This window comes from Oligella urethralis DSM 7531 (assembly GCF_000372065.1).
In the GTDB taxonomy this organism is placed as follows: domain Bacteria; phylum Pseudomonadota; class Gammaproteobacteria; order Burkholderiales; family Burkholderiaceae_B; genus Oligella; species Oligella urethralis.
The window spans coordinates 1-57671 of record NZ_AQVB01000003.1 but is presented as its reverse complement, the minus strand read 5'-3'; the positions used below and the strand labels follow the sequence as shown (position 1 = coordinate 57671).

48 protein-coding genes and 1 tRNA gene (1 of these 49 running past the window's edge) are annotated in these 57671 nt (G+C 48.8%); 29 read left to right on the top strand and 20 right to left on the bottom strand.

What is annotated here, in order from left to right; genetic code table 11:
• The 6 genes from tviB to A3GA_RS0102725 form a co-directional block, all read left to right on the top strand.
• Positions 1 to 642: the 3' portion of a Vi polysaccharide biosynthesis UDP-N-acetylglucosamine C-6 dehydrogenase TviB gene (tviB, locus tag A3GA_RS0102750; protein ID WP_018025857.1), read on the top strand. The gene continues 633 nt to the left of window position 1, outside the view; only the last 642 of its 1275 coding nucleotides appear in the window; its start codon lies beyond the left edge, outside the window; it ends in the stop codon at positions 640 to 642.
• A 37-nt stretch (positions 643 to 679) separates the two neighbouring features.
• Complete coding sequence (locus tag A3GA_RS0102745) at positions 680 to 1705, top strand: SDR family oxidoreductase (protein WP_018025856.1); 1026 nt, start codon at positions 680 to 682, stop codon at positions 1703 to 1705.
• Positions 1706 to 1708: 3 nt separating this feature from the next.
• Positions 1709 to 3055: a murein biosynthesis integral membrane protein MurJ gene (gene murJ, locus A3GA_RS0102740; protein WP_026156771.1), complete on the top strand. Its 1347-nt coding sequence runs from the start codon at positions 1709 to 1711 to the stop codon at positions 3053 to 3055.
• 80 nt (positions 3056 to 3135) lie between these two features.
• Positions 3136 to 4260 (top strand): glycosyltransferase family 4 protein, encoded by a 1125-nt coding sequence (locus A3GA_RS0102735; protein ID WP_018025854.1) that lies wholly within the window; start codon positions 3136 to 3138, stop codon positions 4258 to 4260.
• Positions 4261 to 4271: 11 nt separating this feature from the next.
• Positions 4272 to 6632 carry a glycosyltransferase gene (locus A3GA_RS11945; RefSeq protein WP_018025853.1) on the top strand — a complete coding sequence of 787 codons (2361 nt, stop codon included), beginning with the start codon at positions 4272 to 4274 and terminating at the stop codon, positions 6630 to 6632.
• 13 nt (positions 6633 to 6645) lie between these two features.
• Positions 6646 to 7767: a glycosyltransferase family 4 protein gene (locus A3GA_RS0102725; protein ID WP_018025852.1), complete on the top strand. Its 1122-nt coding sequence runs from the start codon at positions 6646 to 6648 to the stop codon at positions 7765 to 7767.
• 9 nt (positions 7768 to 7776) lie between these two features.
• Here A3GA_RS0102725 and A3GA_RS0102720 read toward each other — a convergent pair whose 3' ends face one another.
• Entirely contained in the window at positions 7777 to 9216 is a 1440-nt protein-coding gene (locus A3GA_RS0102720; RefSeq protein ID WP_051052492.1) for a phosphomannomutase/phosphoglucomutase, read from the bottom strand.
• A gap of 72 nt (positions 9217 to 9288) precedes the next feature.
• Between A3GA_RS0102720 and A3GA_RS0102715 the strand changes: the two genes are divergently transcribed.
• Positions 9289 to 10707, top strand: a complete 1419-nt coding sequence (locus A3GA_RS0102715) for an FAD-binding oxidoreductase (protein ID WP_018025850.1) — start codon at positions 9289 to 9291, stop codon at positions 10705 to 10707.
• 72 nt (positions 10708 to 10779) lie between these two features.
• Here the strand turns inward: A3GA_RS0102715 and mutM are convergent, their stop codons facing one another.
• Positions 10780 to 11607: a bifunctional DNA-formamidopyrimidine glycosylase/DNA-(apurinic or apyrimidinic site) lyase gene (gene mutM, locus A3GA_RS0102710; protein ID WP_018025849.1), complete on the bottom strand. Its 828-nt coding sequence runs from the start codon at positions 11605 to 11607 to the stop codon at positions 10780 to 10782.
• Positions 11608 to 11649: 42 nt separating this feature from the next.
• Here mutM and A3GA_RS0102705 point away from each other — a divergent pair, with 42 nt between their 5' ends.
• The 10 genes from A3GA_RS0102705 (at position 11650) to A3GA_RS0102660 (ending at position 22335) form a co-directional block, all read left to right on the top strand.
• Positions 11650 to 13548 (top strand): tetratricopeptide repeat protein, encoded by a 1899-nt coding sequence (locus A3GA_RS0102705; protein ID WP_115342697.1) that lies wholly within the window; start codon positions 11650 to 11652, stop codon positions 13546 to 13548.
• 15 nt (positions 13549 to 13563) lie between these two features.
• Entirely contained in the window at positions 13564 to 14148 is a 585-nt protein-coding gene (locus tag A3GA_RS0102700; RefSeq protein WP_018025847.1) for an outer membrane lipoprotein LolB, read from the top strand.
• Between the two features lie 3 nt (positions 14149 to 14151).
• Complete coding sequence (ispE, locus tag A3GA_RS0102695) at positions 14152 to 15069, top strand: 4-(cytidine 5'-diphospho)-2-C-methyl-D-erythritol kinase (protein ID WP_040614013.1); 918 nt, start codon at positions 14152 to 14154, stop codon at positions 15067 to 15069.
• A 133-nt stretch (positions 15070 to 15202) separates the two neighbouring features.
• Positions 15203 to 15279: transfer RNA gene (locus tag A3GA_RS0102690), tRNA-Gln, on the top strand.
• A 183-nt stretch (positions 15280 to 15462) separates the two neighbouring features.
• On the top strand, positions 15463 to 16395 hold the full coding sequence (locus tag A3GA_RS0102685) for a ribose-phosphate pyrophosphokinase (protein ID WP_026156769.1): 933 nt from the start codon (positions 15463 to 15465) through the stop codon (positions 16393 to 16395).
• A gap of 151 nt (positions 16396 to 16546) precedes the next feature.
• Positions 16547 to 17179, top strand: coding sequence for a 50S ribosomal protein L25/general stress protein Ctc (locus tag A3GA_RS0102680; RefSeq protein ID WP_018025844.1), 633 nt, complete (start codon positions 16547 to 16549; stop codon positions 17177 to 17179).
• A 77-nt stretch (positions 17180 to 17256) separates the two neighbouring features.
• Positions 17257 to 17850 carry an aminoacyl-tRNA hydrolase gene (gene pth / locus A3GA_RS0102675; RefSeq protein WP_018025843.1) on the top strand — a complete coding sequence of 198 codons (594 nt, stop codon included), beginning with the start codon at positions 17257 to 17259 and terminating at the stop codon, positions 17848 to 17850.
• Between the two features lie 8 nt (positions 17851 to 17858).
• Complete coding sequence (locus A3GA_RS0102670) at positions 17859 to 18683, top strand: hypothetical protein (RefSeq protein WP_018025842.1); 825 nt, start codon at positions 17859 to 17861, stop codon at positions 18681 to 18683.
• A gap of 124 nt (positions 18684 to 18807) precedes the next feature.
• Positions 18808 to 19899 (top strand): redox-regulated ATPase YchF, encoded by a 1092-nt coding sequence (gene ychF / locus A3GA_RS0102665; RefSeq protein WP_018025841.1) that lies wholly within the window; start codon positions 18808 to 18810, stop codon positions 19897 to 19899.
• A 6-nt stretch (positions 19900 to 19905) separates the two neighbouring features.
• Entirely contained in the window at positions 19906 to 22335 is a 2430-nt protein-coding gene (locus A3GA_RS0102660; protein ID WP_018025840.1) for an AsmA family protein, read from the top strand.
• A gap of 73 nt (positions 22336 to 22408) precedes the next feature.
• Here the strand turns inward: A3GA_RS0102660 and A3GA_RS0102655 are convergent, their stop codons facing one another.
• From A3GA_RS0102655 to A3GA_RS0102645, 3 genes are read right to left on the bottom strand one after another with little or no spacing between them, the layout of a single operon-like run.
• On the bottom strand, positions 22409 to 22672 hold the full coding sequence (locus A3GA_RS0102655; protein WP_026156768.1) for a YfhL family 4Fe-4S dicluster ferredoxin: 264 nt from the start codon (positions 22670 to 22672) through the stop codon (positions 22409 to 22411).
• A 35-nt stretch (positions 22673 to 22707) separates the two neighbouring features.
• A complete protein-coding gene (coaD, locus tag A3GA_RS0102650; RefSeq protein ID WP_018025838.1) occupies positions 22708 to 23250 on the bottom strand; it encodes a pantetheine-phosphate adenylyltransferase in 543 nt (180 codons plus the stop codon).
• Positions 23251 to 23292: 42 nt separating this feature from the next.
• Positions 23293 to 23889, bottom strand: a complete 597-nt coding sequence (locus A3GA_RS0102645) for an RsmD family RNA methyltransferase (protein WP_018025837.1) — start codon at positions 23887 to 23889, stop codon at positions 23293 to 23295.
• A 115-nt stretch (positions 23890 to 24004) separates the two neighbouring features.
• Between A3GA_RS0102645 and ftsY the strand changes: the two genes are divergently transcribed.
• Entirely contained in the window at positions 24005 to 25288 is a 1284-nt protein-coding gene (ftsY, locus tag A3GA_RS0102640; RefSeq protein ID WP_018025836.1) for a signal recognition particle-docking protein FtsY, read from the top strand.
• A gap of 44 nt (positions 25289 to 25332) precedes the next feature.
• On the opposite strand, the gene A3GA_RS11210 is transcribed toward ftsY, so the two are convergent.
• Positions 25333 to 26466 (bottom strand): CYTH domain-containing protein, encoded by a 1134-nt coding sequence (locus A3GA_RS11210; RefSeq protein WP_018025835.1) that lies wholly within the window; start codon positions 26464 to 26466, stop codon positions 25333 to 25335.
• Between the two features lie 4 nt (positions 26467 to 26470).
• A complete protein-coding gene (locus tag A3GA_RS0102630; RefSeq protein WP_018025834.1) occupies positions 26471 to 26962 on the bottom strand; it encodes a MarR family winged helix-turn-helix transcriptional regulator in 492 nt (163 codons plus the stop codon).
• A 359-nt stretch (positions 26963 to 27321) separates the two neighbouring features.
• Here A3GA_RS0102630 and ribBA point away from each other — a divergent pair, with 359 nt between their 5' ends.
• Genes ribBA through A3GA_RS0102600 form a run of 6 tightly spaced genes read left to right on the top strand, consistent with a single transcriptional unit; the run spans position 27322 to position 31597 of the window.
• The gene (gene ribBA / locus A3GA_RS0102625; protein ID WP_048766800.1) at positions 27322 to 28509 is read left to right on the top strand and encodes a bifunctional 3,4-dihydroxy-2-butanone-4-phosphate synthase/GTP cyclohydrolase II; all 1188 of its coding nucleotides are present in this window, start codon (positions 27322 to 27324) and stop codon (positions 28507 to 28509) included.
• Between the two features lie 44 nt (positions 28510 to 28553).
• Positions 28554 to 29093, top strand: a complete 540-nt coding sequence (gene ribH / locus A3GA_RS0102620; protein ID WP_018025832.1) for a 6,7-dimethyl-8-ribityllumazine synthase — start codon at positions 28554 to 28556, stop codon at positions 29091 to 29093.
• 11 nt (positions 29094 to 29104) lie between these two features.
• A complete protein-coding gene (gene nusB / locus A3GA_RS0102615) occupies positions 29105 to 29548 on the top strand; it encodes a transcription antitermination factor NusB (protein WP_018025831.1) in 444 nt (147 codons plus the stop codon).
• Complete coding sequence (thiL, locus tag A3GA_RS0102610) at positions 29548 to 30528, top strand: thiamine-phosphate kinase (RefSeq protein ID WP_018025830.1); 981 nt, start codon at positions 29548 to 29550, stop codon at positions 30526 to 30528. The genes nusB and thiL overlap by 1 nt, the downstream gene beginning before the upstream one ends.
• Before the next feature lie 11 nt (positions 30529 to 30539).
• Complete coding sequence (locus tag A3GA_RS0102605; protein ID WP_018025829.1) at positions 30540 to 31076, top strand: phosphatidylglycerophosphatase A family protein; 537 nt, start codon at positions 30540 to 30542, stop codon at positions 31074 to 31076.
• Entirely contained in the window at positions 31076 to 31597 is a 522-nt protein-coding gene (locus A3GA_RS0102600; protein WP_018025828.1) for a CinA family protein, read from the top strand. The genes A3GA_RS0102605 and A3GA_RS0102600 overlap by 1 nt, the downstream gene beginning before the upstream one ends.
• A 28-nt stretch (positions 31598 to 31625) precedes the next feature.
• Here the strand turns inward: A3GA_RS0102600 and pyrF are convergent, their stop codons facing one another.
• From pyrF to A3GA_RS0102580, 4 genes are all read right to left on the bottom strand, one after another.
• Positions 31626 to 32471 carry an orotidine-5'-phosphate decarboxylase gene (gene pyrF / locus A3GA_RS0102595; RefSeq protein ID WP_018025827.1) on the bottom strand — a complete coding sequence of 282 codons (846 nt, stop codon included), beginning with the start codon at positions 32469 to 32471 and terminating at the stop codon, positions 31626 to 31628.
• A 177-nt stretch (positions 32472 to 32648) separates the two neighbouring features.
• Positions 32649 to 34295: a chaperonin GroEL gene (gene groL, locus A3GA_RS0102590; protein ID WP_018025826.1), complete on the bottom strand. Its 1647-nt coding sequence runs from the start codon at positions 34293 to 34295 to the stop codon at positions 32649 to 32651.
• A 108-nt stretch (positions 34296 to 34403) separates the two neighbouring features.
• Positions 34404 to 34691, bottom strand: a complete 288-nt coding sequence (groES, locus tag A3GA_RS0102585; protein ID WP_018025825.1) for a co-chaperone GroES — start codon at positions 34689 to 34691, stop codon at positions 34404 to 34406.
• A 165-nt stretch (positions 34692 to 34856) separates the two neighbouring features.
• Positions 34857 to 35813 (bottom strand): AEC family transporter, encoded by a 957-nt coding sequence (locus A3GA_RS0102580; RefSeq protein ID WP_018025824.1) that lies wholly within the window; start codon positions 35811 to 35813, stop codon positions 34857 to 34859.
• 232 nt (positions 35814 to 36045) lie between these two features.
• Here A3GA_RS0102580 and A3GA_RS0102575 point away from each other — a divergent pair, with 232 nt between their 5' ends.
• Positions 36046 to 36702, top strand: a complete 657-nt coding sequence (locus A3GA_RS0102575; protein ID WP_018025823.1) for a peroxiredoxin — start codon at positions 36046 to 36048, stop codon at positions 36700 to 36702.
• Positions 36703 to 36799: 97 nt separating this feature from the next.
• Here the strand turns inward: A3GA_RS0102575 and A3GA_RS0102570 are convergent, their stop codons facing one another.
• The 3 genes from A3GA_RS0102570 to A3GA_RS0102560 are packed head-to-tail and all read right to left on the bottom strand — an operon-like array spanning position 36800 to position 38927.
• A complete protein-coding gene (locus tag A3GA_RS0102570; protein ID WP_018025822.1) occupies positions 36800 to 37615 on the bottom strand; it encodes a thiazole synthase in 816 nt (271 codons plus the stop codon).
• Positions 37616 to 37621: 6 nt separating this feature from the next.
• The gene (gene thiS / locus A3GA_RS0102565) at positions 37622 to 37843 is read right to left on the bottom strand and encodes a sulfur carrier protein ThiS (protein ID WP_018025821.1); all 222 of its coding nucleotides are present in this window, start codon (positions 37841 to 37843) and stop codon (positions 37622 to 37624) included.
• Positions 37844 to 37856: 13 nt separating this feature from the next.
• Positions 37857 to 38927 carry an FAD-dependent oxidoreductase gene (locus A3GA_RS0102560; RefSeq protein WP_018025820.1) on the bottom strand — a complete coding sequence of 357 codons (1071 nt, stop codon included), beginning with the start codon at positions 38925 to 38927 and terminating at the stop codon, positions 37857 to 37859.
• A 118-nt stretch (positions 38928 to 39045) separates the two neighbouring features.
• Here A3GA_RS0102560 and recQ point away from each other — a divergent pair, with 118 nt between their 5' ends.
• Complete coding sequence (recQ, locus tag A3GA_RS0102555; RefSeq protein ID WP_018025819.1) at positions 39046 to 40872, top strand: DNA helicase RecQ; 1827 nt, start codon at positions 39046 to 39048, stop codon at positions 40870 to 40872.
• Here the strand turns inward: recQ and ruvB are convergent.
• The 6 genes from ruvB to dusB are packed head-to-tail and all read right to left on the bottom strand — an operon-like array spanning position 40864 to position 46035.
• Entirely contained in the window at positions 40864 to 41943 is a 1080-nt protein-coding gene (ruvB, locus tag A3GA_RS0102550) for a Holliday junction branch migration DNA helicase RuvB (RefSeq protein WP_018025818.1), read from the bottom strand. The genes recQ and ruvB overlap by 9 nt on opposite strands.
• 18 nt (positions 41944 to 41961) lie before the next feature.
• On the bottom strand, positions 41962 to 42537 hold the full coding sequence (ruvA, locus tag A3GA_RS0102545; RefSeq protein ID WP_018025817.1) for a Holliday junction branch migration protein RuvA: 576 nt from the start codon (positions 42535 to 42537) through the stop codon (positions 41962 to 41964).
• Positions 42538 to 42557: 20 nt separating this feature from the next.
• Complete coding sequence (gene ruvC, locus A3GA_RS0102540) at positions 42558 to 43103, bottom strand: crossover junction endodeoxyribonuclease RuvC (RefSeq protein ID WP_018025816.1); 546 nt, start codon at positions 43101 to 43103, stop codon at positions 42558 to 42560.
• Positions 43104 to 43132: 29 nt separating this feature from the next.
• On the bottom strand, positions 43133 to 44725 hold the full coding sequence (purH, locus tag A3GA_RS0102535) for a bifunctional phosphoribosylaminoimidazolecarboxamide formyltransferase/IMP cyclohydrolase (protein WP_018025815.1): 1593 nt from the start codon (positions 44723 to 44725) through the stop codon (positions 43133 to 43135).
• A 6-nt stretch (positions 44726 to 44731) separates the two neighbouring features.
• A complete protein-coding gene (locus tag A3GA_RS0102530; RefSeq protein WP_018025814.1) occupies positions 44732 to 44983 on the bottom strand; it encodes a helix-turn-helix domain-containing protein in 252 nt (83 codons plus the stop codon).
• Positions 44984 to 45042: 59 nt separating this feature from the next.
• Positions 45043 to 46035, bottom strand: coding sequence for a tRNA dihydrouridine synthase DusB (gene dusB, locus A3GA_RS0102525; protein WP_018025813.1), 993 nt, complete (start codon positions 46033 to 46035; stop codon positions 45043 to 45045).
• 108 nt (positions 46036 to 46143) lie between these two features.
• On the opposite strand from dusB, the gene A3GA_RS0102520 reads away from it, so the two are divergent.
• The 3 genes from A3GA_RS0102520 to A3GA_RS0102510 all read left to right on the top strand — a co-directional run.
• A complete protein-coding gene (locus A3GA_RS0102520; protein WP_026156766.1) occupies positions 46144 to 47073 on the top strand; it encodes a cytochrome c oxidase assembly protein in 930 nt (309 codons plus the stop codon).
• 418 nt (positions 47074 to 47491) lie between these two features.
• Entirely contained in the window at positions 47492 to 49234 is a 1743-nt protein-coding gene (locus A3GA_RS0102515) for a ShlB/FhaC/HecB family hemolysin secretion/activation protein (protein WP_018025811.1), read from the top strand.
• Between the two features lie 63 nt (positions 49235 to 49297).
• The coding region (locus tag A3GA_RS0102510; RefSeq protein ID WP_018025810.1) for a two-partner secretion domain-containing protein at positions 49298 to 57671 on the top strand (8374 nt) is incomplete at its 3' end.

Below are 57671 nucleotides of genomic sequence, written 5' to 3'. Positions count from 1 at the left end.
ACACAACGTGATGTCAATATTGCCTTAATTAATGAATTAGCGATCATTTTTAATCGTATGGGCATTGATACGGAAGCCGTGCTAAAAGCTGCCGGCACCAAGTGGAACTTCTTGCCATTCCGTCCGGGTTTGGTGGGTGGTCATTGTATTGGTGTGGACCCCTATTATTTAACCCATAAAGCGCAGTCTATTGGTTATCATCCCGAGATTGTGTTGGCGGGTCGTCGTTTAAATGACAGCATGGGTACCTATGTTGTGGCTCAGCTGATTAAAGCCATGACAAAAAAGCGAATTCAGGTGCAAGATTCTCGCGTCTTAGTCATGGGTTTGACTTTTAAGGAAAATTGCCCGGATCTGCGTAACACACGGGTAGTGGATATTATTCATGAACTGGCCGAATACAATATTAACGTTGATGTCTATGATCCATGGGTAGATCCAGAAGAGTGTGAGCGTGAATACGGTATTAAACCCATTCAAAGCCTAGCAGAGGGCGTGTATGATGCGATCATACTGGCGGTGGGGCATCATCAATTTAAAGCGATGGGGGCAGCTAAAATCCACGCTACTGGTAAACCTGAGCATGTACTGTACGATCTCAAATATCTCTTTGATGAGTCTGAGACTGATTTGCGTCTGTAGTCTTTGTGGGTTTGCTTAATTTATTTTTAACATCGTTATGAGTACTAAATTTGAAGCAGTCAAGCAACAACTCCTAGCCCAACCCAAAACATGGTTGGTTACGGGTTGTGCTGGTTTTATCGGCTCCAATCTATTGGAGTTTTTATTAAAGCATCAGCAAAAAGTCGTGGGTCTGGATAATTTTTCCACCGGCTTTCAGCATAATCTTGATGAAGTGCAAGCTCAGGTGACGCCTGAACAGTGGGCGGGTTTTCGCTTTATTGAGGGCGATATACGTGATTTAGCGAGGTGTCGTGAAGCGGTCAAGGGCGTGGATTATGTCTCTCATCAGGCAGCCTTAGGCTCGGTGCCGCGCTCCTTAAATGACCCGCTCACAAGCAATGCGGTCAATATTGACGGTGCCTTAAATATGATGGTGGCGGCGCGTGATGAGGGGGTACAGTCCTTTGTTTTTGCAGCCTCTAGCTCGACCTATGGTGATCATCCGGCGCTCCCTAAGCAGGAGCCGATCATTGGTAATCCCTTGTCGCCTTATGCGGTGACTAAGTATGTCAATGAATTATACGCCCGTGTTTTTGCCATGAGTTATGGTTTTAAATCCATTGGTTTGCGTTATTTTAACGTCTTTGGTAAGCGTCAAACGCCGGACGGCGCATATGCGGCCGTGATTCCTAAGTGGACGGCGGCGATGATCCACGGTGAGCCAGTGGTGATTAATGGCGATGGCGAAACCAGTCGCGACTTTTGCTATATCGATAATACGGTGCAGGCAAATATTCTCAGCTCCTTGCAGATGCCAGACTCTGGTTTTGAAGTGTATAACGTGGCCCTAAATCACCGTACCTCACTCAATGAGCTTTTTGGCTTTTTACAGGAGCTGTTGCAGGAAAATGGCATTGCTTATGAGCAAGCGCCTATTCACCAGGACTTTAGAGCAGGTGATGTGCGACATTCCCAAGCCGATATCTCTAAAATCACTCAGCAACTGGGTTATCAGCCAACGCATAGTATTCGAGAGGGCTTGGCTGAGGCTATGCCGTGGTATATCAATTTTCTGAAGTAAGTCGTGTTGTCTAAGCGTCTTAAAGCTCTGGACGGAGACCACCTGCGAATTGCCAAAGGCGCTTTGCGGGTGGCTTTTTTCTTGTTTATCGGGAAAATAGCGGGTGCGCTCAAAGAAATGGCGGTGGCAAATCGCTATGGGGTGAGTGATGTGGTCGATGCCTACCAGTTCACCATGACCATGAGTACCTGGTTGCCGAGCACCTTGGTGGGCGTTTTTTCGATGGTGCTAATTCCTAGCTTTGTGAAGTTGCGGCATGATGTTGAAGCAGAGCAGCATCGCTTTATTTCCCAATGTGAGGGCATCTTATTGCTGCTCGGGGTGTTGCTAAGCGGCTTGACCTTTTACTTATGGCCATGGGTGCTAACGCACGCGGCCGAGGGCTTTAGTGCGGAGACCAAGGCCTTGAGTCAACGTATGATTTATGGCTTTGCCCCCACGGTGATTCTGATTCTGCTGATTGGTCTCAGTATGTCCCGCTTAAGAGCGCGTGAAAAACATATTAATACCTTGTTAGATAGTTTGCCTGCGCTCTTTATTTTATTGTGGATTTTACTGAGTCCAGGTGATACCTCAGTGGTGCCTCTGTTATGGGGCACCTTATTAGGCTATCTGGTGCAGGCATTCGTTTTACAAATATTAGCCGCGCGGGCTGAACCGCATCGCGCTTGGTTTAAGCCCTCGATTAGTCTATCGTCACCGTATTGGGCGGCGGTGATCAGTGCTGCCGGTGTGATGTTAATCGGGCAGGTCGCCATGAGCTTTGTGGGACCCTTGGATCAAATGATTGCGGCAAAACTCGGTGATAATGCGAATGCCACTTTGGGTTATGCGGCACGGGTGCTATCGTTAATTATTGGCTTGGGGGCAGCTTCTGTGGGGCGTGCCGCCTTGCCGGTGTTGGCCGATGTACAGGCACAAGGTGAGTATGCCAAAGCGCGTTCAATGGCCCTAAAATGGGCCTTAGGGATGATGGGGCTTGGCGTGTTGGCGGTGCTAGTGCTGTGGTTATTGAGTCCTTACTTGGTGCAATTACTCTTTCAACGTGGCGCCTTTAGTGCGGACAATACTGCTACAGTCACTTCCGTCATGCGTTATGGCTTATTACAACTCCCGTTTTATTTTGGTGTGTTGATTTTAGTTCAATTGATGGCCAGTCAAAATCGCTATACCTTGATGGCAGCCATCGCCGTGGCAAATTTCGCACTTAAAGCGGTATTAAGTTTCTACTTAGCGCCTATCATGGGTGCTGAGGGTATTATGTTAGCCACAGCCATGATGTATTTACTATCTTTTTGCTGTTATTTTGTGGCAGTGACGGTGATTAAGCCCGGATTTGTGAAAATCTGAAACGGATCGGTATTGTGATAGCCAAGCTGGGACAAATTTCTTAAAATTACGATGAGCGTGCTTAAGTTTCAATAGGTTGTATGTTAAGGAATCAATTACATAGTCGCATTCTTCTATATATTCCCTCGTTGCGTGGTGGGGGAGCGGAGCGTGTCGCTGTTGAGTTGGCTAGGCGTTGGGCGTACGATGGCTATGAAGTGATTGTATTGACGCAAGCAGATCCCGCCACCGATGTTTACCCATTGGATGCGCGCGTGCAGCGCGTCAGTTTAGATACTTTCGGTAGGACTGGTTTGTTTGCGCATTTGACGCAGATTCGACGCTTACGTCGTGAGCTTAAGCGTTATCGTCCAGATCTGTTGGTGTCTTTTATGACATCCGCATCGATTTTTTCGGTGATAGCAGCGATGGGCTTACCTTGTCAGGTGATTGTGACGGAGCATGCTTATCCACCTTTTCAAAAGCTGTCAAAGCATTGGCAGCGTCTCAGACGATTTTTTTATCCTAAAGCTGCGCGCGTTGTTACCTTAACCCAAGCGACTGCCGATTATTTAAAAAAAGAGATTCCCAAAGCCTCCTTTTGCGTAATTCCAAATGCGGTGCAATGGCCTCTGGAGCAGCATGAGCCTAGAGTGCAAATACCCAAGGGGGAGGGTAAAAAATGGCTCTTAGCCGTCGGTAGGCTGCAGCCCGTCAAAGGCTTTGATTTATTGATTAAAAGCTTTGCTAAGTTTGCCGATGCCTATCCTCAGTGGGATTTATTGATTTTAGGAGAGGGGCCAGAGCGTGATAGTTTAGCGCAACAAATTGAGCGTGCTGGTCTGCAACAACGTGTCTTTTTAGTAGGGCGTGTTGGTAATATGCAGTGGTGGTATAGTCAAGCTGATTTATTTGTGCTGAGCTCGCGCTCCGAGGGTTTATCAAATAGTCTACAAGAGGCGATGTCCTGTGGTTTGCCTTGCGTGGCTTATGATTGTGATGTTGGCCCACGCGAGTTAATTCGGCATGATATTGACGGCTATTTGGTGTCGCAAACTGAGTCCGTTGATGCACTAAAAGACAGCATTGTCAGCTTGATTCGAGACCCTCAACGCATGGAGGATTATGCTCGGCGTGCGGTAGATATGCGTGACCGCTATAGTATGCGCCGCATTAGCGGTATGTGGCATAAGCTCTTCCAAGACGTTTTACAAAATAAACGCTAAAAGGCCATCCAATGCAGCCACTTGAGGCCGCAGCAAGCGGCAGAAAAATCCTTATACTGATCAGCTCAATGAATGCCGGTGGTGCCGAACGGGTGGTGGCCACCTTGGCGAATAATTGGGTGCGTCTAGGTCATGAGGTACGAATTGTGCCTTGTTTTGCGCAAGGCACCGGTCAGTCTTTTTACCCCCTTGATGAGCGTATTGATTTGCATTGGCTGGCCCAAGACCTACCTCGATCCAAACTTTTGGCTCGTCTGTTTAAACCCTTGGTGCTGCGTCGTTTACTTAAACAATGGCAAGCGGATGTGGTCGTTTCTTTTTTAACAAATGTCAATGTCACGGCGCTGCTAGCAACGCTCGGCCTAACACAGCCGGTCATTGTTTGTGAGCGCACCGATCCCTTATCAGAAAGCCATTTGCCACTGATATTGAGAAAGCTTAGAAAAGTGCTTTATCCCAAAGCGGCTGCGGTGATGCTACAAACGCAGGCTGCCGCTAGCGATTATGCAGCGTTAAATCCCGCTATTAAGCAGGTGCCGACCATTGCTAATCCGCTATCTGATGCTTTGGTGGCGGAATTACGTACAAGCGCGAGCACTCAAGCAAGGCCAGAAGCAAGTCAGTCGCCGCCTAAGGTATTATTGGCGATGGGGCGCTTGGTGCCCATTAAGCAATACGCTTTTTTAATCAATTGCTTTGCGGCAGTGGCCAAGGATTTCACCGATTGGCAATTACATATTTATGGCTCAGGTCCCTTAGCGGAATCCTTGCAAGCACAGATTGATGAGCTAGGCTTATCAAATCAAGTGCTATTAAAGGGAGCGACCAACACGCCTTGGCAATGTATGCGTGCTGCTGATGCCTTTGTGATGACTTCTGAGCGTGAAGGCTTTCCTAATGTGTTATTAGAGGCCATGGCGAATGGCTTAGCCTCGATTGCCATTGATTGCCCCTATGGTCCAGCCGAAGTTAGCCAAGGGGGTAACTTGGCCCTATTAGTGCCATTCTCCAAGAACAGTGCAGGGCACTATGATCACAGCACGCAGGCGGCATTTATTGATGCCTTAAGACAGTTGCTGGCCAATGATGCGCTTAGGCAACGTTTGGCGGCAGAGGGTCAAGCCTATGTGCTCAAAGAATACGCCACCGAACGCATTTTGCAGCATTGGGAGGCCTTGTTTCAAACCTTAGGGATTAAGTCCAGTGTGACTGCCCAAAGCTCAGCGCCTAACGGTTTAAAGGTGTTGCATTTAATCAGTGGTTTAGGCCATGGTGGCGCAGAAACGGTGCTGCAGCGCTTGGTGACTCATGCTAAAAAAGACCAGCATTGTGTGCTTAGTATGCAGGATGAGGGGGTGATTGGTCCGGCACTGCGGGCAGCGGGTATTGAATTGCATTGCTTAAACATGCCACCCGGCAAAATGTCCATCGGCGATTTTATGCGCCTACGCAAGACCTTAAAGCAATTAGCCCCCGATGTGGTGCAATGCTGGATGTACCATGCCGATATGGTGGGCGGTTTGGCAGCGCGTTTGGCCGGTATTAGGACGGTGCTTTGGGGGGTGCGTAACTCCGGCGATAATCTAGCCAGCAGTAGCCGTTCCTCCTATATTTTAGCCCGCTATTTTGCTTGGACTTCGTATTTGATTCCCCGTTTGATTGTGTTCTGTGCCGAGTTGGCAGCACAGCGGCATCGTGCCTGGGGTTACCAAGCTGCTAAAATTCGTGTGATTCCTAATGGCTATGATCTTAGTCGTTGGCAGCCCGCAAGCCCTGCGCATACAAAGGCGATGCGAGAGCAGTTGGGTCTGGCCATTGAGGATGAGGTGATCGGCTTTGTGGCTCGTTGGAATCCATTAAAAAATCATGCCAATTTGATTCAAGCGATGGCACGCTTGCAAGCACAGCGCCCAGGTCTTAAATTATTGCTTATCGGTGAGGGCTTGGATAGCAGTAATGCAGAGCTTATGGCGCTCTTGGCCGAGGCCCAATTAGTGGTGGGGCAGCAGGTGTTGCTACTCGGGCGGCGGGACGATGTGCCTGCCTTAATGCCTATTTTAGATCTGCATGTATTAGCGAGCTTGGCCGAGGGCTTTCCCAATGTGGTGGCCGAAGCCATGGCTTGTGAAGTGCCAAATGTGGTCACCAATGTAGGCGATGCCGCCTTTATTGTGGGTGAGGTAGGTTGGGTCGTGCCACCACAGGATGCGGCTGCCCTAGCGCAAGGCATTGATCAAGCACTGACGTTTTTAACCGGTGCTGAAGCCGCTCAGTTTAAGCGGCAATGCCGTCAACGGGTATTGGATAATTTCAGTCTGCCCAAAATGGTTCAAGCCTATGAAGCAGTTTGGCGCGAAGCCTTAGACAAATAAGGGAACGGTACGTATGCAAAAAATACTTATGGTGGTCAATAACCCAGCATTTTTTCTCTCCCACCGTTTAAATGTTGCACTAGCAGCTAAGGCGCAAGGTTACCAGGTGGTGATTGCCACCATGGATGGTCCGGCAGTAGCCACGATTAAAGCGCATGGCTTTGAGCATGTGGTATTCCCAATGCGTCGTAGTGGCATGAACCCCGTGATTGAATTAGCGAGTATCTGGGCGCTTTATCGAATGTTTAAGCGGGTACAACCGGATTTAGTGCATTTGGTAACGATTAAGCCGCTGCTTTACGGTGGCATTGCCGCTCGTTTAGCTGGCATCAAGGCGGTGGTCTATGCGGTCTCCGGCATGGGTTTTTTATTTACCGGTGAGCGCAGCCAATTGAATGTGGTTAGCTTGATTACACGTCAACTCTATCGTTTAGCGCTAGCGCACCCGAATAGTCGCATTATTGTGCAAAATACAACGGATAAAGCCACCTTGCAATCGATGACACAGCTTAAGGATGAGCAATTAGTATTAATCCGTGGTTCGGGGGCGGATTTAAATCATTATCAATACTTGCCGGAACCCCCGGCCCCACCTATCGTGGTGACGATGGCAGCACGCTTACTACGAGATAAGGGGGTTAGGGAGTTTGTGAGTGCAGCGTGTCTTGCTAAGGCCCAAGGGCGTGATGATATTATTTGGCAATTAGCGGGGAGTCCCGATCCTGGTAATCCTGCCTCTATTAGCGAGCAGGAACTGGCCCAATGGCAGCGTGAGATTCGCTATTTAGGTGAGGTGGAGGATATCGCTGAGCTATATAGTCAATCTCACATTGTGACCTTGCCCTCCTATCGCGAGGGCCTACCAAAGTCCTTAGTTGAAGCTGCTGCCTGTGGTAGGGCGGTGGTGACGACTGATGTGCCAGGTTGCCGAGATGCCATCGAGAGCGGCGTCACCGGTTTTTTAGTGGAAGTGTGTGATGCTGAAGCGCTCTATGAGGCGGTGTTGAAATTGGCAGATGATGCGGAATTACGTCAATCCATGGGGCGTGCTGGTCATCAACTGGCTTTGGAGGAGTTTGACGAAAAGCTGATCGCAAATAAGCAAGTAGCCCTTTATCAGGCACTACTTGCTTAATCTATTGGCTTAGAATGGTAATTCACTCTGCGGTCTAATTGCTAAAATAGCTGCTCTAAACTCTGCTTTAATACGTCTTAACGCCTCCTCATTCTGTGCCTCAAAGCGTAGTACCACCACCGGGGTAGTATTGGAAGCACGTGCTAAGCCAAAGCCATCAGCATATTCTGCGCGTACGCCATCGATTTGATTGGTACTGAGTGCGCTAGGGAATTGGCCCTCACGCTGTAGTCGTTCAATCAAGGCATGTGGCTCGCCTTCTTGCATGGCTAGCTTTAGTTCCGGTGTGGAAAGATCCTGCGGTAGTGCTGTTAGGGTGCCATTCGGATCCTCGACTTGGGAGAGAATTTCTAATAAACGAGCGCCCGCATATAGACCGTCATCAAAGCCGTACCAACGCTCTTTAAAGAAGATATGACCACTCATTTCACCGGCTAAGGGGCTGCCGATTTCGGCCATTTTTGCTTTGACCAACGAGTGACCGGTCTTCCACATTAAAGGCTTACCGCCAGCAGCTTTAATCGCTTCACCCACATGGCGACTGCATTTCACATCATAAATAATGGTGCTACCCGGAACCCGCTTTAACACATCTCTTAAAAAGAGAATTAATTGGCGATCGGGCCAGATAATCTCACCGCTTTTAGTGACCACACCCAAGCGGTCGGCATCCCCGTCAAAGGCTAAGCCAAGCTCACAATCGGTATTTTGTAGATGCTTGATAATCGCTTGTAAGTTGTTTGGATCGGCTGGATCGGGGTGGTGATTAGGAAAGCTACCATCGACCTCACAATAGAGTTCATCAACCTCACAGCCCAAGGCTTGAAAAAGCTTGGTGGCTGCCACCGCACCTACGCCATTACCACAATCAATAACGATTTTCATGGGGCGGGCTAATTTGATATCACGGCTAATACGGGCAATATACGCTTCGATCACATTCTCTGCAGTGGCTTGGCCCTGCGCCTCGGGTGTACGCTCCGCTGCACTTGCTGTACCGCTTAAGGCCTGCATCTCTCTATGCAGTGAGGAAATGTCTTTGCCGTAAATGGCCTTGCCGTCTAGCATGATTTTAAAACCATTGTAGGCGGGCGGATTATGACTGCCGGTAATGGCAACCGCTAGGCCGATGGCATGCTCAGCTGCTTGATAATAAACCATTGGCGTAGGCACCATACCGATATCCAGCGTATTGATACCCTCAGCACGCATGCCTGCCGTGAGTGCCGCTGCGAGTTCGGGACTGCTGTGCCGGCCATCATAGCCCACCACGGCCTCATGAATACCCAGTGTCAGTGCGCGTCGTGCCAAGGCGCGCCCTAGTAACTGCGCAAACGGGGCATTTAATTCGCTGGGCACAATGCCACGAATATCATAGGCTTTATAGACTTGTGGCGGGAGCTCGAGAAATTGTGTCACAAAATCACCTTTGCATGAAGTACAGTACATTAAACAGTTAAAGAAGTATAATACCAGTACATTAGGATATGTCCGCATTTCATCTATTATTTAGGTTTCATAATGAGTTTAATCAATGATTTAGTTAGTATCGTCGGCGCCGAGCACGTATTAGAGGGTGAGGAAGCGGCGCCATATTTAAGCGATTGGCGTAATCGCTACAAGGGTCGTGCCCAAGCGGTGGTTCGTCCGGCTAATACGCAGGAAGTGGCTGATGTTGTTAAGCTATGCGCTCGTTATGAAGTGCCGATGGTGACACAGGGTGGTAATACCGGCCTTTGCGGCGGTGCCACCCCGAGTAACAAAGGCGATGCGGTGCTGATTTTGATGACTCGTCTAAACCATATTCTAAACGTCGACACGGTTAACGATACCATCACGGTACAGGCGGGTTGTATTTTGCAACAGGTGCAGGAGGCCGCCGCTAAGCATGAGCGTTTATTCCCGTTAAGCTTAGCCGCCGAGGGGAGTTGCACTATCGGTGGTAATCTTGCTACCAATGCTGGTGGCACCCAGGTGCTACGCTATGGTAATGCCCGCGATTTAGCCTTAGGTCTTGAGGTGGTGACACCCGAAGGCGATATTTTGAATGGTCTTAAGGGCTTACGCAAGGATAATACCGGTTACGACTTACGCAATTTATACATCGGGAGCGAGGGTACCTTAGGTATTATTACGGCGGCGACCTTAAAGCTGTATCCACAGCCGGCTGCCGAGTGCACTGCCTTAGTTGCCTTTGAGTCCTTGGATGATGCCTTATATATGCTGAACTATTCACGCAAAGGCTTTGCCTCACGCTTGGAAGGCTTTGAGTTGATGTCGGACTATTGTCTGAAAATTGTGAATGAGTGCTTCCCTGAGCAGTCCTTGCCATTGAGTTTGGATTATCCTTGGTATGCTTTAATTCATATTGCCGACAGCGATAGTGAGGAGCAGGCACGCGAGATTTTCCACCGTGTGTTAGAGCAAGCCTTAGAGGACGATATTATTCAGGATGCAGTTTTAGCCGAGTCCTTACAGCAGGCGCATGATTTGTGGCATTTGCGTGAGAGTATTCCTTTGGCTGAAGCCATGGTAGGTCAAGGGATTAAAAACGATATTTCAGTACCTATCTCCAGAATTGCGCCTTTTGTGGATGATACCAATACAGCCTTACAGTCATGGTACCCAGGCGTGCGACACATTATTTTCGGTCATTTAGGTGACGGTAATTTACACTATAATATCGGTGCCCCGGTTGGCGAAGAAGAGGGCTTTTTATCGAAGCAGGAAGAGGCCTTTAAAATCGTTTTTGATAGTGTGGTTGACTACGATGGTTCAATCAGTGCTGAGCATGGTATCGGTCAGCTCAAAAAGGATATGTTACCTGACTACAAAGACGAGGTTGAGATCGCTGTGATGCGCAAAATTAAGCGCGCACTTGACCCCCTAGGTTTGATGAACCCAGGTAAAGTCATTGATAGCGTGGATTTTGATTATTAATTGAGTCCAAGGCCTAATCTCATAGCAGACCCGGTAAGCGAGTTTTACCGGGTTTTTTGTGTGTTGAACGTTTTAGTAGCGTTGACATTTCACGCAATAGTAGGTGGCGCGTTGACCCTGGACGATTTTTCTAATTGGCGTGCCACAGACATGGCAGGGCTGATTTTCCCGATCATAGACATTGGCATGAATTTCAAAATAGTTGCCAGGCTCACCGTTGGCGTTTAAAAAGTCCCTGAGGGTGCTGCCACCACTGGCTAGCGCTGCATTCAAAGTGCTTAAAATGGCAGCGTGCAAGCGCTCAACCCGAGCTTTGGAGAGCGATTGGGCACTCACCTTTGGGTTGATCTTGGCTAAAAAAAGACTTTCGGAGGCGTAAATATTGCCTACGCCTACTACGATATCGCCGTCTAACAGCGCCGTTTTAATGGCTTTTTTCTTGCGCTTTAAGCCTTGGTATAAATGCGCGATCGTAAAATCATCACTCAAAGGCTCCACCCCTAGCTGCTTTAATAAGGGGTGCGCTAACACGGGTCCATCGCCATGAGGATGCCAGACCACTGCCCCGAAACGGCGTGGATCATTGAGTCGTACGGTAATATGACCGAAATCCCAAATCACATGATCATGCTTTCGCAGTAACTCTTCGGCGTGGCATAGACGCATGGAGCCGGACATGCCCAAATGCACTAATAACACACCGCTTTCAAAGTGTAAGAGCAGGTACTTGCCACGACGTTCACATTTTATTAATAATTGACCACTCAAAATCTCTGCCAACTCAGGTAAAATGGGCCAACGGAGCTGTGTTTGATAAATGCTGAGCTTATGTAGGCGTTGACCCTCAATGGCCGGTGCAAGTCCGCGACGTGTGGTTTCGACTTCAGGTAATTCTGGCATAATGTGTGATTAAACTAGTTTATTTGTTGGAGCAACTCGATTTTGCTTAAAAAAATACTAACGCTTCTTACTCTATCACTTTCTGTTCAGGCAGGTAGTCTGGCGACGCCTTTTTACGCCCAAGCGCTTGATACTGCTCCCTTTGCTGCACGTCATTCCAATCTCTTATTCAAAACGCCAAAGGAGATGGGGGAGATTGTATTAAAGCCCTATGTGAGCGTAGAGGATATTTATCAGCTCACCATTATGCATTTGGCGATCGAGGACGAGTACTATGATATTGCTGGACCGATTGCCTTAGAGCTCGCAAAATCCAAGGGTTCTAAAGAGCTAGCCAAGATGGCGAGTGCCATTTATGCCATGCTAGAAGAGCCTGAGCGTGCCTTAGAAGCGGCGGCTTTATGGCGTGGCTTGGATGATGAAAGTGAAGAGGCTCATCTGAATTATTTAATTGTTGCAGCCCAAACGGGTGAGTATGAGGGCTTGACCAAGGAGTTAAAACGTCGCTTAGCCCTAAATGTGGCTGCACCAGACGTGGCCTTAGCTGAGGTGGCGGAGTTTTTAGGTCGTCTTAATCAGCCGCAAAAGGCCTTGGAGATATTTCAGGAGTTGATTGCTGAGCCTTTAGCGGTCGCACCTGGTCTTATCAGTGTGTTCTTATCGGATTTTGCGATGTATGCTAACGATGAGGAAATGGCATGGAATGAAGCATTACGGGCGCTGCATGATAAAACGCTCTCGCCCGAGGTGAGCGCAATGGCGGCTAGGCGTATCCTGCAGCTCTCTGAGGGACCGCGTAATTTACAGGCCTTGCACCTAGTGAGTCAATACATTGAGGCCCATCCTGAGCAGCGTGCGGTACGCTTATTGTATGCGCATGTGTTGACGCGGGATAAAAAGTTCGATTTAGCCTTAGAAGAGTTGGCTAAGATGAATGAGCTTAATCCTGAAGACTTTGATTTACTGTACTATCGTGCCCAGGTTGATTATCAAGCAGGAAATCTGCAGGATGCGTTACTGTATTTAGGGCAGTACTTGGCAGTGCAGGAGCAGCGCCGTGAGTCCTTGCCCGATGATCGGACAAATGCTCAAGCCTCGGCGACCGATGCCTATTTTTTAATGGCAAAAATCTATGAGGATTTAGGTGAATATCAAAAGGCGATTGAGCAGTTGACACTGATTGATGAGCCAGCAGCGCAGCATGATGCCTTAATTGAGCAGGCTGCCCTCTACATTAAGTTAAAACGCTATACCCAAGCGCATGCCTTATTAGAGCAAATTCAACCCGAAGATGATGAGCAGAGCTATGTGCGTGCCTTATTGATGAACGCTGCGCTTAGTCGGGATCGGGGCGAGTACACGATGGGTTTGGAATACATTGAGCGAGCCCTAAAGTACTATCCTAATAATCTCTTTATACGCTATAGCCAAGCGATGCTGTTTGAGCAGATGGGTGAGGTGGATAAGGCCATTGCCTTATTAGAGCAGATTTTGCAGGAGGATCCTTTTGATTCCGAATCGTATAATGGCCTTGGTTATGTGTTAGCGGATAATGATCTCCGCTTAGCGGAGGCGACGGAATTGATTGAGCGCGCCTTAGCGATGGCACCGGATAGTGTACATATTCAGGATAGTTACGGTTGGCTGAATTTTCGCTTAGGGCATTTCGCTTTGGCGCAGAGCTATTTGGAAATGGTTTGGGCTAAAGAGCCGATGGCCGAAGTGGCAGCGCATTTGGCCGATGTTTATTATCAAATGGGTGATAAAGGCCAGGCTTTTGAGTATTTACAAAAGGGTTATGAGCTCAATGCCGAGGATCTTACACTAATCGATACGATTGAGCGTTTGGGCTATACCCCTAGCGAGCCGCCAGCGCCGGCTGTCTCAGTTGAGACGGATGGCGCCCCGCAGGAAGCGAGCTCATCAACAACACCTGATTAATTACAAAGGAATATTATGCAGTTTATCCTAAGGAAGGCGTTTATTAGTTTATGCTTAGTTGCCACGGCGCTGTTAGCGGCGTGTAGTGTGACGCCAAGCGTGGACCAACAGCAGATAACAGAGCAAACACGCATTGGTCGCTTTGCGGTATTGGCCTTTGATAAGCGCGAAGGAGTCAATAAGGACGCTGTGCAAGGCGGCTTTGTATGGCGTGATCTTGGCACCAATCTAGTATTGGATCTGACCAATCCCTTGGGTAGTACCTTAGCCCGGGTGGAGGTCAGTGATTTTCAATCGGTCTTAATTAATAGTGCTGGGCAGCGCATGGTGGCACCGAGTCCAGATGATTTGTTGGCACGAGTCTTAGACGGTCGCCCTTTGCCGGTGAGTGGTATACGCTATTGGGTCAAAGGGGAGTTAATGCCGACGGCCCAAGCGCTGGGGGTAACGCACGATGAGCAAGGGCGCTTACTCACGGCCGAACAAAATGGTTGGCAGATTAGCTTAAGTGAGTATGATGCCAAGGGCCCTACGCGAATGCATTTGCTACGCAATGAGCCAGCCGAGCGTATTAGTGTGCGTTTGAGTGTCGATCGCTAGGGCATGATGAGTGCATTAACGATGAAGACCCCCGCCAAGCTAAATCTTTTTTTGCATGTGACGGGCAGACGTGAGGATGGTTATCATCTGCTGCAAAGTCTTTTTGTGCCTATTGCATGCTACGATTATTTAAGCTTCACGCTTAATGTGCATGGGCAAATTCGTCGTCTCACGGACAATGCCGGCATTGCGGAAGCCGATGACTTGGTGATTAAAGCGGCACATGGCTTAAAAAAACTGGTGGGACGCACTGATTTGGGCGTGGCGATAGCATTACAGAAAAACATCCCTAGCGGCGCAGGCTTGGGTGGTGGCTCAAGCGATGCGGCAGCGACCTTAATGGCGCTTAATCAGCTTTGGGATTTGCAGCTAAGGCGTGATGAGTTGTTGCCTTTGGCTTTGCAATTAGGGGCCGATGTGCCTTTTTTTCTGTATCAAGAAGCAGCGTTGGTTGAGGGGATTGGTGAGCGTATTACACCGCTACGGCAGGACTTAAGGGAGCGCTTGGCGGGGGCGCATTATGTATTGTTGGTGCCTAAACTAGCTATTCCCACGGTCAGTATTTTTCGCGATCCCCGCTTAAAAAGAGATACGTCGCAACTGAGCGTGGCGCAACTTGAAAAGGCGCTGGCTGAAACCGAGCCACTTTGGCGTTATGGGCATAATGATCTGGAGTCTGTAGCGCGTACGCAGCACCCTGCCTTAGAGGCGATGGTGCAATGGTTGCGTGATTTAGGGATTGAGGTGCGGATGAGTGGGGCCGGTTCAGTGTTTTTTGCGGTGTGTCAGACGTCACAGCAGGCTGAGGAGATGGTAGCGCAAGTAAGACAAGCCTATACTGAATTGCTACAGCGCACAGATGCTGTGGCCGAGCTATTGCGTAGCTTGGCATTGCGTTGTGTAGCCGTAGCGGCGATCTAGTTGATAGCCGTAGGACAAGGGTATGTCGTCTTTATGTTGCACTTTTGAAACAAATACCTTGTTCTTTTAGATAAAAAGCCTTAAAGCACTTGTCTTTATCTTAAAACGATGTATAATTTTATCTTTCAGGTGTTGGGCTGTAGCCAAGCTGGTTAAGGCACCGGATTTTGATTCCGGCATGCGAAGGTTCGAATCCTTCCAGCCCAGCCACACTGATTATGCTTTTTTGATTGACCGTACGCTTACGACTAGTTCAACACAGATTATGTGCCTTTCTTGGTTGTAGCTAGTACGGTTTTTTTGTGCCAAAATTTTCTAGCGGACACAATCTCAGGTATTGTCATGACCTATAACCCTAATTTGCACGAGCAAGCCAGCGAGCACCCTCATTTTATGATTTTTACGGGGACCGCTAATCCTCGTCTCGCCGTTGATGTTGTCAATCACTTAAATATGTCCTTAGGACAGATGACAGTAGGTCGCTTCTCTGATGGGGAGGTGATGGTCGAAATTCTTGAAAATGTCCGTGGTCGCGATGTCTTTGTATTGCAACCAACCTGCGCGCCGACCAATGATAATCTCATGGAGATTATGGTGATGGTGGATGCCCTACGACGTGCTTCGGCGGGTCGTATCACAGCGGCTATCCCTTATTTCGGATATGCGCGCCAGGATCGTCGTCCGCGTTCAGCGCGAGTAGCAATTACTGCCAAGGTGGTGGCCAATATGCTGCAGCGTGTTGGTGTGGATCGGGTATTAACCATGGATTTACACGCCGACCAGATTCAGGGCTTCTTTGATATCCCCGTGGATAATATCTACGCGGGCCCGGTGCTATTAGCAGATATTGCAAAGCAAAATTATGAAAATCTCTTAGTGGTGTCACCAGATATCGGTGGTGTGGTGCGTGCCCGTGCCCTAGCTAAGCAATTGGAAGCGGATTTAGCGATTATTGATAAGCGTCGTCCGCGCGCTAACGTCTCCGAGGTGATGAATATTATCGGTGATGTTGAGGGTCGTACCTGCTTATTGATGGATGATATGGTCGACACCGCAGGTACGCTTTGTAAGGCTGCCGCCGCACTTAAGGATCGTGGCGCCAAGGCAGTGTATGCATACTGTACACACCCTGTGCTATCAGGTGGTGCGGTTGAGCGTGTGGCGGATTCCGCGCTGGATGGTTTAGTTGTGACCGATACGATTCCATTGCGTGATGATGCCAAAGCATGTGCTAAGATTCGTCAGCTCTCTACCGCTGCGCTTTTAGGTGAAACCATTGAGCGCATTGCCTCTGCTGAGTCTGTGAGCTCCTTATTTGTGGACTAAGCTCATCAGTGAGTCGATTTTAGCAGCAAGTGATTTTAAGGTTTTTAGCTTAGGCGCTGGTCGCGGCGCTAAGCGAGCGTTTATTGTCAGTGATGACGATAGGCGTTAATTAGGCCTGATACTGATCAGGTATTTTTTTTTGGAGTTTGTTATGAAATTTTCAGCCACTTCGCGTAGCGTTCAGGGTTCGAGTGCGAGCCGCCGCCTGCGCCGCGCCGGCCGTGTACCTGCCATCGTTTATGGTGGTAAGGGTGAGGCCCAGAGCATTGAGTTAGAGCACAACGAGATTTACCACTCATTACGTAAACCAGGTTTCGGTTCTTCTGTACTGGATATGAACTTAGATGGTAAAACTCAAAAGGTATTATTACGTGCTGTTCAATGGCACCCATATAAGCCTATCGTGTTACACGTTGACTTCCAGCGCGTTCGTGCGGACGTTGCGATTGTGACTCGTGTACCACTTAGCTTTATTAATGCAGATGAATCTCCTGCGGTTAAGATTGACGGTGCTAATATCAACATCGTACTTAACGATATTGAGGTTAGTTGCTTGCCAGGTGATTTACCAGCCGAAATCGTTGTTGATCTGGGCGAAATGAAAAATGGCGATGTGTTGGATGTGGTTAATATCACAGCGCCTGAAGGCGTTGAGTTCCTAACGCCTGAAACTGAGACGGTTGCAACGGCTCATATCGTTGCCGCTCAGGTTGAGGAAGAGGATACGGCTGAAGACGCCGCCGAAGGCGAAGAAGCTGACGCTGAGAAGCCTAGCGAAGAATAATTTCGACAGGCCATAGTGCTTAGCCCTTGCATGCGTTAAACTTGCATGCAAGGGTTTTTTTATGTGGTTTTAAGTAAATGACTGAAGCAATTCGTTTAATTGTGGGTTTAGGTAATCCAGGCGCTAAGTATGAGGCGACTCGGCATAATGCCGGATTTTGGATGCTGGATTTATTAGCCGAGGATTTTCATGCGGATTTTAAGCTAGAACATAACTTTTTCGGTGAAGTAGCGAAGTTTAGACGAGGCGGGGAGACGATTTACCTGTTAAAGCCTGCCACCTATATGAATCTGTCTGGTAAGGCAGTACAGGCGCTTAGCCATTTTTATAAAATACCAGTGCAAAGTATGTTGGTGGTGCACGATGAGCTGGATTTAATGCCAGGACAGATTAAATTAAAACGCGGCGGTGGTCATGCAGGTCATAATGGCTTACGTGATATTCAATCCAAGCTAGGTAGTAACGATTACTGGCGTTTGCGCGTCGGTATTGGTCATCCGCGTAGTTTAAATCTTAGTCAAGGGGTAGCTGACTTTGTCTTGCATACGCCCTCAAAGGTGGATCATGAGCATATTGTGGCGTGTTTGTACCGTGCGCGACAGGCAATCCCTGCCTTATTAGATGGCGACAGGGATCGGGCCAATCGGCTGTTGGCAGAGCCTAAAGCATAGGGATTAGCATGAGTCAGAATTCCTTATTTACTCAACCACAAGTACCGCAGGGGCGTAAAAGACCCCCTGCACCGCATCAAGCCGAGCGTTTCCGTGAGCAAATGCGTGATTTTTTTCGCTTTATTGTGAAGCCAGATTTCCGGCGCGGTCATGGACGGGGTAGCGGTGACGGCTGGTTTAAGGATTGGCAGCTAAATCTGCCTTGGCGGCGCTTATTACAGTGGGCGGCCTTTATGTGGGCGGTGAATATTTTAGTACTTGCACCCATTGCCTTAGTCGCAGCGGATGGTGCTGGGGCGACCCATCGGCTAGAATTTTCTTATAGTATGGTGCCTTTGGCGGTGATTTGGGCACCGATTGTGGAGGAAATACTCTTTCGCTACAGTGCACGCAGACCAGTCGTGGCGATTTGGTTGGTGCCACTGATGTTCTTTGTGCTGTTGCGGCAGGGTACGGTGATTGGCACCTTAGGCTTAATCTTGGTGCTAGCCATTATTATGCAACTGTATCCAAGGCTCGGTCTCACCTCTGCTGAGGCGCGCCTACGCTTACCTTTTAAGGTGTTAAAGCTGTATCGCCACGTTTTTGTGTGGCTGATGCATTTATTGGTCTTTGGCTTTGCCTATATGCATATTTACAATTATGAGTTTGAGCACATTAGTGTCGTTGCTGTGTTGGCGATGGTATTGCCGCAGTGGTTTTCTGGGCTCGTGCTGATGTGGATGCGTATCCGCTATGGCATTGCTAATGCGATTTATTTACATGCGATTTTTAATGGTGGACCGGTTTTATTGCTACTTGGGGTCAAGCTAGCTGGTATTCCGCTCAGCTAAGTAGAAGTTTTTAAAGCACTTTTTTCTAAAAGGAACAAGGCGTGATTTCGCTGTGTCCAAGCGTATTAAGGGTTAAAATAGCGGATTATTCTTTATCGTTATCTAATGAATTTTCAGGATTACTATGGCACTTCAATGTGGTATCGTCGGTTTACCTAATGTCGGTAAATCAACCTTATTTAATGCATTAACCAAAGCGGGTATTGCCGCAGAAAACTATCCTTTCTGTACGATTGAGCCTAATGTGGGTATTGTCGAAGTGCCCGATCAGCGTTTAAATCAACTCGCTGAGATTGTTAAGCCGCAACGTATTTTACCCGCCACCGTTGAATTTGTTGATATTGCCGGTTTAGTAGCCGGTGCCTCTAAGGGTGAGGGACTGGGTAATCAGTTCTTAGCAAATATCCGTGAGACCCATGCCATTGCGCATGTGGTGCGTTGCTTTGAAGATGATAATGTGGTTCACGTTTCCGGTCGGGTCGACCCCATTGGCGATATTGAAGTGATTAATACCGAGTTGGCCTTAGCTGACTTGGCCTCAGTTGAGCGTGCTTTGGATCGCGCTCAACGCACCGCTCGCTCAGGCGACAAGGAGGCGCAAAAGCTTTGTGCCTTATTAGAACGCATTGTGCCCGTATTAAACGAGGCAAAAACGATCCGCAGTATGAATCTGGATGAGGATGATTTGGCCATGCTTAAGGGCTTTAGCTTTATCACAGCGAAGCCAGTGCTTTACGTGGCAAATGTACGCGAAGACGGCTTTAGCGATAATCCACATCTGCAAGCAGTGCAGGAATACGCTGCGGCGGAAAATGCGGAGGTGGTCGCTGTGTGTGCGGCGGTGGAGGCGGAAATCGCTGATCTAGATGATGAAGACAAAGCTGTATTCTTAGAGGATATGGGGATGGCTGAACCGGGTCTGAATCGTGTGATACGCGCAGCCTATAAGCTCTTAGGTCTACAAACTTACTTTACTGCTGGTGTCAAGGAGGTGAGAGCGTGGACGATTCGTATTGGCGATACTGCTCCGCAGGCGGCCGGCGTGATCCATACCGATTTTGAGCGTGGCTTTATCCGGGCCCAAACCATTGCCTTTGATGATTTTATTCAGTTCAAGGGTGAGAGCGGCGCCAAGGAAGCGGGTAAAATGCGTGCCGAGGGCAAGGATTACGTGGTGCATGATGGCGACGTGATTAACTTCTTATTTAATGTCTAATGACTCATGAATAAATGGCTTAAGCGCAGTGGTATCGTACTGGTGCTACTGATATTGACCGCAGTTGTGGGTGGGGCGATTTTCTTACTTAATTTTGACCCTAAGGTGTATCAGGATCGTCTGGTTAAGGAGATTAAGCTGCGCTATGAGCGGGATTTAAAAATTAACGGCGAGATAGAGCTCTCGCTATTTCCTCGTATCGGTCTGCGTGTGACTGATGTCAGCTTGTCCAATAAAAACGCTGAGACTGAATTCAGTTCCATGCAGGAGGTGCGCTTTGCCGTGGCGCTGTGGCCTCTCTTATTTGATCGCTTTTTAGTCGATCATGTGAAGGTCAATGGCTTTAAATCGCATATTGTACGCTATGCGGATGGCAGTTTAAATATTGATGATTTTTATGCACTGCCCCTCGACTTTGATAAAGAGCATATGGCGCGTCGTCGTCAGCAGGCCGCCGCAGAGGAGTTGCCTATCGCCGAGCGTGCCGCACGTATGGCGGCTAATGAGTTCAAAATCGATATTGCCGGTTTGGACTTGGAAAATGGCACGGTGCTAGTCGAGGATCAAGCCAGCAAGCGTCAATTTAGCCTGGATAATATGAGTATTCATACTGGCCGTATCACCTTTGGTGAGCCTTTTTCCCTGGCTTTAAATGCCAAGCTGGATGCTCGACACCCGACGGATGATGCCACCCTAAATGTACGCAGTCGCTTGCGTTTTGAACCTGCGGCTTCGATATATCAGGTGGAGCAGATTGATGCGACGTTACAGGGGCAGATTAAGGGCTACCGCGTAGCTGAAGCTGCCTTAAACGGTCGCTTCAGTGTGGATAATTTTGCTGGTGATGCCCATGGCAAAGCCTTGCGTTTGTTGCTTAATTTAAATGCCTTAGACGAATCGAAGCGGCTGTCCCATATTGATCTCGATGTGCGTGCGGATGAGGTTGGTTTAAATCGTATCGACACTCAGTTATTGGCTAAAAATTTAAGTATTAAGGGAAGTACCGCCGACCATCAGAAACGCAGCTTGGCATGGGAGCTAAATAGTCCTAATCTTAATCTCTCCGGCTTTGATGCGGCTGCTGAGCCATTGACGGGTACCGTGCAGTTTAGGGGGGAGGAGAGCATGGACGTGAATGTCTCGCTAGATGGTTTTAGCGGTCTTGCCTCCAATCTCAAGATACGAGAAAACACGCTTAAGGGACGGTATTTGACGTCGGCTAATCGAGCCATTGATATTGATTTAAGTTCACCTTTAAGCATTAATTTACTGAGTGGGGAGTTTAGTTATCCTGCCTTACGTGGTTTACTCCGCTTAAGTGATGGGGACTTGCTCCAAGAAGCGCCGGTGATCGCCTCAATTCGTGGTGATTTAAGAAGTAGTTCGATGGACTTTAATGTGGATGCGGTGATGGATGCGGAGCGCATGAATTTATCTGGCACCCTAAAAAGTTTTTCCAAGCCTTCCATCGATTTTAAATTAAGTGCAGAATCACTGGCATTAGATCACATCCTCGGGGTGGATTCTGATTTGCCCTTAGCCTCGTTGATGCTTGAATCGGATGCGAAGGATAAGTCTCAGGCGGCTGCAGCGGCGAATCAAACTAGCACAGCGGCAGCAGTTGAAGCGGCTCCTAGCGCTAAGCCTAACAAATCAAGAAGTTTAAGTTTAAAACAAGAACTTTTGGCACGTTTAAGTGGCGTGGGTGTATTTGATATTGCCAAGATGAGCTATCGTGGTCTGGATTTTCAGGACTTGAGTGCGACTTTATTTTTCGACTCATCTAGTGATATTAAAATCGACGCCTTGCGTGCTAAGTTCTTTGGTGGTGAGCTTGCCGCTAATAGTCAAATGTCCTTAGATGATGGTTCACTCAAGGTGGATTTAAAGCTCAAGGATGTCGATATGGCATCCTTGCTACAGGGCTTTAAAGCACGTGCTTTATTGAGTAGTTGCGCTGATATTGATTTGGCGCTAGCAACACAAGGCCTTAGTGAAAAGGAATTACTGCAAAACTTAAACGGTCAATTAAGCCTTGATAGTGCTGAGGGCAAGTGGCATGGTTTTTCCATGAAGCGAGTGTTGGATGATGTGACTCATATGATTGACACCGGTTCTCAGCAGTTGCGCTTTGAGCAGAGTGAAACCACCCCCTTTAAGCGCTTACGCTTTGCTGCTGATGTGAATAATGGCATTATGCACTTTAGCAAGTTACATGCGGATAGTAGTGATTTTTCCCTAGTAAATAAGGATGAGTCCAGTCAATACAATATGCTTGATGGGCACTTCGATTTCAATCTGCAATTAAACGCAAAGCAGCCTGTTAGCGTGAGCCGTCAAGGCGTTAACGTGCAGGTTAAAGGCTTTAGTATTCCCATTCGCTTGTGGAATGATGCAGAGCTGATTCAGGTAGAGACAGCGCTACAGGAGCTATAGCCGTTGCTTGGCGCAAGGTCTGCCTTGATAAGGCAAGTGGCACATCATGGCAAGACCTTGCGTAGGTCATCTGCTAAATCGGTAGCTTGCTATTGGCGGTGAGGCGACGGAATTTCTCCATCAATTCCTCTTCGGACTCTCGCCATTCAGGGTCGGGATGAATGCAATCAATAGGACAAATCACTTGGCACTGAGGCTCGTCATGATGGCCTTTACACTCTGTGCATTTACTAGGGTCGATCACATAGACCTCCGGGCCCATATAAATCGCTTCATTTGGGCATTGGGGTTCGCATACATCACAATTGATGCATTCGTGATCAATATAGAGAGCCATAATTTACCTTAAACAAAAAAGCTTAGTCTGGACCGTTATTTTTTTAGCGTCTCATTTAATAGCGCTACTTGCGCTTTGGCCTCAGCTAAGGCGTCTTTACGCTCCTCGGCCTTTGCTTTGAGCCAACGCTCGACCGAAGGAAAGACTAATTTACTCACATCACCACCCATCAAGGCAACCTCACGCACAAAGGTACCCGAAATAAACTGGTACTGATCGGATGGTGTCATAAACATCGTTTCTACGTCTGGCAGTAAATAACGATTCATACCGGCCATCTGGAATTCATACTCGAAATCCGATACGGCACGTAAGCCCCGGATAATCACGCGGCCATTATTTTCGCGGACAAAGTCTTTGAGTAGACCGCTAAAGCCCTTGACCGTGACATTAGGGTAATGATCCAATACCTCATGGGCAATTTTAAGGCGCTCTTCTAAGGTAAAACAGGGATTTTTACCGGCACTACGAGCTACGCCCACAATCACATGATCGAAGAGACCGGCGGCACGACGTACTAAATCCTCGTGTCCACGCGTTAATGGGTCAAACGTACCCGGATAAATAGCAATTTTCATTATATTTTCCCTGAATGGATTGAACGAAATATTATAAGATATTTAGCTAGCTGTTTCAGAAATATAATGATACAAATAAAAGTGACTGGCACCCGCTTGGTCCTGTCGCAGTAGTTCAAAATCAGCGGGTAGTAGCACTGGCGTCGCACTTTCGAGATACACCAAGGTGCCATTTTTACAAATCGAGGGCAGGGCAGCGATGCTTTGCTGCAGCAGCTCTTCATCAGCAAAGGGTGGGTCTATTAAAATCAGATGAAAGCGGCTGTTGTCCATACGTTTAAGCACTAAGCGAGCATCGTGATCATTAATGCGCACCTGATGCAGTTGATGCTTGTCGCGGAATTGACGTAGTGCAGCAACGGCCTTAGGGTGACTTTCCACCATCTGTACATGCTGTGCCCCACGTGATGCTGCTTCAAAGCCTAAAGCACCGCTACCAGCAAATAAGTCAAGCACCGATTTATCGGAAAAATCGCCGTCCCAAAAGTAGTTTAACCAGTTAAAAAGTGTCTCACGCACACGATCTGGCGTGGGGCGTAAACCCTCAACGCTAACGACGGGTAGGTTGCTACGCTTTAAGGTGCCACCGATAATGCGAATTTTTTGTGGCATCGAGCGTGTGTTAGCTGCTTTTTTCATCGATAGAATCGTATCCTATACTCCACTCATGGCTGATGCTTTTATATTAATCTATCTGCCCTGCATAAGCCAGTATAATATGAACCAAAATGGGGTTATTGTTTAGTGAGAGTGTATGTTTAGATTTTTTAAGCGTAAAAAAGCAAAAGAAGAAAATCAAGCGAGTCAAGAAGCTGAAGTTGCGCAAGCGCATGAGCAGGAGGAGCCTGCAGCTTCAGAAGCGATAGTATCGGACAAGCCCGTCACCACCAGTACTGCCACGGTGCCGGCGGAATCCGTGGAGGAGTCTGCTGTCGCGATAGCACCGGTTGAGACGGTGGCCCCAACAGCTACGCCGGTAGCTGAGGCGAGTGCCACCCCCGCGCCCCTTGAACCGCAGCCCGAAGTGATTGTGACTGAGGTTGAAGCGGAGGCTGAGGCAAGCTCTCCGGCGCCAGTCGCTGACGCTGAGGTGGCGCCAAGTCCAGTGGTGACTGAGGTAGCGCCAGCCAAGAGCTCTTGGATGCAGCGCTTGCGTCAGGGCCTTTCTCGTACAGGCTCCAGCATTGGTTCACTATTTGTGGGCGTCAAGGTTGACGAGGCCTTATTTGAAGAGCTAGAAATGGCATTGCTGATGGCGGATGCCGGCATTGAGGCGACCGAGTCCTTGTTAGCTAAGCTCAGAACCAAGGTTAAGCAACAGCGTATCGAGGATGCTGCAGAGGTTAAGGAAGCGCTTAAAGCCTTATTAAGCGAGCATTTGAAGCCCTTAGAAAAAGACTTTATGTTGCCGTTGGATGGCACCTCAGTCGTTATGATTGCTGGCGTTAATGGTGCGGGTAAAACCACCTCCATCGGTAAGTTAGCACATCATTTCCAAGCCGCTGGTGCGAGTGTGTTGTTAGCCGCCGGGGATACTTTCCGAGCAGCGGCACGGGAGCAATTGGTCGAATGGGGTAAGCGCAATCAGGTGGCGGTGATAGCGCAAGACGGCGGTGATCCAGCCGCCGTTGCCTTTGATGCGGTCAATGCCGGTAAAGCCCGCAAGGCTAATGTTGTGATGGTCGATACGGCTGGACGTTTGCCGACTCAATTACACTTGATGGAAGAGCTTAAAAAGATTAAGCGGGTGATTAATAAGGCTGATAGCGAAGCGCCGCATGAGGTGTTATTAGTGGTTGATGGTAATACGGGCCAAAACGTGATTACTCAAATTAAGGCCTTTGATGCGGCCTTGGGCTTAACCGGTTTAGTAGTGACCAAGTTAGACGGCACGGCCAAGGGCGGTACCTTAGCCGCTGTGGCAGCAGGTAGCCAAGGCGTGCGACCGATTCCGGTCTATTGGATTGGGGTTGGTGAGTCATTGCACGATCTTCAGCCTTTTTCTGCGGCTGAGTTTGCCAATGCCTTGCTTGGCTAAATGCATACTACTGGACTGAGGGCAGCATGGCCGGGCGCAGGCGCTTAGACGGTTAGTTCTACCATGCTCCACGCCAAGGCCTTGAGTAACCATTGCTGTAACTCATGACTTGCTGCTAGCGCAAATGCCTCGCTTTGAGCTTGCTGCTCACTAGGGTGGCTGAGTTCCGTTGTGGCAGGGCTACCTTGTGCTAAGCGTTGTTGGTAGGCGCTAAGCTGCTGATGTAGTTGATGGAATCGAGCATCGCTAGATGAGGTCACATCCGTCGCCGAATTAAGCTCCATAAAATGTGACCAAAGTCTTTGTAATTGCTCTATGGCCTGACACAGTGCAACTAGGTGGGCAGCACAATCCAAATCAATGCGGGTTGCCATATCGTTGCGGTCAATGGCAGCTATTACCGCTGCATTGCGGGCAATCAGCTCCAAGTACAGCTGCGTGTCTTTTTTAAGTTGTGCACTGCTCACTACCACATCAGTGCGATTGCCCTGCTGAGGAGCGACGGCCGGCTGCCAGAGCTTAAAATCTTGAAAGCTCTGCCTTAACTCATGGTGATTAGGGGTGAGACCACGAGCCTTTAACGCCACCACCTGAGCCGCTAAGCTATCGCCACGTTCAGCCTTACTTCTAAAATCTAAGATAAATTGCAGTTCATGCTGCCAAGAGGCTGCTAATTCAAAAATCGCCCTGGATTGACCTGTTTTAAGCTCTAATTCCAACTCATAAACGGGTAGTTCTAAACTCGCAGCGCGAATCACGCCCACATCATAAGCCAGCTCAACCAGACCATGTTGGCTGCGCTGGCAGCTTAAGTGACGCTGAACATCGGTCTCAAAGCGCGCTGTTAATTCAGTACCTACGTGCTTAAGCTGATTAAAGGTTTCCTCTGCAGGGGTGCCTTGATAAACGCTGAGATCCAAGGTGGCATCAGGGCGCACGTGATTATACTCAATCTTGCTAAGCGCATCCGTACCGGGTAATTTGATGGTTTGTACCCATGTATCTGCCTCTTTGCGCAGACGTAAGGCGATGCCAGCACAAGCTAAGGCTCTATCATCGGTGTCAAAATAAATCGCATGCAAATGAATGGTTTCGGCGTCTGGCGTGCGCAGTAACTGCTCGACGGCTGAGCGCGAGGAAGTCAGGATATGGAGTTTAAGCTCTTGCTCAATTGACATAGGACTAAGCGTCTACCTTGCTTTCTTCTACAGCCTTGGTCACGGCTTCTTTACCCTCGGCTAGGCTTTGGTAAAGCCTAGTTTTAGCGCTCTCAGGTAGTTGTGCCAACAACTCACTAAGCCATTGGTTATAGGCGGTTTCCATCTTGGCAAAGGCCTTTTTACCTTTGGTCGTCATTTTAATAAAGGTGCTACGACGGTCTTGACGATTTGTGTTGCGGCTGATAAGTCCTGCTTTTTCTAGCTGGAGACTGATGGCGGTAATGTTACCGTTACTTACCATTAAACGCTCTGATAGTTCACCCATTTTTAGACCCTGAGGCTCACTCGCGAGTTGAGCCAGTAAATCGTAACGCGGTGTGGTCATATTGAAATGTAGACGCAAACGATTACGTAGCTCATTTTGAATTAAGCTGTTAAAGGCAGCGAGTCTCAGTACTAAGCGTAGATCATCGCTACTTGAATCGTTGATTCGAGTCTCTAAATCAATGTTCATGGGGATTCCTTAATGGCTGATTTTGTTTTGTATATCTCAACAAGCCAGTAAAAAATGTTGGCCTGCGGCAGTAACGCCTAACTAGATTGTCTTATATGATTTTTGCATAAAAATCATTGGATAGCGATAGCTTAAATGTAAACTATTCTTACATTAACAGTGCCGCTGAGCGAGGCATGAAGTTGAACATCGAAGTAAAAATGAAGAGTAGTAAGGGTGGATTTAAATTTAATTAGCCGGACAGATTATCGTGCCTTGGATGGCGTTGCAAGTCCTAAAAATAAATGCGCTTTAGTTCTATCGCTATGCGCTAAGGGGTACAATAGCAATATCTTTTTTAATTGTTGGAATGATACATGATGAGTTCTGCACACAGTCTTTCTAATGACCTTGTTGAAAGCGGTGAAAGTGCCTCCGTTATCTCCTCTGTCACTGAGATTATTGAGGAGTTACGTCAGGGGCGGATGGTGATTCTGGTTGACGAAGAGGATCGCGAAAACGAGGGCGATCTGCTGATGGCGGCGGATTTTGTGACCCCTGAAGCGATTAATTTTATGGTCACCCATGCTCGTGGTTTAGTCTGTTTGACCCTAACCGGTGAGCGTAGCGATCAGCTCGGTTTAGGTTTGATGACAAGCAATAATCAGAGTGGCTTTGAAACAAACTTTACCATTTCCATTGAGGCCGCAGAGGGGGTGACCACCGGAATTTCTGCCGCTGATCGAGCAACCACCATTAAGGCCGCGGTAGCACCGGATGCGACGCCGGAGGATGTGGTGTCGCCGGGTCATATTTTCCCGGTGCGGGCGGTGCCGGGTGGTGTCTTGATTCGTGCTGGTCATACCGAGGCAGGTTGTGATCTGACGGCGATGGCGGGCTTGACGCCGGCAGCGGTGATTTGTGAGATTCTAAAACCCGATGGGGAGATGGCGCGTTTGCCGGATTTGATCGAGTTTTCAAAGGAGTTCGGCATCAAAATCGGTACTATTGAGGATTTGATTCAGTACCGTAGTGAGCATGAATCCATGATCAAACGCCTGGGCTCCAAGCAGATGATGACTCCTTGGGGTAGCTTCCAAGCGGTCTCTTATCAGGATAAAACCAGCGGTGCGACCCATATTGCCTTAGTGCATGGTGAGATTCATCCTGAGCGTGAGGTCTTGGTACGAGTGCATGAACCGGTGACGATGTTGGATATTCTTGATTGTGAGGATAAGTCACACAGCTGGGGCGTAGCGGCTTCCCTAAAGGCGATTAGTGATGCCGAGAGCGGGGTGATGGTGATGTTAAATTGTGATCAAAGCCATAGCAGTGCCGAGGTGGCTAATCAGGTCTCGACTTGGGGGGCTGAGCCGGTGCCAGAAGCGCCTAAAGGACGTAAGCATGATCGCTATAGTTTACGTACCTATGGTGTGGGCGCACAAATTTTAAAGGATTTGAATGTTTCTCAAATGCGTTTAATGGCGACACCAGTTAAAATGCCAAGTATGGCTGGTTTCGGTTTGACCATAACCGGTTTTTATCAAGAGCAATCTCATGATGCCTAGCGGCTCATCGAGCTTAAGCATGATTTATCGATAAAGGACTTTATATGAAACCTTATAAAATAGCACCTGATTTAAATGGTGAGGATCTGCACATTGGTATTGTTTGCGCTCGATTTACCGAGTCGATTACCAATATGGAATTAGAAGCGTGCTTGGCTGAGCTAGGTGATTTAGGGGTGCAAGAGGAAAATATCATGGTCGTCACGGTGCCCGGTGCCTTAGAAGTCGGTTTTGCGCTGCATGAGATGGCCCAAACAGACGAGTTTGATGCCTTAATTGCTTTAGGTGCAGTGATTCGTGGTGAGACTTATCACTTCGAGGTGGTTAGTAATGAATCTGCTGCTGCCATTACTCGGGTGGCTTTAGATACGGGTATTCCGATTGCTAACGGCATTCTGACCACGGAAGATGAGGAGCAAGCTCAAGAGCGTGCTGCGCAAAAGGGTATCGATTGTGCGGTAGTGGCGATTGAAATGGCAAATCTTGTCGGTTATTTAGCGCCCGAGGTAGAGGCCGACGATGAGGATGATTTTGAGGATGAAGACTTCGACGACGATGAGGCGGACGAAGACGATAACAAGTAGAAGGGATCAAGTTGAGTATTAAAAAAAGCGCACGGCGTCGTGCGCGAGAGTTAGCCTTGCAGGGCTTGTACGGTTATTTTATTGCTGGCGATGGTGCTGAGATTGGTCTTATTGAGGCCAATCTTAGAGATCTAGAGGGCTATGAAAAGGCCGATCAGGAATTACTCGAGCGCTTATTGCATGGTGTCGTGCAAGAGCACAGTGCCTTGCAGGCGGATATTGAACCGTATCTAGATCGCCCGCTCAAGGATCTCTCGCCGATTGAGTATAGTGTGTTAATGATTGCCACTTATGAGTTTAAGAATTGCTTGGATGTGCCATACCGCGTCGTGATTAATGAAGCGGTAGAGATGACCAAGGAGTTTGGCGGCACTGACGGCTTTAAGTTCGTTAACGGGGTGCTAGACAAATTAGCAGCGGTGTTGCGTGCGGTTGAGGTAGAGGGCGGTCGCTAGTGGATGAGTTCGCCTTAATTCGCCAATACTTTAGCCATAGCACGGCCTCGATCGCGAAGAGTGCCTCCTATGTGGGTGTTGGCGATGATTGTGCGGCGTTGCAGCCACCGCAGGGCGAACTGGTTATCTGCAAGGATGTGTTAATTGAGGGTAGACATTTTTTTTCAGATGTAGACCCTTTTTTATTGGGTCACAAAGCCCTAGCGGTTAATCTTTCCGATATTGCTGCCATGGCTGCTAAGCCCATTGCTTGTCTATTAGGCTTGGCCTTGCCGCGGGCAGATGAGGCGTGGTTAGAGGCCTTTAGCCGAGGTTTTAACCGTCTTGCCGAGCGTTATGATTGCGCTTTAGTGGGCGGTGATACCACCCGTAGTGACGCCGGCATATTTATCAGTGTGACAGCGCTTGGCTTGGCGCAGCAACCCTTACCTTTACGCGCCAATGCCCAGATCGGTGATGATCTCTGGGTGAGTGGCGACTTGGGCTCGCCTAACATCGCCCTAGGGCTATTATTAAAGCAGCAGCAAGCAAGTCTTAGCGAGCAGGAGCTGGCACTGCTGGCTGCCACGCGGCTGCGTTTAGAGCAGCCAGAGCCACAAGTCCACTTAGGCCAATTATTAAGGCCTTATGTGCATGCCATGATCGATATTTCTGATGGTGTATTGCAGGATTTATCACATCTATTGACAGCCTCTCAGCTTGGGGCCATTGTCTATGCTGAACAGTTGCCGATGCATCCAGCCTTGCAGGCGGTAGAGGCAAAGCATGCTCTGGAGGCTGTGTTGGCTGGGGGCGATGAGTATCAGCTATGCTTTAGCGCTGCGCCCGATTATCGCAAGCAGATTGAGCAATGTGCTTTGCAAGCTGGTACCGCAGTGCAGCGAATAGGACAAATTACTGCAGCGAGGGAGTTGATATTGCTTGACGCGGCAGGGCAAGTGGTAGAAAATTTGCCTCAGGGCTTTAATCACTTTCCATAACCTAATTTTTTATGAACGATCAAAGTATTTCGCCAGATAAGGCAATTCAGCCGAGTCTTTCTTGGATCTTTAAGAGTCCACACCGTTTTTTAGCCTTTGGCTTTGGTTCTGGATTGATTCGACCTGCACCGGGGACGTGGGGCACGGTATTAGCTTTATTTTTATGGTTACCTTTATCCCATGTATTGAGTAATGATTGGCTGATGGGTGGCTTTTTATTACTTTGCTTTTTATATGGTATTTACTGCACTCAAAAGGTTTGCGCTGAATTGGGTGTGGTCGACCATAGCGGGATTGTGTGGGATGAATGGGTGGCTTTTTGGTTGGTGCTTTTTATCACCACACCCATTGCCGACTCACCTTCATGGTATTTGATTTATTTCGTACTATTTAGGGTGTTTGATATATTAAAACCTTGGCCAATTAAGTACTTTGATGAGCGTTTACAAAATGGTTTCGGCGTCATGTGGGATGATATCGTCGCTTCCCTCTATGTGCTGTTTTCTGTGGCGGTGATAGTCCGTTTGATGGGAGTGATAATAGGCTAATGAAGGATGTATTTTATGAGTTTGCCGAGCAGTCTGCGCGTTTAGGTGAGTATTTGCAGCATCATGGCGTTTTATTAAGTACTGCGGAGTCGTGTACCGGCGGTCTGCTCAGTGGCATTATTACCATGACCCCAGGTTCAAGCCAGTGGTTTGATCGTGGTTTTGTGACCTATAGTAATGACGCAAAAATGGCGATGTTAGATGTGGCTGCTAATACCCTTGAAAAGCATGGCGCTGTGAGTGAAGAAGTGGCAATACAAATGGCTGAAGGCGTCTTATTTAATGTACCCACTTCCGCCCTTGCGGTGAGTGTGACTGGGGTTGCTGGACCGGGTGGGGGGACCGAGGCGAAGCCCGTGGGGATGGTGTGCTTTGCGTTGGCTAAGCGCACGAGTGAGGGCATTGTGACCCTGCCTTATACCCGTTATTTTGAGGGTGATCGTACTGAGGTGCGCTTACAAAGTTGCTATTTTATTATTGATCAGTTGATTAATGTACTTAAGCCGTCTAGCGCCAGTTAATGGCTGACGGCTTGACGCGCTATCGGTTTTAGTCTTGTTGCGCTAAAAACTGCTCGCGGGCGGCATTAATCGCATCACGTGTGGCCTTTGCTTCTGCTGCTGCCGCTTCTTGCCAATCAATATCTGAGCTAGCATAGAGAATTGCACGGGCGGAGTTGATTAGTAGCCCTTGACCCTTATTGTTGGCGCCCGCCATCACCGTGGCTTCAATATCACCACCCTGAGCACCAATACCTGGCACTAAGAGTGGCATCTCATCGCCGACCACTTGACGTACCTTGGCAATTTCCTCAGGGAAGGTGGCGCCCACCACCAGCGCACACTGACCAGAATAATTCCATTTGTCAGCAACCGTTTTAGCCACTTCAAGATAAAGCGGGGTGCCGTCTGCTGATTCAAAAAACTGGAAATCCGAGCCACCTTGATTGGATGTACGACATAGAATAATCACCCCCTTATCTTCCCATGCTAAATAGGGCTCAATTGAATCGAAGCCTAAGTAGGGGTTGACCGTAATCGCATCAGCGCGATAGCGCTCAAACGCCTCCTTGGCGTAATGATCAGCGGTGGTACCGATATCACCACGTTTGGAATCTAAGAGAATGGGCAGATCCGGGTAGGTGGTGCTGATGTAGTGACATAGCTGAGTTAAGGCCATCTCTGCACCCTGCGAGGCAAAATAGGCAATTTGCGGTTTAAAGGCGCAGGCATATGGAGCGGTCGCATCGATAATGCCCTTACAAAAGTCAAAGATGGGGGTCTTGCTTTGTAAAATGGACTCTGGCATGCGTTGCTGATCTGGATCTAAGCCTACGACCAGTAAAGAGTTTTGTTTATCCCAAGCGTTTTGTAATTTATCAGTAAACTTATACATACAATCAATTAGAGAAGAGCAGTCATTAAATCAAATCAGCTGCCCCTATTGTAGGGCTAACCGCTCTTTAACGCTTGCGATAGGCGCAAAATAAAAATAAAAAATAAAAAACGGCACCTCGTAGATTGAGGCGCCGTTTTATGCTATAAGCAGCGATGCTGTGTGATAGTGGCTAGCTTAGAAGCCCATGCCACCCATACCACCCATACCGCCCATATCAGGCATTGCTGCAGGTGCAGGATTTTCCTGAGGTAGCTCAGCAACAGCAGCTTCAGAGGTTAGTAGTAAACCGGCCACAGAAGCAGCGTTTTGTAATGCAGAGCGGGTTACTTTCGTTGGGTCAAGTACACCTTGCTCAACTAAGTCACCGTACTGGTCGGTAGAGGCGTTATAGCCGTAGTTACCTTCGCCTTTGATAACCTCGTTCACAACCACACTTTCTTCCTCACCAGCGTTAGCAACGATGGTGCGTAAAGGTGCTTCGATGGCACGTAGAATTAAACGGATACCAGCGTCTTGGTCAGCAGTGTCACCTTTAAGTGCAGCCACAGCGGCTTTGGTGCGGATAAGCGCAACACCACCACCAGGCACAATACCTTCTTCAACAGCTGCGCGAGTTGCGTGTAACGCATCCTCAACACGTGCTTTTTTCTCTTTCATTTCAACTTCAGTGGCAGCACCCACGCGGATAACAGCAACACCACCGGCTAATTTAGCCACACGCTCTTGTAATTTTTCGCGGTCGTAATCAGAAGTAGACTCTTCGATTTGTGCGCGGATTTGCTTAACACGAGCTTGGATGTTAGCGCCATCACCAGCACCGTCAATAATGGTCGTGCTTTCTTTGGCAACTTCGATGCGCTTCGCTTGACCAAGCATTTCAATGGTAGCTGTTTCTAAAGACATACCAGTTTCTTCAGAGATAACGGTACCGCCAGTTAAGATAGCGATATCTTCAAGCATGGCTTTACGACGATCGCCAAAGCCAGGGGCCTTCACTGCAGTGGTCTTAAGAATACCGCGGATATTGTTAACCACTAGGGTAGCTAAAGCTTCGCCTTCAACATCCTCAGCAATGATTAATAGCGGACGGCTAGATTTGGCAACTTGCTCTAGGATAGGTAATAAGTCGCGGATATTGCTGATTTTTTTGTCGTAAATTAAAACAAAAGGCTCATCTAGTGCAGCCACTTGCTTTTCAGGCGCCGTGATGAAGTATGGAGAGAGGTAACCGCGGTCAAACTGCATACCCTCAACCACATCTAATTCATTTTCTAAAGACTTACCGTCTTCAACCGTGATCACACCCTCTTTACCCACTTTGTCCATGGCGTTAGCGATGATTTCACCGATAGAAGTATCGCTGTTAGCAGAAATAGAACCAACTTGGGCAATTTCTTTAGAAGTAGTGCAAGGCTTAGAAAGCTGTTTAAGCTCTTCAACCGCAACTGCAACGGCTTTGTCGATACCGCGCTTAAGATCCATTGGGTTGATGCCAGCAGCAACGTACTTAATACCTTCTTGTACGATGGCTTGAGCCAATACAGTCGCAGTGGTAGTACCATCACCAGCACTGTCAGAGGTTTTAGAAGCAACTTCTTTAACTAATTGCGCACCGATATTTTCGAAACGGTCTTTTAGTTCGATTTCTTTAGCAACAGAAACACCGTCTTTGGTTACGGTAGGGGCACCGAAAGAGCGCTCAAGTACAACGTTACGACCCTTAGGGCCTAAGGTTGTTTTAACAGCATCTGCGAGGATGTTTACGCCGCGAACAATACGTGAACGGGCATCATCACCAAAAAATACTTGCTTTGCAGCCATGTTTAATTTCCTTTTATTGATCGAGCCTGATATCTCAGGATAGATTAAAAATTCTTTATAAATACTCGCTGAGTCTTAACCCAGCGTCAGAGTATCTGTCGTCGGTGATTAGTCAATAATTGCCAAGATATCGGATTCTTGAACGACTAATAAATCTTCACCATCAACTTTCACTGTTTGACCGGTGTACTTGCTGAAAAGTACTTTATCGCCAACTTTTACTTCCATCGGGATAATGGAGCCGTTATCAGCTTTTTTACCAGCACCAACTGCAATCACTTCACCTTGATCAGGCTTTTCAGCGGCAGTTTCAGGGATCACAATACCTGAGGCTGTAGTGCGCTCATTATCTAAACGCTTGATGATTACGCGGTCTTGTAAAGGACGTAATGCCATGTGAAACTCCTTAAAGAATTTAAATAACTAATTATAAAACTCATGAAAACGGGAGAGTTTTAGCACTCTGCCCCAATGAGTGCTAATTATATGGGCGAATTTTGTTCTTTCAAGGCTGGGTTAACCTTTTGTTACAATTTAGCCAGGAACGGACGCCTGAGCCTACTAGAGTGCATTAGGGAAACCGTAGAAGTAATTCCACAGCACTAAGACCGTACTGAGGCTAAAGAATGAGGCAAAGGTCATGACGATCAAATGGCCCGAGGTATGGCTCTCACCGTATTGCATCCCAATCAGTGCATAGAGCGTAGCAGCGGGCGCGGAGGCCAGCAATACGCCTGACATCACGGTGATATGATCGGTGACGCCATAAAGCGTAAAGCCAGCAAAAATAAGCGCTGGGAAAAGCACTAATTTGCCCAGGCAAATTGGAATCGCCGCTTTGATACTGGAGCGGAAACGAATGGCGTTAAGATTGGCACCAATGGCAAAAAGTGCGACAGGCGCTGCCGCAATACTCAGCATCGTAAGTGTTTTTCTGACGGGTTCCACCACGCCCAGACCTAGGAGGGAGAAAATGATCCCACTTAGAATGGCAACAATGGGTGGACTGCTGACGATTTTTCTAAGTGCGGTGAGAAATAATTTAAAGAGGTTTTTCTTTTTACCAGACGATAGTTCGCAGAGCAAAATGGTGGGTAGTACGCCCAACAAATTTTCAAAAAGCAGGTTCATGCTGAGAAAAATAGCGGCTTGTTCTAAGCCGATGACCTGCGCTAATACCGGATAGCCTAAAAAAGCGGTATTACAAAAGATGAGCCCTAAGCCATTGAGCGCAGCTTGTACCGCCGTGCGACCCAGTACTTTGAGACTGATGAGTAGTCCGGCCCAGTATAGGCAGATGGTGATACCACCATAGACAAACACATAGTCAAATAAAAAGGCGCTGCTAATATCTAGGGTAGAAATGGCATTAAACACCAAGGCAGGATAGGCAAAGTTAAGTACAAAACTGCCTAGCCCCTTATTATTTTCCAAGCTTAAAAAGCCTAACTTAACCGCACCGTAACCTACGCCGATCAGTAGAAAAAGCGGCAGGGTAATGTTGAGAATCGTGATCATTGATATAAATCCAGGTTATAACAAAGCAAAAGTATATAGATATCAGTAATAGCTATGCGTTATATAAATGGTAGATATTTTTATTTAGCGATAATGAGTGACTATGTTAGTATCTTAATTATCGCTTCGCTGATTAAGTCTATCAGAGTTATCGGCGATTCTAATTATTTACGGCTTGATGTGTTATGTTATTTAAGCTGTATTGAATTATCTACCAGACGAAGGAGTGTTTATGTCATTACGTATTAACGATATCGCACCAGATTTTACTGCTGATACAACCGAGGGCGAAATTAAGTTCCACGATTGGATTGGTGACAGCTACGCAATTATTTTCTCTCACCCTAAGGATTTTACCCCGGTATGTACGACTGAATTCGGTGCTGTTGCAAGATTAGCGGCTGAGTTTGAAAAGCGTAACACCAAGGTGATCGGTGTGTCGGTGGATAGTGTTGACGAGCATGTGAAGTGGAAAAATGACATCAGTCACTTTGCCAAGGTGCCTGCTAACTTCCCGATTATTGACGATACCTCACTAAACGTGGCAAAGCTTTACGATATGCTGCCAGCTGAGGCTTATTTGCCTGACGGTCGTACGGCAGCAGATAGTGCCACCGTACGTACGGTATTTATTATTGGTCCTGATAAGAAGATTCGCTTAAGCTTAACCTACCCAATGTCTGTTGGTCGTAACTTTAGCGAAATTTTACGTGCCTTAGACGCTATTCAGGCGACAGATGGTGTGGCCCTTGCTACGCCTGCTGACTGGCAGCCGGGTGAGGATGTGATTGTGGCTTTAAGCCTTGATGATTCACAAGCTGAAGCAAAATTTGGTGAGCTCAATAAGGTCCTGCCTTATCTACGTTTTGCTAAGTGCCCGTCTAAGTAATTGGCGCCACGCAGCTTAAAGCGTCATTGCTTCATTTAATTAAGGCCCGTAGCGTTAAGTCGCTCGGGCCTTAAATTTACTTATGTGCTAGCATCCGCTAGTCTAACAAAAAGGGTCTGCCAGTGACCGGTGTGCTTGGTGAGGCCATATCCTGCTTGGACATGATGCCAGCCTCATAGGCTAGACGGCCAGAGCGCACAGCCAGTTTAAAGGCTTCCGCCATCTTGACGGGATCATGCGCCTTGGCCACGGCTGAGTTCAGTAGTACTCCATCAAAGCCCATTTGCATGGCGATGGCGGCATCCGCTGGGGAGCCGATACCGGCATCCACAATCAACGGGACATCGGGTAAGCGGTTACGCAAAATGCGTAAGGCATGAGGATTGGTCAAGCCCTGACCCGAGCCGATAGGCGCACCCCATGGCATCAATAACTTACAACCCACATCTAATAATCGGCGGCAGGTGACTAAATCATCCGTGCAGTAGGGGAAGACCTCAAAGCCGTCCTTAACTAGCTGCTCGGCCGCATCAATTAAGTTAATCGGATCGGGCTGCAGGGTGTAGTCGTCACCAATGACTTCGAGCTTAATCCAATGTGTCTCAAAGATTTCACGCGCCATATGGGCAAGGGTAATGGCTTCACGGGCAGTTTTACAGCCAGCGGTATTTGGCAGTAAGTGCTTGCCGCTTTGCTTAAGAATCTGGAAAAAAGGATTATCCACCCCCTCCGTCGTGCTTTGGGTTAGAGGATTTGCACCCGCTGGTAACTGACGCTTAAGTCCAACGGTAATTACATCTGTCTCGGCTGCCTCAATTGCCTGAGCTAAAACAGCAGGCGAGGGGTAGAGTGCGGTACCTAAGAAAAAACGACTGTTGAGGCTGACGCCACCAATGTTAAAAGTAGTTGACATCGTGACTTAGCCCCCAGTGATCGGTGAAAAGGTAAACACTTCATCGTTTGCTTTTAAAATGTAGTCAGTGCGCTGCTGACGCGGTACAAACACCTCATTGACGGCGGTCGCAACTAAGCTGGGGTCGAGCGCTTGTGCCGTCTCACGTTGCCATGCTTCGACCACTTGCGACAAGGTGATGTCGGCTGGAAACTGTCTGTCTTCTCCATTAATCTTTATCGTAATCATGCTTAACTCTACCTTAAAGCGTTGCTAAAACGGGTATCTCCAAAGCCGCATTGAGGGCATCCTCGATCATGGCGGGCGCAATCATCCAGCCATGTCTGAAGAGACCATTAATGCGACTTAAACCCTGCTCAGTTTCAATGCGTGGGAAGTTATCCACCAAGGCTGGGCGTAAATTAGTTTCAGTGTGAACTAATCGTGCCTCGGCTAAGCCAGGTAACACACTATGTGCCGCGGCTAGGAGCTCCACGGTGGTTCGTAAAGAAACTGGTGATCGATCCTCGCTTTCAATGGAGCTCGCACCAATCACAAAAATATTGTTTTGCCGCGGTACGATATAGACCTGATAGCGTGGATGCAATAGGCGCAGCGGTCGATGTAACGCCACCTCGGGCGCTTGCACCCAAAAAATTTCACCGCGCACACCACGTACATTTTGACAGGAAAGCTCGGTGGGGTGTGGGTATTTCAAGCGTCTGGCACCAACGCCTCGACAATCAAAGACCCAATCAAAATGATGCCGTTTATCACCCATCACTATCTCGCCCGGATGTAAACTATCCACCTGCACGCCCCAATGCCAGCTCACGTCCTTAGCCTCTGCGCATAAGGCACGCATGGCTAGACCCGTGTCAACCTGACCCTCTTGCGGTAGCAGCCACGCATGTGCCGGACCCTGAATGGCAGGCTCTAAGTCCCTCAGCTCCTTGATCGTGATGGCTCTGGGCGTATCCTCTGGATTAGGCGTCTTACGCTGTAATAAATGAATCATCTGCTCGGCGGCACCCTCATCACCCTGGTGGGCAAGCATCAAACTACCTTTGAGACGTAGATCAATGCGATTGTCCATGCGCTCGGCAAGCGCAGCCCAAATCGCTAAGGCGCGCTGACCTAAGGCATACACATCATCATCACCCGTATCCATTTCTGCTAAGGGGCATAGCATCCCAGCAGCGGTCCAACCGGCAGCGACCCGTGCGTGAGCGTCAGGCGCTGGATCAAAAACCGCTACCTGATAGCCATGTGTCGATAAGGCATAGGCTAGTAAACGTCCGGCTAAGCCGGCTCCGGCAATTCCAATTTGCATAAGACATCCAGTGAAAGCAAAGAATTATTATATCCTACCGCAAATGCGCTTGCGTTGCTTGAGGCGTGAAGCGAAATGGTACACTACTATGTTTCTAAACGACGATCAAAGATGATTAATGCAGGGTGATTTGCTATCAGCCAAAGAAGTGTTGCGGCATGTATTTGGTTATGATGAATTTCGTAGTGAGCAAGAGGCGATTGTAGCGCATCTAACTCAGGGTGAGGATGCCTTGATTTTAATGCCGACTGGCGCTGGTAAGTCACTTTGCTACCAAATTCCTGCGTTGTTGCGACCTGGCGTTGCGGTGGTGGTATCGCCCTTGGTGGCCTTGATGCACGATCAGATTGATGGCTTACGGGCGCTTGGTTTGTCAGCCCTCAGTTTACATGCGGGGATGGACTGGGATGAAATGCGTGCTGCGGAAGCGGCCGTTGCTCGAGGTGAGGTTAAGTTTTTATATGTGGCCCCGGAGCGTTTTGATAATCCACGTTTTTTACGTCTACTCGATAGTTTGCAAATCGCCCTCTTTGCGATTGATGAAGCGCATTGCGTATCGCAATGGGGCCATGATTTTCGACCAGCATATTTGGACTTGTCGATTTTGCCTGCACGTTGGCCTAGCACACCGAGAGTCGCTTTAACAGCCACCGCCACGGAGTTAACGCGTCAGGAAATTGTTGAGCGCTTGCAATTACAAGGTGCGAAGCAGTTTATTAGCAGTTTTGACCGCCCCAATATTCGCTACGAGCTGGTAGAAAAAACGAAAGAAAGGCAGCAGTTACTCAGCTTTATCAATCAGCGGCATGCCGGTGAATCGGGCATTGTGTACTGCCTATCGCGCCAGAAAAGTGAAGCAGTGGCCGCATTTTTAAAGCAAGCTGGTATCCGAGCCTTACCTTATCATGCGGGTCTGAGCGCTGAAGTGCGTTATGAAAATCAGCGCATCTTCCAACAAGAAGACGGCGTGGTGATGGTGTCAACCATTGCCTTTGGTATGGGGATTAATAAGCCGGATGTGCGTTTTGTTGCGCATATCGACATGCCCCGCTCGATTGAGGCCTATTATCAAGAAACTGGGCGCGCTGGGCGTGATGGTTTGCCAGCAACGGCTTGGTTAGCCTACGGCTTACAAGACGTGATGCAGCAACGTAAATTAATTGAGTCTTCTCAAGGGGATGCGGCGTTTAAGCAGCGTTCTATGGATGCCTTAAATGCTATGTTGGCTTTTTGTGAGGCCACGTCTTGTCGGCGTCAGCGTTTATTAGCCTATTTCGGTGAGACGGCTGAAGCTTGCGGTAATTGTGATATTTGTTTAGAGCCACCGGCCTTGTGGGATGCGACGGTTGCTGCTCAAAAGTTGTTATCAACCATTTACCGATTGCAGCATGAGTATGGGGAGTATAGCGGGGCGAAGCATTTGGTGGATATTCTGCATGGTAAAAAGACCGCTCGTGTGATGCAGCAGGGGCATGATGCCCTAACTGTCTTTGGCATTGGCCGTGAATTGGATGAGGCTCAATGGCGTGGGCTGATTCGTCAGTTGCTAGCTGCAGCCTATTTGGATATGCACTCTGAAGGCTTTCGAAATACCTATAGCTTAACTAAAAAAAGTGAGGATTTATTGTTTGCCAAGAAGAAAATTTGGCTAAGAAAAATCCCGCCACTCAGTAAAGCATATTCCAATAATCAAATGCCGGTTCAGAATAGACCGCTATTTGATTTAGGGCCGGCTGAGACAAAGCGATTTGAGGCATTAAAAACATGGCGCTTACAAGAAGCGAAAAATAATGGGGTGCCGGCCTACGTGATCTTTAAAGACATTACCCTCTATCAGATCGTGATGAAGCAGCCGCAAACGCAAGCCGATTTAGCCCAAATTGAGGGTATTGGTGATAAGAAAATCAGTCAGTACGGTGAGGCAATTTTAGCCCTCTTAAAATAGGCTTGGTGCCTCATCATCCGCTGCGCCGAGGGTGCTTGGTGCTTTTAAACCCAAATGCTGCCAGGCAATGGCGGTGGCAATACGACCGCGGGTGGTGCGTTGTAAATAGCCATTTTGAATTAAATAGGGTTCAATCACATCCTCAATGGTATCGCGCTCTTCGCCAATGGCTGCCGCCAGGTTATCCACCCCGACCGGACCGCCGTTAAACTTATGAATGATGGTTTCTAGGAGCTTTCTATCCATCAGATCCAGACCCTCGGGATCCACTTCCAACATAGCTAAGCCAGCGCTGGCGGTGGCTGCATCAATGAGACCGTTATTGCGAATATCCGCATAATCACGGATACGTCTTAAGAGACGATTGGCAATACGTGGCGTACCCCGCGCCCGCTTGGCAATTTCCAAACTCCCTTCAGGAGCGATGGCGGCATTGAGTAAATGGGCACTGCGCGTGATAATCTGCTGCAGCTCCTGGCTGGTATAAAACTCCAAACGTTGTGTAATACCGAAACGATCGCGTAGCGGATTGGTCAGCATGCCGGCTCGTGTGGTGGCGCCGACCAGGGTAAAGGGCTGCAAATCGATTTTGACACTGCGTGCCGCTGGACCCTCACCGATTAAAATATCAATCTGAAAGTCCTCCATCGCCGGGTAGAGAATCTCCTCAACCACTGGCGAAAGACGATGAATTTCATCAATAAACAGCACATCGTTTTTATTGAGATTGGTCAGCAGGGCGGCAAGGTCGCCAGCACGCTCCAGCACCGGCCCTGAGGTCTGATGCATTTGCGAGCCCATCTCATGCGCAATAATATGGGCTAAGGTGGTTTTTCCCAAGCCGGGCGGGCCAAATAGTAGCACGTGATCAAGTGACTCACCGCGTCGCTTAGTGGCTTCAATAAAGATTTCCAACTGTTCACGGGCACGAGTCTGACCAGTGTAATCGGCTAGGCGCTTAGGCCGTAAGGCACGCTCCACCGATTCCTCTGCACCGGAGGCGGCATGGCCTGAGACTAGCCGTGTATCAGCCTCTGTTTGCGTGCTTAAATTATCGGAAAATATCGCCATAATCACCCTATCGATCAATTACTTGGACAAAAGCTTTAGCGCTTGTCGGATACCTTCGGCAACTTCAATCTCAGGCGCTAGTGCTTGCAACACCTTGTGTAATTCGCGCTCGGAGTAACCCAGTGCCATCAGGGCATTGGCAATGTCCTGCCGTTGTTGTGCTGGGCTATTAGTCACTGTGGCTGAAGGTAATGCACCTAATTTACCACGTAATTCCAAGACCATGCGCTCAGCGGTTTTTTTACCGATACCCGGTATTTTACAGAGTAAAGACAGATCGTCCTCAGCCACTGCAATCGCTAATTGCTCAGCACTGATCCCAGATAAAATCGCTAAGCCCGTGCGTGGACCAATACCGCTAATTTTAATTAGGGTTCTAAAGGTTTGACGCTCGGCGTCCTGCAAAAAGCCATACAGTTGTTGCGCATCTTCTCGCACCACAAAGTGGGTATAAAGTTCAATCTCCTCGCCTAGCGCCGGTAAATCGTAAAGATTATTCATTGGCACAAAGACATCGTAGCCAATGCCATTGACATCAACGCAAATCAGGGGAGGGGATTTTTCAATCACTTTGCCGCGTAAACGACCAATCATATCGTACTCCGAGTCTCGAACTAACCAATTAAACGACCGTGACGAATACGGTGTTTAACGGTTAACGAGCTTTTTTTATGTGCTTGTAATGTGTGCGAGAGTGCGCCCGCATGGGCGTGGCAAATGGCACAAGCTAGGGCATCAGCGGGGTCGGGTGCAGGTTGTGCCGATAGTTTTAGAATATACTGCACCATGGCTTGAACTTGCTCCTTGTGAGCATGACCACGACCGACCACGGCCTTTTTAATTTGTAATGCGGTGTACTCGGACACGGCTAAGCCTTTTTGCGCTAGGCTTAGCATGGCTGCACCGCGAGCGTGTCCGAGTAAGAGGGTGGATTGAGGATTGGTGTTGAGAAAGACCTTTTCAATGACCGCCACATCGGGCTGGTAAGTGTCAATCACCTCAACTAAGTGCTCGCCAATAGCCCGCAGTCTTTCGTAAAGTGCAGCTTCGGTGGGCACCACAATGGTGCCGCTAGCCACATAACTGAGCTTAGCATCCTGGTAGTCAATAATGCCAAAGCCGGTTTTACGAAGTCCCGGGTCAACGCCCAAAATTCTCATTGAGTTTTAACCATCCTCTGCCCTGCTGCTTAGTGGCGGAAGTGGCGCATTTTGGTAAAGACCATGGCAATCCCATGCTCATCTGCGGCCGCAATGACTTCATCATCACGAATACTACCGCCCGGCTGAATCACGCAATTGGCACCGGCCTCAACCACCACATCCAAACCGTCACGGAAGGGGAAGAAAGCATCCGACGCAACCACCGTGTCCTTTAAGCTTAAACCATTAGCGTCTGCTTTAATCGCTGCAATACGTGATGAGTCTAAGCGGCTCATTTGACCGGCACCTACGCCCATGGTCATACCATCAGCGCAGAAGACAATGGCATTCGACTTCACAAAGTGCGCCACCTGCCACGCAAATAACAGATCCTTCATCTGCTTCTCAGTCGGTTGTTTTTTGGTGACCACTTCAATTTGGGTTGGATCTAGAGGGGTTAAATCCGGATCTTGAATTAACCAACCACCGCCCACACGTTTTGCATCAAAGGCGTTGCGACCGTCGCCGGCAGGGATTTCCAAGACGCGCACATTTTTCTTATTCGCTAAAAATGCTAAGGCATCCTTGCTATATGCTGGCGCTAATAAAACCTCCAAGAATTGCTCACTCACCGCTTGGGCCGTCGCTAAATCAACCTCACGGTTAAAGGCGATAATGCCGCCAAAGGCAGAAGTCGGGTCGGTTTTAAAGGCTTTTTGATAGGCTTGTAAAGGACCTTCGGCCATTGCCACACCACAAGGGTTAGCGTGCTTAACAATCACACAAGCGGGTACTTTAAAGGAGCGTACACATTCCCAAGCCGCATCGGCATCGGCGATATTATTATAAGAAAGCTCTTTACCCTGATGCTGCTTGTACGTACTCAGTAGTCCGGCGGCGCGGGTATTGGTGTCGATGTAGAAAGCAGCGCTTTGATGTGGATTCTCACCGTAGCGCATGGCTTGTTGCTGCTTCATTTGCACCGTGATAATACCCGGCCATGTGCTTTGCGCTGGCGTCTCATGTTGTGCCGGTTCAGCCGCTTCTAAGCTGCTAAGGTAGGCTGCGATGGCGCCGTCATAGGCAGCGGTATGGGCATAAACCTTGGTCGCTAAGCGTAAGCGTAAAGCATAGGAAGTCTCGCCCTTTTGGTCTAATTCCTCCAACACCTCAGCATAGTCACTAGGATCGATAATCACTGTGACGCCGCCTTTTTCTGTGCCGTGGTTCTTCGCTGCCGCACGTAGCATGGCGGGGCCACCGATATCGATATTTTCCACTGCATCAGCAAAGGTGCAGTCAGCTTTGGCAATGGTCTGCTGGAAAGGATATAAATTTACCACCAAGAGATCGATGGTATCAATCCCATGCTCGGCAATGGTACGTAGATGATTTTCATCATCACGACGTGCCAATAAACCGCCGTGAACCTTAGGGTGTAAAGTCTTGACGCGACCGTCCAATATCTCAGGCGAGTTGGTGTACTCGGCTACTTCAGTCACGCGTAGTCCCTCGTCCTTGAGGAGCTTGGCGGTACCGCCAGTGGATAAAAGCTTTACGCCACGTGCCGCCAACGCTTTGGCGAAATCAACAATACCTGTTTTGTCGGATACCGAAAGAAGTGCAGTGATTTGTTTCATAGTCGTTTAATTAATAATGTCGTAGGTAAGAAGTTTTTTGCGTAAGGTGTTGCGCGTAATGCCTAACATCTCCGCTGCTTTGGATTGGTTAAACTGGCTTTTTTCCATCACCATTTCGAGCGTGGCTTTTTCAACGCACTGCATGACCATATTCCAGATCTGACTGGCTTCCGCCTCGTCTCCTAAGGTGTTGAAATAAGCCTCCAAATGAGCGCGCACGCAATCATGCAATGGTGGGGTCTGGGTCTGCTTATTCATGATGAAAAATCTATTGTTATTAGCTGATTATTTGTTATGACCATTGGAGTGATCGAGGCTTAAGCACTTAGTTCAAGCTCAGCTTGTTGCTCAAACCAATCAGCCAACACCTGGCTCTGCTGTTGACAAGACTCGATCGTATTTAAATGGCGACGTAGGGTGTCACTGCCGGAGAAACGACTTAAATACCAGCCGATATGCTTACGTGCAGTGCGCACACCGGTATGTGCGCCGTAAAAATGATAATGCTCCTCAAGATGCGCTAAGAGCACCTCCTTCATCTCCTTGAGCGTAGGGGGCGGTAGCAAGTTGCCGCTACTTAAGTAATGGGCAATCTCTCTGAAGATCCATGGGTTGCCTTGGGCTGCGCGGCCAATCATAATGGCATCCGCTCCCGTATAGTCTAGCACTTGCTTAGCCTTTTGAGGGCTATCAATATCACCATTAGCTATTATAGGTATTTTGACAATTTTTTTCACTGCAGCGATGGTTTTATACTCTGCTTGACCTTGATAAAAGTCACAGCGTGTGCGACCATGAATGGTTAATGCGCTGATGCCGATGCTTTCGGCGAGTTTGGCAATTGTCGGCGCATTAATGCTTTGAGCATCCCAACCGGTGCGGATCTTAAGTGTCACCGGTACCTCATAGGGTTGACAGGCACTCAGCACGGCCTCAAGTATGCGTGCTACCAGTGCCTCGTCACGTAATAGGGCAGAGCCGGTGGCAACCTTACAGACTTTTTTAGCGGGGCAGCCCATATTGATGTCAATGATTTTAGCGCCTTTTTGAATATTAAATACTGCCGCTTGCGCCATCATCTCAGGATCAGCACCGAGGATTTGTACTGCAATGGGATCGACCTCGCCACGGTGATCTAAGCGTCTGGCTGTTTTAATGGTATTCCACAACTCGGGATTGCTCGCGGCCATTTCTGACACAGCATGACCAGCCCCTAGGCGTTTACAAAGACGCCTAAAAGGTCTGTCGGTTACACCTGCCATCGGTGCAACAAAGACATTATTGGGGAGTTGCCAAGGACCAATCTGCATAACTGCTTAATAATATTACGGAAATTAGTATTTTGTTGTAAAATCGATGGAGCATTATAACGCTCATTCACATCACAAAGATGGTAGTAAACGCTTTTTCTTCTTAATATGAACTTAACACTCGCTCACTGGCTAAGGCCGTGGGAATTTTCTCCGACCTTAATTATTTGTTTTTTGCTTTCGGCTTATTTGTTTTTTATAGGAAGCCGCAGGAAGCCCATCAATGCATCTCGCCAGATTTTATTTTGGTCGGGATGGGTGTTATTGTATCTTTCGATGCATACTCATGTGGATTACTATGCTGAGCGCGTGTTTTTTATTCACCGTGCGCAGCATTTGGTATTACACCACTTGGCGCCGCTGATGATTATGCTGTCTTATCCAGGTCAAGTTATGCGCGCTGGCATGACGCGTGGTATGCGTCAACAGCTTCAGCGTTTTAATCAAACCGCCTTTGGTCAGGCGTTGATCTATTGGCTCACCCATAAACTCTTTATCCCTTCTTTGTTTGTCTTTTTAGTGATTATTTGGTTGTTCCCGACCATTCAGTTTTACTCGATGTTAAATGTCAATATCTATCGTTTTATGAACTGGTCGGTGGTAGTGAGTGGTCTTCTATATTGGAATTTGATTGTGGATAGACGGCCGTACCATCCACCAGTCATTACGGCTAAAAGCAGTTTGGGTAGGTGGTGGCAAAAACGTACCTTGCCTGGTAGTCCTGCGGTGATGTCACCGTTGGAGCGTGTGCTATCACCTGTTTTTACCATGGCGCCGCAAATTGTGGCAGGTGCTTATATTGCTTTTACCTCGACCGATTTATATCCCTTGTTTGAAATTTGTGGTCGTGCTATTCCGATCTCAGCAGTACAGGATCAGGGCTGGGGTGGTTTGATTATGTGGGTGCCAGCGGGGGCGGTTGAAACCTTTGGTATTTTAGTGGCGGCTATGACGTGGTGGCGTTTGCATGCTCAGGGTCGGATTTATCATGGAAATAGACCGACGAATTATGTGGCGAGACAGGTTAAGACGGCTTGAATATAAGTGAACTGAACATATAAAGCACGTGCTCATTTTGCAGTAAGCAATAATAAGATTAAAAAGAGAATATTGGTTTAGGCTGCATGTTGGCAATAAAATGAGAGATGGCATTTAAACCTTGGTATAGCTTAGTTATTGATTTGCATAAGTAAAAGATGCGCCATTAATGCGTGTTTAAACCAATGTTATTGACTCATACTTTAGGGTTAGAGCGAGAGCAAGGCTTGAGTTTGCCATTTTTAATAGTTAAGTTGGTTTTCGCAGCTATCATTTGCCATTTAATAAGTTTTACATATTACTTGTCTATGATGTTTGCTTAATTTAAGCCCGTAAAGTGAATAAGGAAAATCCGTTGGTTGTCGTTAGTTCTCTGTTCTTACGTGGGTCGATAGTCGCTGGGCTGTCGGCTTTTTTTATGTCGAACGCTTTGGCGCAATCTGGTTCTGTTGTGTCCTCCCCAAATGAGGCTCAATTTGAAGAGCAACGTCAGCAACAACGCGAGGCGTTGCAGCAGGCAACACGTCAATCCCAAGACGATGTGCGTTTAGTCGGTCCTGAGTTAGAGGAGCCGTCTTTCCGTACCTTGGCAGCGATCGGTGAGGAATCGCCATGCTTTCCGATCAAGAACTTAAGTTTGGAGGGCCAAGAGGCCAGTCGTTTTCAATTTGCTTTAGAGGCTGCAATAACTCGCGCAGGGTTTAAAGAGGGGCAATGTGTTGGCGTTCAAGGTATTGAGCTCTTAAGTGTCTATGCGCAAAATGCCTTAATTGATCGTGGCTATACCACAAGTCGTGTGGTGCTTGAAGCGCAAGACTTAAGTCAGGGGCATCTAAGACTAACACTTATCCCAGGTTATGTGGGGGAGGTTATTCTTAGTCCTGACGGTGCGCAAGGGTTTGGACATGCTCGTATGCGATGGCTGCAAAATGAGATGCCAGTCCGACGCGGCGAGGTGTTTAATTTACGCGATATTGAGCAAGGCCTAGAAAATTATCGACGTCTACCTACAGCGCAAACATCCATACGGATCGAAGCGGCAGACAGGGCGCAGTACAGTGATGTGCATGTGGATTGGCAGCAGCGTCATGTGCCATTTCGACTCAGTATGGGCTTTGATAATTCGGGTAGTCGACAGACTGGACGTTATATAGGCACCACCACTTTCTCAGGCGATGGTCTCTTGGGTTTAAGTGATTTGTTTTATGTGTCATATAACCGTAGCCTAGGTGATAGGTTGAGCCTTCGTGATGACGATGGTCATCGAACTAAAGGGCGAACTGACAGTTACTCTTTGCATTACTCGATACCTTGGGGTTATTGGCAGTTTTTTTATAATCAAAGTTACTATCGATACCATCAGGCGGTGGCTGGCGCTTATGAGCATTATGACTATAACGGACGCAGTTTAAATCGTGAATTAGGTGTGAGTCGCACCTTATACCGAGATCAACGACGTAAAACGCAAGCTAGTTTTAAGTTATGGCAACGTCGTTCAAATAATTACATTGCGGATGCCGAAATTGATGTGCAACGCAAAAAAATGGGCGGGTGGCAAGCATCGGTTTCTCATAAGGAATTCATAGGAGCCAATACCTTAGGGCTTGATTTGTCCTACCGTCGAGGCACGGGCATATTCAATAGTGAGCAGCCTGCTGAGCACTTGTTTGGTGAAGGCACCTCACGCATGCGTGTGCTAACCGCCGACGTGAATTGGTCTATGCCATTCACTTTGGGTCAAGAAAGTTTAGTCTGGGATAGTCGTGTCCATGCGCAGTGGCATAAGAGCCCACTCGTTACTCAAGATCAATTGGCGATCGGGGGGCGTTATAGCGTACGCGGCTTTGATGGAGAGCTGTATTTGATGGCTGAGCGCGGTTGGTATTGGCGTAATGACGTGGCTTGGCAATATCGACCCAATCATCAAGTCTATGTGGGCGCCGACGTGGGTCGAGTAAGTGGCCCATCATCATCTTACTTACTAGGACAAACCTTGGCAGGGGCAGTGATTGGTTTACGTGGGCAGCTGACTTTTGGCTCATCACCTCATAGCAACCCGCAAGGGTACTACGACTTCTTTGTCGGTACACCGATTAAAAAACCGTCAGGCTTTAAAACGAAGCGTGTAGTGATTGGATTTAGCTTAAATTTTTCTTATTAGACAGTGTATTAATCTCACTTAATAGAATGGCGCGGTTTGAATTGACGGCGTAACAAGATACATATGAATCAGTCTTTTTATCACATTATTTTTAATAAAACACGTGGTCAATTAATGGTGGTGAGCGATATTGCCAGCCGCAACGGTAAGGCATCAAGAGAACAAGGTTCGAAGCCAACGTTACCCATTTGTACGTATGTTCCGGTTAGAGCACTGACATTTAGTGTCTTATTGGCCCTAAGTGCTGTCTCAATGAGTCACGAGGCGCTAGCCCAGATTCGTGCGGATAAGTCAGCGGCAAAGCATCAGCAAGCGACAATTTTGCAAACAGCAAATGGTCTGCCACAAGTCAATATTCAGACCCCCACGAAGGCCGGGGTGTCGGTTAACCAGTACAGTCAGTTTGATATTGCGCGCCAAGGGGTTATTTTAAATAATAGTCGCCAAGCGGTATCAACCCAGTTGGCCGGTTGGGTTCAGGGTAACCCACATTTGGCGCGTGGTGAAGCCAAGGTGATTGTGAATCAGGTCAATAGTCGAGAGCCGAGCCACTTACATGGGTTTACCGAGGTGGCGGGTCGTCGCGCCGAGGTGGTGATTGCTAACCCAGCAGGCATTGCAGTCAATGGCGCAGGCTTTATTAACGCACAGGGCGTCACCCTAGCCACAGGCCAAGTGCAATTAAACGCACAAGGCCAATTGACTGGGATGTCAGTTACTCAGGGCACGGTACAGATTGGCGCTGATGGGCTTAATAGCAAGGACGCCAATTATACGCAACTCATTGCCAAGACCGCTGATATACAAGGTGGTATTTGGGCTAATGACCTAAGTGTCTCAACGGGTACACAAACGGTAAGCTTTAGTGGGTCTGATCTTAATCAGTCGGTAACCTTAGCACATCAAGTAAACAGCGCCCAGCAATCACTCAATACCAATGAGGCAAACCAGCAAGTGCGCTCCGCCGACAAGGCGAGCATTGCAATTGATGTTGGCCATTTAGGCGGCATGTATGCTAATTCAATTGTATTAGTGAGTAATGACAAGGGGGTCGGGGTTAATAACTCAGGGCAGTTATTTGCTGGTCAAGGGAAATTGCAATTAAGTGCGGATGGGCAATTAACAAATCGCGGGGAGATGGTTGCCACTGCTGGATCAGAGGGTCACCCATCTGCCGCGTTACAAGTTGCGAGCCAAACGATTGAAAACCATGGCACGATGGCGGCACAGGCTGTTAATTTAAAAGCGGGCCGTATTAAAAATAACAGTGGTTTAATCACAGCGCGTCATGAGCTAAGACTGCACACTGAGCAATTGACAAATACTGATAACGCCAAGGTGGTTGCTGCGCGTTTGGATATTCAAGCCCAAGAGCTATTTAATCGACAATCGTCCATCGAGCAAAGTGGCACACAAGGTCTGACGATTTCCTCTGGGCAATTGAATCAACGCGGTGAGTTAGGCACGACAAGACAGCTTGCTGACGAGCAAACGCTTTCTCATGGCGCTGTTTCTGACACCGGCTCAACTGTTGCCGTTACACCCTCAAGTGACACTAAGACAGCGGGCACATCTCAGTTTGAACAAAAGAAACTACCAAGTTTAGCCAGCGGTGTGATCGAAATTAAAGGCATGCTGAGCAATGAAAGTGGGCAGCTTTTAGCGAATGGGGATATCCATCTGGCGGTGAATCAGGACTTTAGTAATCACGGCGACATTCGGGTCGCCTCGCTTCAGACATCTGGAACGCATTGGCAGAACCGCGGCAAGATTGAGGTTGAAAATTTAAAATTAACAAGTCGTCAAATTGATAACAGTCAAGGGCGTCTCTACTCCCCTAATACAATCACACTTGCTGCTCAGAAACTTGATAATCGTCAAGGGAGTATCAGCACGTCGTCTGATTTACGTATTTCAACGACGGGCGATGTGGATAATAGTGAGGGTCAGTTACTCGCAGAACAAGCGATGCACGTGACAGCGCAACGTTTACATTCCAATCAAGGGATAATCTCAGCGGCAGGCGCAGGAGGGTTGACTGTCGACATTGAAACAGAACTGGATAATACCAGTGGACTACTTGGTTCCCAAGGGGATTTGGTGGTCAAGGCGCTTGGCGGTTTGCAGCATCAGGCTGGACGGTTAGTGGCTGATGGGGCGGCTACTGTTGAGGCGGGTTCTTTAGCGGCTCAAGAGGGCTTGTTTTTAACGCAGGGCAGTTTGAATTTGCAGGTGGCACAAACGGTGCAGGCGGATGGTGCGCAGTTACTGAGTCATCAGGACATGCGCTTGCAGGCTGGGCAGTTGACAGCGAGCAATGCCACGCTCAGTGCTAAAGGCGATGCGCTGGTAACGCTTGACGGTGCGCTGGAGACGAAACAAGGTGTATGGTCAGCAGGGCAGGCACTGACCGTTCGGACGACGACGGGACAGACGCAAGGCACGCTTTTTTCAGCAGAAGACCGCCTAGTGATGGACGCAACGGAGATGCATCATCAAGAGTCTCAGCTGCTTGGCAAGTCGGTGCGTGTGACGGCTGATCGTGCGCTTAATTTACACGACACGGTGGTGTCAGGACAGGATACGGTTGATTTGCTGTCGGACGGCAGTCTGAGCTTAGAAACGAGCCAGCTCCAAGCGGGGGAGCAGTTGAGGCATCATGCTGAGACACAGTTACGCCTCCATGGGCTTCAAGCGCAGGCTAAGAACGTGGAATTCCATGCCGGGGAGCGTTTAGAGGCGACGCATAGCGAATGGCTAGTCGATGAGAGCTTGACGTTGAAGGCGAAAGCGATTGACGTAACCGAGACGAGTTCTGTGGCAGGCACCATCCGTGTGAGCGCAAATCAAGCTTTTAATCATCGAGACAGTGTGATGGTGGGGGAGCAATCGGTCCAGATCCAAGCGCAGACGGTGAACAATCAAGCAAGTCATGTGGTGGCGGCTGAGGATTTGACGGTGACAGCGCGAGAGGCCATTCGAAACCAAGAGGGCACGCTGTTAGCGGAGGAACAGCTGCAGTTGAGCTCCGCATTGGTGGATAATCAAGGGGGTACCTTATCTGCTCAAAATGGTCTTAGCGTGCAGGGAGCTCAAAGGCTTCACAATCAATCGGGACTGATTGTCGCCGATGAGCACGTTCATTTGCAGGCGACCACGGTAAATAATCAGGGTGGTCAGGTGTCAGCAGGAGCCGATTTGCGACTGAGGGATAATGCTCAACTCAATAATCAACACGGCGTATTGGTTGCCAAACAGACGATTGATGTGGCAACGGCTCATGTAGACAATCAGCAGGGCCAGATTCACGCCAAGCGTGATGTACAGATTCAAGCCAGTCGTCACTTGAAGAATGAGGGCGGTGAAATCTTGGCTGCCAACACAGTGACAATTCGTGACCCCGCACACACCCCAACACAACGTCGTTTAGTGATCGCGCAAGATGCGACTGGCATCATTCAAGGGACTGTGGGAACGACCTTGGTTGCGCGTGATCTACAAAGTAAGGCGCGATTGGAGACGCCGGGCGACTTGCGTTTGGATGTGGTAGAGAGTTTGACGAACACGGGTGGCCTACAAGCGGGTGGTGATTTATCGTTGACTACGCTAGGGCAATTTACGAATCGCGACACGGTGTATAGCGCACAGACCTTAACGGCTCAAGCAGCGCGCATTGATAATACGGCGAGTGGCGAGCTGCTGGGTGAGACGGCGGTTAGCGTGATTGCCAATGACGGGGATGTGGTCAATCGCGGCTTAATAAATAGCCACGGTCTAACGCGAGTGACGGCCACTGGCATTATCGATAATATTGGTAGCGGTCGCCTCTATGGTGATATGGTGGCACTACAAGCAACGACCTTAGTTAACCGCGAAGAAAAACAAACTGATGGCACCACGAAGGCGGCGGTGATTGCCGGTCGTGAGCGGGTGGATATCGGTGTGCAAACGCTTCAAAACCAAGCAGAGGGGTTGATATTTAGTGGGGGTGAGTTAGCGATTGGTCGCCGTTTAAATGATCAACAGCAGGCAGAAGGTCAAGCTCGCCTTCTCCTCAATCGTGGCGCCACGATTGAGTCGGTGGGGGACATGCAGCTGAATGCGCAGACGATTGCAAATGAAAATCCTCAATTTGCATTGGAAAGAGTCGAAGTGGCTACGCCTGAACGCATGGACTTTATTGTGCATGATTCAAATAGCTATGACACACGTGTGAATAAGAAGGATTTGAAAGAGCGTAAATGGAGTCGTCGTGCGTCGGAATTTGTCAGCAAGGGCCCAGAAGATTATGAGCAGTTGATACCCGGTGAGACGCCGTTGTGGTCGATAAAAAATACGTGCATGCCACGCTTTGGAGCGACTTGCTTTTTAGCGACACAACTCACTAATTTTGATAAATATGGGCCCGATAACCCAGCGTGGACTTATTTCGGTATTACCCCAGGTATTGTGCCTGAACCGGTCGCACCACAGGTGCCCTCTGCACCAACCGTTGCTGAACCGACAAGTTGCGCTTTTATTTTTGATACTGATGATCGCAGAGCGTGTCGTAGTGCGCAGCAGACTTGGAATGCTTACCGAGAAGCGCTGTCTACCCATGAGCACAAGCAGGCCGAGTATGAGCAGGCCTATCAGGCATGGATGGCCACTGATGGTCAACGTTGGCATGCCTTAAATGACGCACTTAATTCCTATAATCAGCAGTACCAACATCAATTTAGGCATCGCTATACGGAATACTGGATTACGCGAAGGGTGTTTGAGGACCAGGTTGCGACATCGCGGCCTGGGGATTTGATTGCAGGCGGTAATTTAACGATTAATGCCGATCGTCTGAGCAATGATAAAAGCCGCATTGTGGCCGGTCAGGCTTTAAAGGTCAATGCGCGTGAGATTGAGCAAATTGATGCAAAAGGGCTGCGGACGATAGAGGATAAAGGTAACAGTCGTTATGCTTGGGAACGCTGGCGTGGAGGCTTCAGACGTTATCATCAACGGGAGTATGGCCCAATAGTACCTTTTGAAGCCATCGAAGTACAAACCATTGATCTTCCCGTTTCTGTCTATCAGGCATTTACTCGGGTTGATACGCAGAAAGAGACCCCTACTCCTTTAGCAAGGCAAGCTGAGGTGGTAACGAGAGCGCAACAATCGACTGTTGTTGCGGGTAATGCGGAGGCTATTGGTGCACCTTCCTTGGAGCGCCTGCCAGCGCCTGATGCGAATCAAGCGCCTTGGGAGGATCGATTGAGTTCCCAAGGTGAGCTCGGTGAAGTTCAAACCATCGGTGGCACGCTTAGCGAGATGCTACGAGTACATTTGCCAAACTCGAGTCTTTATCGCGTGAATGCTCAACATGGCAGTTATTTAGTTGAAACCGATCCCGCCTTTACAAACCATCGCCAATGGCTAAGCAGTGACTACATGTTACAGGCATTGGCGACGGACCCTGCGCGAATGATGAAACGTTTAGGCGACGGTTACTACGAGCAGCGATTGTTAAATGAACAAATTCTGCAATTGACGGGTCAGCGCTTTTTAGACGGTTATGAAAATGACGAAGCGCAGTTTAAAGCATTGATGCAGCAGGGCGTGACCTTTGCCAAGGCGCATCAGTTAACGCCAGGGATTGCGTTAACCGCGGCACAGGTGTCGCGCTTAACCAGTGATATCGTTTGGTTAGAGGCGCAGACAGTAACGTTACCGGATGGGACAAGGCAAGAGGTGCTGGTGCCACGAGTGTATGTGAAACCACGTCAAGGGGATCTAGCTCATAGCGGTGCATTATTGGCAGGCCATCGCGTTGAATTGAGCGTGACCGATGGCTTTGTGAACAGTGGCACGGTGGCTGGTCGAGAGTTGGTCACGATTGAAGCGGGCCGTATGGATCAGGCCTTGGCCCGAGTGCAGGCAAAACGCGTGGGGCTGACGGCGAAGCGGGATATGACCTTAAGTGGTAGTAGCGTTCATGCGACTGAGGTTGCGAGTCTTCGTGCGGGTAGGGACCTCATGCTAGAAAGTGCCACTTATCACACCGAAGCGGAAGTGACTGGTGATCGTGGCACGTATTTTAGTGGGGTGCGTCAAGGCATTGACCGATTAGCCAGTGTGCAGGTAACCAACGACGCAGCGCAGCTATTACTTGACGCGGCTCAGGACCTCACCTTAACGGCGGCGTTAGTGAGCAATACGGGTCAGGACGGGCAGACGCAACTGGTTGCGGGCCGTGATCTTAGCTTGGGGACGGTAACGACGGGGTATCGTCAAGACAGCGTGGCGGATGCACGCAATTACACTAAAGAAGCACGTTGGCAAGAGACGGGGACTGCGATTCAGACCGTTGGAGATATCCATTTGCACGCCGGTGAGCAAGCGACGCTGCGAGCAGCAGAGCTGACGAGCGAGCATGGTCTCTTGCATGTGACAGCCAAGGATAACCTCACGATTGAAGCTGGGCGTGCTGAGTCGCGTCATGATGAGCGCCATGTGACAAAACACCGTCGCTTCTTGGGCAGTAAATCAAAAGAAACACATTGGTTCAGTGAGCGAGATGAGAGCGTGGCGAGTGAGCTTACCGCGGCTCAGGTCGTGCTACAGAGTGGTAAAGACATGCAGATTATGGGTAGCGACCTGATCTCGGATTACGGCACGCAGTTGCACGCTGCGGGTGACATTAGCCTTAGTGCGGCTAAGGAGTATGCGTTTAGTGATTACTATGAGAAAACGAAGAAATCAGGTGTTTTTGGTACTGGTGGTCTCGGCTTTACGATTGGTCGACAATCAACAGAAATCGAGCATGACCGACGTGATGGCACCTTACGTGGTAGCCTTGTCGGGAGTTTAGCTGGTGATACGGTGATTCAGGCAGGCCGTCGTTATAGGCAGGAAGCCAGTACGGTCTCAGCACCCCAAGGTGATGTTCTGATCACTGGCCAAGCTGTCACGATCACTGCGGGTGAGCAACCGTATTCTGAGTACTATCGACGCACGGATAAGCAAAGTGGTCTGACCGTGGCTGCGAGTGTACCGGTGGTGGATGCGGCAAAGAACATTCAGCATGCGATTGAGTCGATTGGCGAGAGTAAAAACCATCGAACTCAAGCCATGGCGGTGGCGAATAGTGCTTGGCGACTCTATGAGGGCGTGGAGCTGTTACAGGGGCAGCCGATTGGTCTTGATGCCGCAAAAAAAGCCAGTGTGTCGGTAACCCTTGGTTCGCAAAAAAGTCACGTATCGCAACAACACAGTGGCCATACGGTGGCGCCTAGTCAGATGCTGGCGGGTAAGACAGCCACCGTGATCGCGCACGGTGCGGGCGAGGACTCTCATCTGCGTGTCATCGGTTCAGATGTGTTGGGTTTAGGGGGTACGCACCTTGTGGCTGAGAACGATATTATCTTGCTGCCGGCCACAGAAACCGAGCGCAGTCGCAGTCAGAACAGCACCTCAGGCTGGAACGTTGGGGTAGCGATGAGCTTAGGCGAAGGCGCACCGACCGTGGGTATCACTGCGGGTGCCAATCGAGGCAAAGGTTACGGCGACGCCGACAGCGTCAGGCACCGCCAGACACAGACTGGTGATAGCACCAGCCTGACGACATTACAGGCAGGGGATACGACCACCTTGCGCGGTGCGCAGGTGTTGGGCGAGACGGTGCAGATCGCCACTGAGCGACTTCACATCGAGAGCGTACAGGACACAGCGACTTATGAGGGCAAACAACAGAGCCTAGGTGGTCAGCTGACGGTGGGGGTGGGTGCTTCTGGGGGTGCAAACCTGAGTCGCTCAACGATCCAAGCCGATTACGCAAGCGTCATTCAGCCGTCAGGCGTTTATGCTGGTGACGGGGGCTATCAGATTGTGGTCAACGATCATACCGAACTCATTGGCGGACTGGTGACCTCGACGGCCCAAGCAGAGCAACAGGGCAAAAATCACTTTATCACGGGTACCTTAATGACCAGTAAACTGGTGAATCGCGCAGGGCATGACGGGAGCAGTGTGGGCATTAACCTCACGGCTGATATTCAGGGTGGCTGGCAGGGTCAAACGCGAAGCGACGAGGGGAAAACCACGCACACACTGGGTGGTAGCATGGGGTCTGGCAATGACATAGATCGTCAAGAGCGCACCACGGCTAGCGGTATCAACACAGAAAATCTCCTAATCACAGACTCTGATACGCAATTATTGCTCACCGGCTTAGGTCCCGATGCCATGGCCGAGCGGGTCTTTACCAACANAACCACGGAGACAGCGGCTGCCGATAGTGGTGCTTTAGCCAATCGTTTCGATGCGGACGCCGTGCAGCGCGAGCTGGNTGTGCAGGTTGCGGTGTCACAAGACTTTAGTCAGAATGTGCAGACCGCCAAAAACGAACTCAACAAAGCCATTGATAAGCTAGAGGCGCAATATCACAAGGGTCAAGTTAGCCTTG

Coding starts and splice junctions, on each gene's coding strand:
- A3GA_RS0102745 (WP_018025856.1), top strand. CDS start 680: ATGAGTACTAAATTTGAAGCAGTCAAGCAACAACTCCTAGCCCAACCC.
- A3GA_RS0102735 (WP_018025854.1), top strand. CDS start 3,136: ATGTTAAGGAATCAATTACATAGTCGCATTCTTCTATATATTCCCTCG.
- A3GA_RS11945 (WP_018025853.1), top strand. CDS start 4,272: ATGCAGCCACTTGAGGCCGCAGCAAGCGGCAGAAAAATCCTTATACTG.
- A3GA_RS0102725 (WP_018025852.1), top strand. CDS start 6,646: ATGCAAAAAATACTTATGGTGGTCAATAACCCAGCATTTTTTCTCTCC.
- A3GA_RS0102720 (WP_051052492.1), bottom strand. CDS start 9,216: ATGTACTGTACTTCATGCAAAGGTGATTTTGTGACACAATTTCTCGAG.
- A3GA_RS0102715 (WP_018025850.1), top strand. CDS start 9,289: ATGAGTTTAATCAATGATTTAGTTAGTATCGTCGGCGCCGAGCACGTA.
- mutM (WP_018025849.1), bottom strand. CDS start 11,607: ATGCCAGAATTACCTGAAGTCGAAACCACACGTCGCGGACTTGCACCG.
- A3GA_RS0102700 (WP_018025847.1), top strand. CDS start 13,564: ATGCAGTTTATCCTAAGGAAGGCGTTTATTAGTTTATGCTTAGTTGCC.
- ispE (WP_040614013.1), top strand. CDS start 14,152: ATGATGAGTGCATTAACGATGAAGACCCCCGCCAAGCTAAATCTTTTT.
- A3GA_RS0102685 (WP_026156769.1), top strand. CDS start 15,463: ATGATTTTTACGGGGACCGCTAATCCTCGTCTCGCCGTTGATGTTGTC.
- A3GA_RS0102680 (WP_018025844.1), top strand. CDS start 16,547: ATGAAATTTTCAGCCACTTCGCGTAGCGTTCAGGGTTCGAGTGCGAGC.
- pth (WP_018025843.1), top strand. CDS start 17,257: ATGACTGAAGCAATTCGTTTAATTGTGGGTTTAGGTAATCCAGGCGCT.
- A3GA_RS0102670 (WP_018025842.1), top strand. CDS start 17,859: ATGAGTCAGAATTCCTTATTTACTCAACCACAAGTACCGCAGGGGCGT.
- ychF (WP_018025841.1), top strand. CDS start 18,808: ATGGCACTTCAATGTGGTATCGTCGGTTTACCTAATGTCGGTAAATCA.
- A3GA_RS0102660 (WP_018025840.1), top strand. CDS start 19,906: ATGAATAAATGGCTTAAGCGCAGTGGTATCGTACTGGTGCTACTGATA.
- A3GA_RS0102655 (WP_026156768.1), bottom strand. CDS start 22,672: ATGGCTCTCTATATTGATCACGAATGCATCAATTGTGATGTATGCGAA.
- coaD (WP_018025838.1), bottom strand. CDS start 23,250: ATGAAAATTGCTATTTATCCGGGTACGTTTGACCCATTAACGCGTGGA.
- A3GA_RS0102645 (WP_018025837.1), bottom strand. CDS start 23,889: ATGAAAAAAGCAGCTAACACACGCTCGATGCCACAAAAAATTCGCATT.
- ftsY (WP_018025836.1), top strand. CDS start 24,005: ATGTTTAGATTTTTTAAGCGTAAAAAAGCAAAAGAAGAAAATCAAGCG.
- A3GA_RS11210 (WP_018025835.1), bottom strand. CDS start 26,466: ATGTCAATTGAGCAAGAGCTTAAACTCCATATCCTGACTTCCTCGCGC.
- A3GA_RS0102630 (WP_018025834.1), bottom strand. CDS start 26,962: ATGAACATTGATTTAGAGACTCGAATCAACGATTCAAGTAGCGATGAT.
- ribBA (WP_048766800.1), top strand. CDS start 27,322: ATGAGTTCTGCACACAGTCTTTCTAATGACCTTGTTGAAAGCGGTGAA.
- ribH (WP_018025832.1), top strand. CDS start 28,554: ATGAAACCTTATAAAATAGCACCTGATTTAAATGGTGAGGATCTGCAC.
- A3GA_RS0102605 (WP_018025829.1), top strand. CDS start 30,540: ATGAACGATCAAAGTATTTCGCCAGATAAGGCAATTCAGCCGAGTCTT.
- A3GA_RS0102600 (WP_018025828.1), top strand. CDS start 31,076: ATGAAGGATGTATTTTATGAGTTTGCCGAGCAGTCTGCGCGTTTAGGT.
- pyrF (WP_018025827.1), bottom strand. CDS start 32,471: ATGTATAAGTTTACTGATAAATTACAAAACGCTTGGGATAAACAAAAC.
- groL (WP_018025826.1), bottom strand. CDS start 34,295: ATGGCTGCAAAGCAAGTATTTTTTGGTGATGATGCCCGTTCACGTATT.
- groES (WP_018025825.1), bottom strand. CDS start 34,691: ATGGCATTACGTCCTTTACAAGACCGCGTAATCATCAAGCGTTTAGAT.
- A3GA_RS0102580 (WP_018025824.1), bottom strand. CDS start 35,813: ATGATCACGATTCTCAACATTACCCTGCCGCTTTTTCTACTGATCGGC.
- A3GA_RS0102575 (WP_018025823.1), top strand. CDS start 36,046: ATGTCATTACGTATTAACGATATCGCACCAGATTTTACTGCTGATACA.
- A3GA_RS0102570 (WP_018025822.1), bottom strand. CDS start 37,615: ATGTCAACTACTTTTAACATTGGTGGCGTCAGCCTCAACAGTCGTTTT.
- thiS (WP_018025821.1), bottom strand. CDS start 37,843: ATGATTACGATAAAGATTAATGGAGAAGACAGACAGTTTCCAGCCGAC.
- A3GA_RS0102560 (WP_018025820.1), bottom strand. CDS start 38,927: ATGCAAATTGGAATTGCCGGAGCCGGCTTAGCCGGACGTTTACTAGCC.
- recQ (WP_018025819.1), top strand. CDS start 39,046: ATGCAGGGTGATTTGCTATCAGCCAAAGAAGTGTTGCGGCATGTATTT.
- ruvB (WP_018025818.1), bottom strand. CDS start 41,943: ATGGCGATATTTTCCGATAATTTAAGCACGCAAACAGAGGCTGATACA.
- ruvA (WP_018025817.1), bottom strand. CDS start 42,537: ATGATTGGTCGTTTACGCGGCAAAGTGATTGAAAAATCCCCTCCCCTG.
- ruvC (WP_018025816.1), bottom strand. CDS start 43,103: ATGAGAATTTTGGGCGTTGACCCGGGACTTCGTAAAACCGGCTTTGGC.
- purH (WP_018025815.1), bottom strand. CDS start 44,725: ATGAAACAAATCACTGCACTTCTTTCGGTATCCGACAAAACAGGTATT.
- A3GA_RS0102530 (WP_018025814.1), bottom strand. CDS start 44,983: ATGAATAAGCAGACCCAGACCCCACCATTGCATGATTGCGTGCGCGCT.
- dusB (WP_018025813.1), bottom strand. CDS start 46,035: ATGCAGATTGGTCCTTGGCAACTCCCCAATAATGTCTTTGTTGCACCG.
- A3GA_RS0102520 (WP_026156766.1), top strand. CDS start 46,144: ATGAACTTAACACTCGCTCACTGGCTAAGGCCGTGGGAATTTTCTCCG.
- A3GA_RS0102515 (WP_018025811.1), top strand. CDS start 47,492: ATGTCGAACGCTTTGGCGCAATCTGGTTCTGTTGTGTCCTCCCCAAAT.